The 57671-nt window shown below is 63.4% G+C and carries 51 protein-coding genes and 1 pseudogene (1 of these 52 running past the window's edge); 23 read left to right on the top strand and 29 right to left on the bottom strand.

The genetic code is table 11. The annotated features are described in order from the left end of the window. The 3 genes in view from X741_RS145645 to cysG are tightly spaced (at most 41 nt apart) and all read right to left on the bottom strand, a layout consistent with a single transcriptional unit that may run on beyond the window. Positions 1 to 788, bottom strand: the 5' portion of a protein-coding gene (locus tag X741_RS145645) for a nitrite/sulfite reductase (RefSeq protein ID WP_013892980.1). 883 nt of this gene lie to the left of the window's left edge; the window shows 788 of its 1671 coding nt (coding positions 1-788); its start codon is at positions 786 to 788; its stop codon lies off the left edge, out of view. Between the two features lie 41 nt (positions 789 to 829). Beyond that, on the bottom strand, positions 830 to 1135 hold the full coding sequence (locus tag X741_RS145650) for a DUF2849 domain-containing protein (protein WP_023779249.1): 306 nt from the start codon (positions 1133 to 1135) through the stop codon (positions 830 to 832). After that, the gene (gene cysG / locus X741_RS145655; RefSeq protein WP_023779248.1) at positions 1132 to 2580 is read right to left on the bottom strand and encodes a siroheme synthase CysG; all 1449 of its coding nucleotides are present in this window, start codon (positions 2578 to 2580) and stop codon (positions 1132 to 1134) included. The genes X741_RS145650 and cysG overlap by 4 nt, the downstream gene beginning before the upstream one ends. On the opposite strand from cysG, the gene X741_RS1000000169955 reads away from it, so the two are divergent. The 3 genes from X741_RS1000000169955 (at position 2579) to X741_RS145665 (ending at position 4545) form a co-directional block, all read left to right on the top strand. Further along, positions 2579 to 2812 carry a hypothetical protein gene (locus tag X741_RS1000000169955; RefSeq protein WP_156937926.1) on the top strand — a complete coding sequence of 78 codons (234 nt, stop codon included), beginning with the start codon at positions 2579 to 2581 and terminating at the stop codon, positions 2810 to 2812. The two genes, cysG and X741_RS1000000169955, sit on opposite strands and share 2 nt — an antisense overlap. A 187-nt stretch (positions 2813 to 2999) precedes the next feature. Further along, complete coding sequence (locus tag X741_RS145660) at positions 3000 to 3443, top strand: host attachment family protein (protein ID WP_031250270.1); 444 nt, start codon at positions 3000 to 3002, stop codon at positions 3441 to 3443. Positions 3444 to 3624: 181 nt separating this feature from the next. Next, positions 3625 to 4545: a zinc-binding dehydrogenase gene (locus X741_RS145665; RefSeq protein ID WP_023779247.1), complete on the top strand. Its 921-nt coding sequence runs from the start codon at positions 3625 to 3627 to the stop codon at positions 4543 to 4545. A 21-nt stretch (positions 4546 to 4566) separates the two neighbouring features. On the opposite strand, the gene X741_RS145670 is transcribed toward X741_RS145665, so the two are convergent. Then, positions 4567 to 5319, bottom strand: a complete 753-nt coding sequence (locus X741_RS145670) for an SDR family oxidoreductase (RefSeq protein ID WP_023764026.1) — start codon at positions 5317 to 5319, stop codon at positions 4567 to 4569. A 141-nt stretch (positions 5320 to 5460) separates the two neighbouring features. On the opposite strand from X741_RS145670, the gene X741_RS145675 reads away from it, so the two are divergent. Next, positions 5461 to 5832 (top strand): nuclear transport factor 2 family protein, encoded by a 372-nt coding sequence (locus X741_RS145675; RefSeq protein ID WP_023779246.1) that lies wholly within the window; start codon positions 5461 to 5463, stop codon positions 5830 to 5832. Position 5833: 1 nt separating this feature from the next. Here X741_RS145675 and X741_RS145680 read toward each other — a convergent pair whose 3' ends face one another. From X741_RS145680 to X741_RS145715, 8 genes are all read right to left on the bottom strand, one after another. Continuing rightward, entirely contained in the window at positions 5834 to 8092 is a 2259-nt protein-coding gene (locus X741_RS145680; RefSeq protein WP_023779245.1) for a transglycosylase domain-containing protein, read from the bottom strand. A gap of 105 nt (positions 8093 to 8197) precedes the next feature. Beyond that, the gene (locus X741_RS145685) at positions 8198 to 9187 is read right to left on the bottom strand and encodes a hypothetical protein (protein WP_023779244.1); all 990 of its coding nucleotides are present in this window, start codon (positions 9185 to 9187) and stop codon (positions 8198 to 8200) included. Positions 9188 to 9390: 203 nt separating this feature from the next. Then, positions 9391 to 10305: a hypothetical protein gene (locus X741_RS145690; RefSeq protein WP_023779243.1), complete on the bottom strand. Its 915-nt coding sequence runs from the start codon at positions 10303 to 10305 to the stop codon at positions 9391 to 9393. 35 nt (positions 10306 to 10340) lie between these two features. Then, complete coding sequence (locus tag X741_RS1000000168850) at positions 10341 to 10487, bottom strand: hypothetical protein (protein WP_013892968.1); 147 nt, start codon at positions 10485 to 10487, stop codon at positions 10341 to 10343. A 25-nt stretch (positions 10488 to 10512) separates the two neighbouring features. After that, positions 10513 to 10767, bottom strand: coding sequence for a GlsB/YeaQ/YmgE family stress response membrane protein (locus tag X741_RS145700; RefSeq protein ID WP_013892967.1), 255 nt, complete (start codon positions 10765 to 10767; stop codon positions 10513 to 10515). Between the two features lie 255 nt (positions 10768 to 11022). Beyond that, on the bottom strand, positions 11023 to 11223 hold the full coding sequence (locus X741_RS145705; RefSeq protein WP_023779242.1) for a hypothetical protein: 201 nt from the start codon (positions 11221 to 11223) through the stop codon (positions 11023 to 11025). A 95-nt stretch (positions 11224 to 11318) separates the two neighbouring features. After that, on the bottom strand, positions 11319 to 11939 hold the full coding sequence (locus X741_RS145710; RefSeq protein ID WP_023779241.1) for a ribonuclease D: 621 nt from the start codon (positions 11937 to 11939) through the stop codon (positions 11319 to 11321). A 78-nt stretch (positions 11940 to 12017) separates the two neighbouring features. Continuing rightward, entirely contained in the window at positions 12018 to 13403 is a 1386-nt protein-coding gene (locus X741_RS145715) for a M20/M25/M40 family metallo-hydrolase (RefSeq protein ID WP_023779240.1), read from the bottom strand. 420 nt (positions 13404 to 13823) lie between these two features. On the opposite strand from X741_RS145715, the gene polA reads away from it, so the two are divergent. Beyond that, positions 13824 to 16769: a DNA polymerase I gene (polA, locus tag X741_RS145720; RefSeq protein WP_023779239.1), complete on the top strand. Its 2946-nt coding sequence runs from the start codon at positions 13824 to 13826 to the stop codon at positions 16767 to 16769. Positions 16770 to 16844: 75 nt separating this feature from the next. Here polA and X741_RS145725 read toward each other — a convergent pair whose 3' ends face one another. Continuing rightward, positions 16845 to 17249, bottom strand: a complete 405-nt coding sequence (locus X741_RS145725) for a Fur family transcriptional regulator (protein WP_013892962.1) — start codon at positions 17247 to 17249, stop codon at positions 16845 to 16847. Positions 17250 to 17493: 244 nt separating this feature from the next. Between X741_RS145725 and X741_RS145730 the strand changes: the two genes are divergently transcribed. From X741_RS145730 to amrB, 5 genes are all read left to right on the top strand, one after another. Continuing rightward, a complete protein-coding gene (locus X741_RS145730; protein ID WP_198023993.1) occupies positions 17494 to 19695 on the top strand; it encodes a caspase family protein in 2202 nt (733 codons plus the stop codon). 194 nt (positions 19696 to 19889) lie between these two features. Next, the gene (locus X741_RS145735) at positions 19890 to 20210 is read left to right on the top strand and encodes a hypothetical protein (RefSeq protein ID WP_245272759.1); all 321 of its coding nucleotides are present in this window, start codon (positions 19890 to 19892) and stop codon (positions 20208 to 20210) included. Then, the gene (locus tag X741_RS145740) at positions 20207 to 20914 is read left to right on the top strand and encodes a hypothetical protein (RefSeq protein WP_023764012.1); all 708 of its coding nucleotides are present in this window, start codon (positions 20207 to 20209) and stop codon (positions 20912 to 20914) included. Before X741_RS145735 ends, X741_RS145740 begins: the two co-directional genes overlap by 4 nt. Continuing rightward, a complete protein-coding gene (locus X741_RS145745; protein ID WP_023779236.1) occupies positions 20911 to 23943 on the top strand; it encodes a caspase family protein in 3033 nt (1010 codons plus the stop codon). Before X741_RS145740 ends, X741_RS145745 begins: the two co-directional genes overlap by 4 nt. Beyond that, the gene (gene amrB / locus X741_RS145750) at positions 23940 to 25619 is read left to right on the top strand and encodes an AmmeMemoRadiSam system protein B (protein WP_023779235.1); all 1680 of its coding nucleotides are present in this window, start codon (positions 23940 to 23942) and stop codon (positions 25617 to 25619) included. The genes X741_RS145745 and amrB overlap by 4 nt, the downstream gene beginning before the upstream one ends. A gap of 64 nt (positions 25620 to 25683) precedes the next feature. Here the strand turns inward: amrB and X741_RS145755 are convergent, their stop codons facing one another. Further along, complete coding sequence (locus X741_RS145755) at positions 25684 to 27516, bottom strand: hypothetical protein (RefSeq protein ID WP_023779234.1); 1833 nt, start codon at positions 27514 to 27516, stop codon at positions 25684 to 25686. A 146-nt stretch (positions 27517 to 27662) separates the two neighbouring features. After that, positions 27663 to 28751: a serine protease gene (locus X741_RS145760; protein WP_023779233.1), complete on the bottom strand. Its 1089-nt coding sequence runs from the start codon at positions 28749 to 28751 to the stop codon at positions 27663 to 27665. Between the two features lie 399 nt (positions 28752 to 29150). Here X741_RS145760 and X741_RS145765 point away from each other — a divergent pair, with 399 nt between their 5' ends. Further along, positions 29151 to 30248, top strand: coding sequence for a trypsin-like serine protease (locus X741_RS145765; protein ID WP_023764007.1), 1098 nt, complete (start codon positions 29151 to 29153; stop codon positions 30246 to 30248). A 69-nt stretch (positions 30249 to 30317) separates the two neighbouring features. On the opposite strand, the gene mgrA is transcribed toward X741_RS145765, so the two are convergent. The 7 genes from mgrA to X741_RS145800 form a co-directional block, all read right to left on the bottom strand. Further along, positions 30318 to 31364 carry an L-glyceraldehyde 3-phosphate reductase gene (mgrA, locus tag X741_RS145770; RefSeq protein WP_023779232.1) on the bottom strand — a complete coding sequence of 349 codons (1047 nt, stop codon included), beginning with the start codon at positions 31362 to 31364 and terminating at the stop codon, positions 30318 to 30320. A gap of 133 nt (positions 31365 to 31497) precedes the next feature. After that, positions 31498 to 32640, bottom strand: coding sequence for a Gfo/Idh/MocA family oxidoreductase (locus X741_RS145775; RefSeq protein ID WP_023779231.1), 1143 nt, complete (start codon positions 32638 to 32640; stop codon positions 31498 to 31500). 11 nt (positions 32641 to 32651) lie between these two features. Next, positions 32652 to 33398, bottom strand: a complete 747-nt coding sequence (locus tag X741_RS145780) for a sugar phosphate isomerase/epimerase (protein ID WP_023779230.1) — start codon at positions 33396 to 33398, stop codon at positions 32652 to 32654. A 49-nt stretch (positions 33399 to 33447) separates the two neighbouring features. Beyond that, positions 33448 to 34545, bottom strand: coding sequence for a sn-glycerol-3-phosphate ABC transporter ATP-binding protein UgpC (ugpC, locus tag X741_RS145785; protein WP_023764003.1), 1098 nt, complete (start codon positions 34543 to 34545; stop codon positions 33448 to 33450). A gap of 2 nt (positions 34546 to 34547) precedes the next feature. Further along, positions 34548 to 35441: a carbohydrate ABC transporter permease gene (locus tag X741_RS145790; RefSeq protein WP_224687468.1), complete on the bottom strand. Its 894-nt coding sequence runs from the start codon at positions 35439 to 35441 to the stop codon at positions 34548 to 34550. A gap of 34 nt (positions 35442 to 35475) precedes the next feature. Further along, on the bottom strand, positions 35476 to 36369 hold the full coding sequence (locus X741_RS145795) for a sugar ABC transporter permease (protein ID WP_023764001.1): 894 nt from the start codon (positions 36367 to 36369) through the stop codon (positions 35476 to 35478). An 88-nt stretch (positions 36370 to 36457) separates the two neighbouring features. Continuing rightward, a complete protein-coding gene (locus X741_RS145800) occupies positions 36458 to 37696 on the bottom strand; it encodes an ABC transporter substrate-binding protein (RefSeq protein WP_023764000.1) in 1239 nt (412 codons plus the stop codon). Positions 37697 to 38097: 401 nt separating this feature from the next. On the opposite strand from X741_RS145800, the gene X741_RS145805 reads away from it, so the two are divergent. Then, complete coding sequence (locus X741_RS145805; RefSeq protein ID WP_023779229.1) at positions 38098 to 39150, top strand: LacI family transcriptional regulator; 1053 nt, start codon at positions 38098 to 38100, stop codon at positions 39148 to 39150. On the opposite strand, the gene gndA is transcribed toward X741_RS145805, so the two are convergent. From gndA to X741_RS145835, 6 genes are all read right to left on the bottom strand, one after another. Further along, positions 39147 to 40574, bottom strand: coding sequence for an NADP-dependent phosphogluconate dehydrogenase (gndA, locus tag X741_RS145810; RefSeq protein ID WP_023779228.1), 1428 nt, complete (start codon positions 40572 to 40574; stop codon positions 39147 to 39149). The genes X741_RS145805 and gndA overlap by 4 nt on opposite strands. Positions 40575 to 40701: 127 nt before the next feature. Beyond that, complete coding sequence (locus tag X741_RS145815) at positions 40702 to 42339, bottom strand: copper resistance CopC/CopD family protein (RefSeq protein WP_023779227.1); 1638 nt, start codon at positions 42337 to 42339, stop codon at positions 40702 to 40704. 55 nt (positions 42340 to 42394) lie between these two features. Next, a complete protein-coding gene (locus X741_RS145820) occupies positions 42395 to 42913 on the bottom strand; it encodes a YcnI family protein (RefSeq protein ID WP_023779226.1) in 519 nt (172 codons plus the stop codon). 38 nt (positions 42914 to 42951) lie between these two features. Further along, positions 42952 to 43488: a copper chaperone PCu(A)C gene (locus X741_RS145825; protein WP_023779225.1), complete on the bottom strand. Its 537-nt coding sequence runs from the start codon at positions 43486 to 43488 to the stop codon at positions 42952 to 42954. 97 nt (positions 43489 to 43585) lie between these two features. Further along, positions 43586 to 43939, bottom strand: a complete 354-nt coding sequence (locus X741_RS145830; protein ID WP_023779224.1) for a DUF2946 family protein — start codon at positions 43937 to 43939, stop codon at positions 43586 to 43588. Positions 43940 to 44059: 120 nt separating this feature from the next. Beyond that, entirely contained in the window at positions 44060 to 44959 is a 900-nt protein-coding gene (locus tag X741_RS145835; protein ID WP_023779223.1) for a GntR family transcriptional regulator, read from the bottom strand. A 248-nt stretch (positions 44960 to 45207) separates the two neighbouring features. Between X741_RS145835 and X741_RS01000000167050 the strand changes: the two are divergent. The 6 genes and pseudogenes from X741_RS01000000167050 (at position 45208) to X741_RS145860 (ending at position 52936) form a co-directional block, all read left to right on the top strand. Beyond that, positions 45208 to 46720 (top strand): annotated as a pseudogene (locus X741_RS01000000167050) (altronate dehydratase family protein). Positions 46721 to 46783: 63 nt separating this feature from the next. Beyond that, positions 46784 to 47782 carry an aldo/keto reductase gene (locus X741_RS145840; RefSeq protein WP_023779222.1) on the top strand — a complete coding sequence of 333 codons (999 nt, stop codon included), beginning with the start codon at positions 46784 to 46786 and terminating at the stop codon, positions 47780 to 47782. A 333-nt stretch (positions 47783 to 48115) separates the two neighbouring features. Continuing rightward, entirely contained in the window at positions 48116 to 49108 is a 993-nt protein-coding gene (locus tag X741_RS145845) for an ABC transporter substrate-binding protein (protein ID WP_013892937.1), read from the top strand. Positions 49109 to 49300: 192 nt separating this feature from the next. After that, on the top strand, positions 49301 to 50854 hold the full coding sequence (locus tag X741_RS145850) for a sugar ABC transporter ATP-binding protein (RefSeq protein ID WP_023779221.1): 1554 nt from the start codon (positions 49301 to 49303) through the stop codon (positions 50852 to 50854). Then, entirely contained in the window at positions 50851 to 51819 is a 969-nt protein-coding gene (locus tag X741_RS145855; RefSeq protein WP_013892935.1) for an ABC transporter permease, read from the top strand. Before X741_RS145850 ends, X741_RS145855 begins: the two co-directional genes overlap by 4 nt. A 73-nt stretch (positions 51820 to 51892) precedes the next feature. Then, positions 51893 to 52936 (top strand): zinc-binding alcohol dehydrogenase family protein, encoded by a 1044-nt coding sequence (locus X741_RS145860; protein ID WP_023779220.1) that lies wholly within the window; start codon positions 51893 to 51895, stop codon positions 52934 to 52936. Between the two features lie 142 nt (positions 52937 to 53078). On the opposite strand, the gene phnF is transcribed toward X741_RS145860, so the two are convergent. Continuing rightward, a complete protein-coding gene (gene phnF / locus X741_RS145865) occupies positions 53079 to 53828 on the bottom strand; it encodes a phosphonate metabolism transcriptional regulator PhnF (RefSeq protein ID WP_023779219.1) in 750 nt (249 codons plus the stop codon). 138 nt (positions 53829 to 53966) lie between these two features. Between phnF and phnG the strand changes: the two genes are divergently transcribed. From phnG to phnK, 5 genes are all read left to right on the top strand, one after another. Beyond that, entirely contained in the window at positions 53967 to 54428 is a 462-nt protein-coding gene (gene phnG / locus X741_RS145870; RefSeq protein ID WP_023763987.1) for a phosphonate C-P lyase system protein PhnG, read from the top strand. After that, the gene (gene phnH / locus X741_RS145875; RefSeq protein WP_023779218.1) at positions 54428 to 55039 is read left to right on the top strand and encodes a phosphonate C-P lyase system protein PhnH; all 612 of its coding nucleotides are present in this window, start codon (positions 54428 to 54430) and stop codon (positions 55037 to 55039) included. The genes phnG and phnH overlap by 1 nt, the downstream gene beginning before the upstream one ends. 1 nt (position 55040) lies before the next feature. Then, on the top strand, positions 55041 to 56153 hold the full coding sequence (locus X741_RS145880; RefSeq protein ID WP_023779217.1) for a carbon-phosphorus lyase complex subunit PhnI: 1113 nt from the start codon (positions 55041 to 55043) through the stop codon (positions 56151 to 56153). After that, positions 56150 to 57061, top strand: coding sequence for an alpha-D-ribose 1-methylphosphonate 5-phosphate C-P-lyase PhnJ (locus X741_RS145885; RefSeq protein WP_023779216.1), 912 nt, complete (start codon positions 56150 to 56152; stop codon positions 57059 to 57061). Before X741_RS145880 ends, X741_RS145885 begins: the two co-directional genes overlap by 4 nt. Next, positions 57058 to 57671: phosphonate C-P lyase system protein PhnK (gene phnK / locus X741_RS145890; RefSeq protein WP_023779215.1), on the top strand; the 614-nt coding region annotated here is incomplete at its 3' end. The genes X741_RS145885 and phnK, both read left to right, overlap by 4 nt.

Genomic DNA, 57671 nt, shown 5'->3' with positions numbered 1-57671 from the left:
ATTTCCTCGACCCCGGTCTCGTGCACCAGGATTTTGATGCGCGCCTTATACTTGTTGTCGCGGCGGCCATAGAGATTGTAAACGCGCAGGATCGCCGTGCAGTAGGACAGAAGATCGGCTTCCGGCAGGAAGTCGCGAATCTTGCGGGCCACCATCGGCGTGCGGCCCTGACCGCCACCGATATAGACGGCAAAGCCCAATTCGCCGGCCGCATTCTTCTTCAGGTGCAGGCCGATGTCATGCGTCTGGATGGCGGCGCGGTCGCGCTCTGCACCGGTCACCGCGATCTTGAACTTGCGCGGCAGGAACGAGAATTCCGGATGCACCGACGACCACTGGCGCAGGATTTCCGCATAGGGGCGCGGATCGGCGACCTCGTCGGCGGCGGCTCCGGCAAAATGGTCGGCGGTGACGTTGCGGATGCAATTGCCGCTGGTCTGGATGGCGTGCATCTCGACGCTTGCGAGATCCGCCAGGATCGCCGGAATGTCCGACAGCGCGGGCCAGTTGAACTGGATGTTCTGGCGCGTGGTGAAGTGGCCGTAGCCCTTGTCGTATTTGCGGGCGATGTGGCCGAGCATGCGCAGCTGCTTGCCGTTCAGCGTGCCATAGGGCACCGCGATGCGCAGCATGTAGGCATGCAGCTGCAGATAGACGCCGTTCATCAGCCGCAGCGGCCGGAACTGGTCCTCGGTGATCTCGCCGGACAGCCGGCGCTGGACCTGGTCGCTGAACTCGGCGACGCGGGCCTGGACAAAATCGTGGTCGAACTCATCGTAACGGTACATGCTTCGTCTTTCAGGGCGCGTCCGCCCGCGTCTGGTGTCTGTTAGGCCGCCCAAGTCGACTGCTTGGCGGCCTGCTTACCGAGATCGTTGCGGATGGTGGGACCCGCGGCGCGGATCTTCTCGCGCAACCGCACCGGCTCGACCACGCCGCCGACGACTTCAGCGTCGATCAGATTGACGTCGACCACTTCATTGTCGGCATAGGCCTTGGCGCCGATCGCCTCCAGGCGGTCTTCGTCCGCCTTGTCATGGGCAAGGTCGGCGTGGTCCACCGTCTCGGCCCAGCCGCCATCGGCGTACCAAACGGCGATGCCATCGCTTAGGCGGTTGGCGGTCAGTATCTTCATGACTGAACTTTCTCGGAGGTGGCCTTGGCCACGCCTTCATGCGTGTGCGCCGCGAGCGGCTCGGACTGCTCGAAATTGGCACCGGCAACGGCGTCGCCGATAATGGTCATGACCGGGCCAGAGAGATCGGCGCGCGCTTCCAGCGACGGCAGGTCGGCGAGCGTGCCGTGAAAGCGGCGGCGGTTGGCGAGGCTGGCATTCTCGACCACGGCGACCGCCGTGTCCGGCGACAGGCCGGCCTCGATCAGCCGGCCGGCAACCTCGGCGGCGACCGAGCGGCCCATATAGACGGCGACGGTGGCGCCGGAAATGGCGAGCTTGGCCCAGTCGGGCAGGGAATTGCCCTTGAGGTCGTGGCCGGTGGTGAACACCATAGACGATGAAACCCCGCGCAAAGTGAGCGGCAGTTCGAAATCGGCGGCGGCGGCGAAGGCCGCGGTGACGCCGGGAACCACCTCATAGGCGATGCCGGCATCGCGCAATGCCGCCATCTCCTCGCCGGCCCGGCCGAACACCAGCGGATCGCCCGACTTCAGCCGCACCACGCGCTTGCCCTGGCAGCCAAGCTCGACCAGCAGCGCGTTGATTTCGGCCTGGCTCTTGGTATGGCAGCCTTTGCGCTTTCCGACCGGCAGGCGCTCGGCGTCGCGGCGGCCCATGGCAACGACCGCCTCCGGCACCAGCGCGTCATGGACAATGACGTCGGCCTCCATCAGCAGGCGATGCGCCCGCAGCGTCAAAAGATCCTCGGCACCGGGACCGGCGCCGACCAGGGCGATGTGGCCCGAAACCGGTGCGTTCGACAGCAACAGGTCGGTCGCAGCTTCATGCGCCCGCGAAAGCTCGCCCGCCTCGACGGCACGCGCCGGCGCACCGCCGAAGAAGTCGCTCCAGAAGCGGCGGCGAATATTGCCCTTGGGCAGTCTCTCGGCGGCGGCACGGAACGAAGCGGCAAGCGCCGCAAGCCCGCCGAGCGACGGCGACAGCATGCGGTCGATGCGGCTGCGCAATATCTGGGCCAGCACCGGGCCGGCACCCTCGGTGCCGATGGCGATGGCGACCGGCGCACGGTTGACCAGAGCCGGGGTGAAGAAATCGCAAAGTTCCGGCCGGTCGACGGCGTTGACTGGAATGCCCAGCGTGCGCGCGTCCTCGGCGACCCGGCGGTCCAGCGCCTCTTCGCCGCTGGCGGCAAACACCAAGACCGCGCCTTCGAGCTGCGCCGCGTCGTAAGCCGCCGCGACATGGTTCGCGCCCGTCTGGGCGATGAAGGCCAACAGCTCCGGTTCGGCGTTTTGGGCGATGATGCGCAAAACCGCACTCGACTGTCCGATCAGCCGCGCTTTGGCCAGCGCTTCCTCGCCGCCGCCGACAATGGCCACGGCTTCGCCCTCGACCCGCACGAAGACGGGGAAGGCATTGAGCTTGGGGGCGGTGTGCGGCATGAAAACGGGCAGAGTCCTTAATTGGCTGCAGTTTTACGCCCGGGCGCGGAAAACCAGAAGCAAAGCACTCGCGCATCCTGTGATGGCAGGCAATCGCTTTTTCGCAACTGCGAAAGGCAAGAGAAAAATATTCCACATCCGTCCAAAGCGCGGATTCAAGCAACCGGGGCAAAGCTTGATTTCAGGTCTTTTTAGCCATCGGCGCAGCATCTCGCAAAACACATTTTTCTAATTTCTACCAATTCAGTAGATTAAAGCCGCCTTCGGGCGCCTCTGCCTTTCGGCGTCCGTCGCGCGGCCCTCGGGGCCGATTCCAGAGGTTGGAACATTAACGGTTCGCCACGCGTTCCCCCTCCTGCCCAAGTCGAACTGTTCGGGGCGCTCGGAAAGCCATGACGTCGAAGAAAGGAACCCGCCACATGATCAAGCTGAAGCATGGTATCTGGGTCGTGGTGGCTGACGGTGAAAAGGCGCTTTTCCTTCGGAACGCCGGCGACAACAAATTTCCGGACCTTCAGGTCGTGCAGGAGATGGAGCAGGAAAACCCGCCAACGCGCGAGCAAGGCACCGACAGTCCGGGTCGCTACAGTGACGGTCCCTCGGTGCACCGCAGCGCGGTCGAGGATACGGACTGGCATCGCATCGGCAAGGAACGCTTCGCCGACGAGATCGCCGACCGGCTCTACAAGCTCGCGCATGGCGGCGAGTTCAAGGAGATCGTGCTCGTCGCCCCGCCAATGGTGCTCGGATCCATGCGCAAGAAATTGCACAAGGAGGTCGAGGACAAGGTTATCGCCGAAGTCCCCAAGACATTGACCAATCACGCCATACCAGAGATCGAGGCCTTGCTGCGGGCCGCCTGATCGGTAGTCTGCCAATCGACATTGGGGCGGCGACCCGATTTTCAGGTCGAATGGCTGGCTGCCCAGCCCTGTGCTCAACCATCCGCGGTCAGTAGGGTGCGCTGGTGAATGAGCATCCCTGGAGCGTCTTCGGTTGCTCCAGGAGCTGTTCGTTCCGCCACGCGGCAATGAGGTGTGGACCATGCTCGCCCTAGTCATTTCTTCCGGTAGTGTGGCCGGGCTGACGCTCGCCGAAGTCGACGAACCCCAGCCTCTCCCGAATGAAGCGCTGATCTCGGTCCGAACAACCTCGTTGAACCGCGGTGAACTGCGCCTGCTCACCATACGTCCGAACGGTTGGATACCTGGCCAGGACATCGCCGGGATTGTCGAACGGGCTGCCGCCGATGGCTCCGGGCCAGCCGTGGGCGCCCGGGTTGCGGCATTGGTCGACCAGGCCGGCTGGGCCGAACGTGTCGCCGTTTCAACCGACCGTCTCGCCGTCATCCCGGATGAGGTCAGCTTCGTTTCCGCCGCCACGCTTCCGGTCGCGGGCACCACGGCGCTTCGGACTTTGCGCCATGGCGGCGACCTGGCCGGCCAGCGGGTCCTGATCACCGGTGCGAGCGGCGCTGTCGGCCGTTTCCAGATCCAGATCGCCCGCGAGCAAGGCGCTTCCGTGACAGCAATCGCCGCCGCCCGGCATGCCGAGGATCTCCGCGGCCTCGGAGCCGAGCAGATTGTCGGGTCGATAGAGCAGGCCGAGGGGCTATTTTCACTGATTACAGAGTCGGTCGGCGGCGAAAGCCTGGCACACGCGATCGAACGCGTCGCACCCGGCGGCACCATCGTCATGTTCGGTTCGAGCAGTGGCGAACTCACGCCGGTCGGGTTCCGCCAGTTCGTTCCGGGCCACGAGGGGGCGAAGCTCCAGACTTTCGCCTACTACACGTCCGGTCCTGACATTGGCACGGACATCGCCTCGCTGCTCACCCTGGCCGCGGTCGGCCGGCTGGAGACCCGCGTCGCCATGACAGTGCCGTGGACGGACATCGCCCAAGCCCTGGACGCACTGCGACAGCGCAGCTTCAGCGGCAAGGCCGTTCTCACCATGACCGGATGAGGCAATTCTTAGCCTGAAGCCTCACACGTGCTGGCCGCCATTGATGTGAATTTCCGAGCCGGTCACGTAGGACGCCTGCTGCGAGCACAGGAAGAAGATGATGTCGGCGACCTCGGCCGTAGTGCCGAGGCGCCTAAGCGGGATCGTCTCGACGATCTTGTCCGTGCCCGGCGACAGGATCGCCGTGTCGATCTCGCCCGGCGCGATGGCGTTGACGCGGATGCCGTGCGGCCCGAAATCATGCGCCATTTCGCGCGTCAGCGAGCCGAGCGCCGCCTTCGATGTCGCATAGGCGGTGCCGGCGAAGGGATGTACGCGCGTGCCGGCGATCGAGGTGACATTGACGATCGATCCCTTGGCCGTCGCCAGTTCCTTGAACAGGCCGCGCGCCAGCATGATCGGCGCGAAGAAATTGACCTGGAACACGTCGCGCCAGACATGCATCGGCGTGTCAATCGAGTTCATGCGGCTGTTGCCATCGCTGAGCTTCGGCGAAATGCCGGCATTGTTGACCAGCGCGTGCAACTGGCCGCCATGCGCTTCCAGCCGGTGCCGAATTTCGGAAACGGCGATGCCGACATCTTCCTGGTCAGCAAGATCGACTTTGATGTGGTCCTCGGGACCTGCTGGCCAAGGGCAATCCTCGGCAAAGGCCTGGCGCGAACAGGTGATGACGCGCCAGCCCTCGCGCGAAAAGCGCTTGACCGTGGCATGGCCGATGCCCCGGCTGGCGCCGGTCAGCACGATGGTTTTTCGAGTGTCGAGTTCAGCCATGTCGGGTCTCCTGGCTGGAGATGTAGCCGAACGCCAGCGAGGTGGCGAGAGGCCGAAATGTCACCATTCGCCAGAACGCCGGAACCGGGAAGCCGCCGCCTCGTTGGTTCGACAATGCCAGCCGATCGACGAGATAGAGCCATGAAACAGACAGCACCTCTCGACATCGCCACCGCCTTCACTACGGCGTGGACCAGCCATGACCTCGAAAAGGCGGCATCCTATGTCGCCGAGGACGTCGTTTTCGAAGGGCCGATGCAGCAGTCGACCGGCAAAGAACCCTATCTGAAAGGCCTGGCGAAGCTCTCGCAGGACGTGACCGGCGTGCGCATGATTGCCGCCTTTGGCGATGATCGCCAGGCTTTGCTCATGTACGACCTGATGACGAAGTCGTCCGGAGCGCTGTCCTGCGCCAAACATCTTACCGTCAGCGACGGCAAGATCCATAGCGACAAGTTGACCTTTGACAGCAAGAAGCTTGGCAGCGCCAAGCCAAAGGCGAACGGCAGCTAACTCAACCCCCGCCGAGGATGTCGAGGATCGAGGTCTGCCGCTTCTTCAACGGGCCACCGACGCTGCCTGGCGGCACGGGATGTCCGACCGACGCCGTGGTGCCATCATCCGCCGGCATGCCGAAGCCATCGGCATCGACAGTCTGGGCAGGCCGCGCCGCGCGAACCGGCGCGGCCGCTTGTGCGGCCGGCGCCTGCTGGCCGACCGACGCGGAAGGAACCGGCGCCGGCTGGTTGTTGCCGGCTGATGGTATCTCGTCGGGTACGATCGTGTCGGGCGGCGTCGATTTCCAGGTGCCGGGCAGCGGCCTCACCGGCACACCCTCATGCGCGGCGACCATGAACTCGTGCCATGCCTGCGCCGGAAGCGCACCGCCGGTGACCTTCTTCATCGGACTGCCATCATCATTGCCGAACCACACACCTGTGGTGAGATTGGCGGTGTAGCCGACGAACCAGGCGTCACGCGAATTCTGGCTGGTGCCGGTCTTGCCGGCCGACGGCCAGGCAAAGGCTGCCTTCTTCGCGGTGCCGGTCTCGACGGTGCCGGTCATCATCGAATTCATCATGCCGACGATCTCGGGCTTGACGACACGCGGCGCGCTGCCGCCACCGCTGTCGTAAAGCACCTTGCCGTCGGCGGTTGTGATGCGGCGGATGAAATGGATGTCCGGCTTGTAGCCGCCATTGGCGAAAGGCACATAGGCCGAGGTCAATTCCAGCGGCGTCACTTCCGACGTGCCGAGCGCGATCGAGGTGTTGGACTGCAGATCGGATTGCACGCCCATGCGGTGCGCCGCCTCGACCACCGCGTTCGGCCCGACTTCCATGGTCAATTGCGCGGCGACGGAGTTCAGCGACTTCGCCAAGGCGGTCGCCAGCGTCACCTTGCCGAAGTACTTGCCGCCATAATTGTCGGGCGTCCAGTTGCCGATCTTGATTGGCGCATCGTTGCGTACGCTGTCTGGCGTGCGGCCGGCTTCGAGCGCCGCCATATATACGAACGGCTTGAACGCCGAGCCCGGCTGACGGCGTGCCTCGGAGGCGCGGTCGAACTGGCTGGTCGAGTAATCGTAGCCGCCGACCATGGCGCGCACCGCGCCGGAATCGTCGATCGACACCAGCGCGCCCTGGGTGACGTTGAGCTTCTTGCCGCTGCCGTCGATCAGCCTGCGGATCGACTGTTCAGCCAGCTTCTGCAGGTTCAGGTCGACAGTGCTATCGATGACGATGTCGCCGCGCACGTCGCCGATCAGGTCGGGCAGTTCTTCCATGATGGTGTCAGCAACGTAGTTTTCCGACCCGGTCCAATAGGACGGCGAGCGCGTCGCCGGCGCGCTCAGCGCGGTCTTGAACTCCTTCTCGCTGATCTTGCCCTCCTCGCGCATGGCGGCGAGCACGAGCTGCGATCGCTCCTCGGCAGCCTTCGGATCGCGCGCCGGCGACAGCCGCGACGGGGCTTTCAGCAAGCCGGCAAGCAATGCCGCTTCCGACAGGGTGACGTCGCGCGCGCTCTTGCCGAAATAGCGCCGGGAAGCCGCTTCGACGCCATAGGCGCCGGAACCGAAATAGACCCGGTTGAGATACATTTCGAGGATCTGGTCCTTGCTGTGCTTGTGCTCCAGCCACAGCGCCAGCAGCACCTCCTGCACCTTGCGCTCCAGCGTTCGGTCGGGCGTCAGGAACAGGTTTTTGGCCAATTGCTGAGTTAGCGTCGAACCGCCTTGCGAGAAATGCCCGCCCATAACGTTGGTCACCATGGCCCGCGACAGGCCGATCGGGTCGATGCCGAAATGCGAATAGAAACGGCGATCCTCGATGGCGATCACCGCCTCGGGAATATAGGGCGACATTTCGTGCAGGCCGACCGCCTCGCCGCCGCTCATGCCGCGATTGGCGAGCAACTGGCTGTCGGCCGAGACGATCTTGATGTTGGGGGCGCGGTCCGGGATCGACCAGGTGGTGGCCGCCGGCATCTTGGCGCCGTAATAGACGACGACGCCCGCCACCGCGATGCCGCCCCAGATGGCGAGCACGAAGCACCAATAGAACAGCCGGCCAAACACACCGAACAGGCCGCGCCGGCTTCTGCCACGCCCACCGCGCGACGACTTCGCCTTCGACGATTTGCGCTTTACGGAGGCTTTGCGGTTGCTCGGCACGACGCGATCCTCTTCGCTCACCGAAAGACCCGGCTGGGATCGCGCCTGTCGCGGTCCCTCGAAACTCGGTTCGATGCGGTTGTCCCTGCGGTTCGCCATGCGCTGCGCTGTCTGTCCCCGGTGCCTATGGCGCTCCGGTTGAAGAGTAGATGCGGCGATTTAAGGGCGGGTTAAAGCAGGGTTTATGCACCCTTTTGAAATTCCTTACGATTTTCTAAATTCGTTACCGCCCGTCACCGCTATGAGAGAGAAAAAGGCCAGTGCCTGCTCCTCGCAGGTCACCGCCACGACGCTGTTCGACCGGTCGATGTCGAGGCCTTTCGGGCCGCCTTCCTCGACGCTGGCTCTGCCGCGCTGAAAAATTTCCTCATCGAGCACGGCGACCGAACGCGACGGGCGGCGATGCCCGGTCCAATCGCCATTGCTGGCATAGACATGCACCGCCGGGCTGCCCGCGTCGGCGACGAGGATGTGCCGGTCGTCATCGGTAAACCGCAGGCCATGCGGAAAGCCGGCGTCCTGCAGGATGCCGGTGGGCTCGCTGTCGGGCCCAAGCGATGGCGACATCCGGTAAAGCTTGACGTCCCTTGTACCGTGGCTGCTGACGGCAATCCACCGGCCGTCATGGCTGAGCGCGATGCCGTCGGGAATGTCCAGCCCATTCCTGAGCAATGGCCGGTTCCTGATCGTCCGGTAGCCCAGCCAGCGGACTGCCACATGCCGGGTGACCAGATGCGTATAATTGTTGCAGACCAGCAGGCTGATGCGGCCGCCGGACTGGCGCCGGACGACGACCGAGCCCGGTGTGTCGAGTTTGCAAAAGGGCTTGCCGCTGATCCGGCGAACGGCCGTGATTTCCCGATGCTGCCCCGCCATGCTTTCCACCGGCAGTTCGAACACCGCAAGCTTCCCGTCGCGGTTGGCGACCACCAGGGTCCGGTCATCGATGAAGTCCAGCCCATGCACCTCGCCGATGCTCTCCGATCTCAGCTCCATGAAATCATGGATCGTGACATCGGGACCACCCGGCCCCATCCCGACATCGACACGCAGGACCAGGCACCGCTTGCGCGCGAAGGCCGCGATCGCCAGCAGCCGATTGTCCGGCGAAAAGCGCAGGTCCTCGGTTCTTCCGATCGCTGAAAGGGCCGCCCGCATCGCTTCACTGGCCTTGAAGCCGATCTGGGGTGTCATGATGTGCTTTTCGTCCAGATCGAACGCGGGAAATACTCGGTTTGCACCCGCCGGCGAATCTCCAACCCGTTTTGATGTCATGCTAGAGACCCGCTGCCTTTGCCAGATAGCCCTTGAATTTCAGGCCGCCAGCCATGCTCTTTGTGCCTATCGGTCAAGGCCGGCCGCCATCTGCACATCGAGCGGCATGAAGACCCCCATTTTCAGATCGGCTCGAACGTCACATCCGGCTGGTCGGGGCCGCCGGCTTGCCGCAGCAAGGCAACCAGGTGTTCGCGCCTGTCGACCGGCTGTTTTCGCCAGTTCGATGCATTTGTTATGTGCAGCCAGCCGTCGACAGACATGAAAAAGTCCTCATGCCGATCATCCCCCTCGCCGAAGCGGACCAAGGTGTCCTCCGTGAACCGGATCGACGCCGGATCCATCGACCGGTAAAGCACCGGCCAGTTGCCGCCGCCCGAATCCATGTGAAACTTGTAGCTCGGGGCGAAATCCAGCGGTCGCCGCAGCAGGCTCCCGTCGAAGAAGCAGAAGGCGGGCCACAGGAACCAGCCGCCTAGCGTCGGCGTATCGCGCCGCACGCTGCCGTAGGCGCTCTTGCCCTCGAGCCGGTCACGGATGGAAAAGGCTTGCGTGGGAAAGATATCATGGTCGATGAAGCCGAAGAGCTTCGGGCCGAAACCGGTCACGAAGTTCCGCACGATCCAGTTCAGCGCCTGGCCGTGCGATCTGGAGACGACAAGCCTGTTCTTCGGCAAGGCGACATAGGGGACCTGCTGGCGACGGCAGAGGTCGCGGATCGCCTCCCTTGCCTCGTCCTTCTTGCTGTTGTCGAAGACGATGTAGCTCTCATGTTCGGCCAGGTATCGGCGCACGAGATGGATCTGCCACTCGATCACATCGGGCCGGTTGAAGGCCACGGTGGCGACGACCGCGTTGCGGAATGCCTGTTGTCGCCCCTGCAATTCGCTGACCGGCGCGGCAGTCCGCAGGAAGCGAAATGTCCGCCAGTGATAGCGCAGCAGCGCTTCGCGCCTTGGCGGCCTGTTCAGCCGCTCCCATTCCGCCACGCTAATCCTGGGCGGATCGTCGCCCTCCGGCGCGTTGGAAGCCCCCATGTCGCGCTCCTGCATCCGCCAAATCAACGGCGGGTTCAGTTCTGCTGGATCGAAATGCCCTTGTCGTCGATCTTGAGTTCGACGCCTTTCGGCTTGGTCTGCTCGCGGTAGACATAGACGCCAAGCGCGATGACCACGACGGCGAGCGCGCCAATGATGAGATAGAGCGTATTCTGTTTCATGCCGCGCTCTTTCCGATGTCGAGCCTCAGGCTCGTTTCAGCACCTTCACCAGCACCAGCAGGATAATAGCGCCGATCGTGGCATGGATGATGGAAGCGATGACGCCGCCGCCGATGGAAAAGCCGATCCGAGGGAAAAGCCAGCCGGCGATGAAAGCGCCGACGATGCCGACGATGATGTTGCCGATCAAGCCGAAGCCGAAACCCGAGACGATGAGACCGGCAAGCCAACCGGCGATGGCACCAATGATGATGAAAACGAGAAGGCTTTCGACACCCATAGCGATTTTCCTCCAAGCAAGAGCGCGAACGCGGGGCGGAAAGCTCCGAATCGGCCTCGATATCAAGGGCTTCAGGCTATGCGAAAGCAGCCGCCCTCGCCAGCGGCGCGCTCACTGGAGCATGATCCCGGAAAGTGGCAACCGTTTCCGGAAAAGATCGTGCTCCAACAAAGGGATAGAGCAATCCAGGCAAAGTGTGAGGCGCTTTTCCCGGGAAAAGCACGTAGCGCTTTGGCTTGGGGATTGCGTCAAAACCTAATCGTCATCGTCGCTGGCGGCGGGCCGCCAGCTGGTCGGCTCGACCTTCTTTTGCGTGTGGCTGTCGGTGTAGACCCACCAGCCGTCGTCGCGATATTGCGCGATGGACTCGTTCAGCACGCCGTCGCTGTCCTTCCAGGTAACACTGACCTTGGAGCCGTCGGTCGGCGCGGTCGCAATGGGCTTTCGGTCGACCATGTCATCCCCTTCGAACCGACTAACTGAGCCGACAGAACGCGACGGCTTGCACGTGGTTCCAAACTGCTCCGGCGACGCAAGTTGCGCGAGGCCGGTCAGCTGTGAGCGAAGATATCCTCTTCGCCCCAGCCCATCAGGTCAAGCTTGGCCCGCGTCGGCAGGAAGCGGAAACAGGCATCCGCCTCCTTGGCCCGCCCGTCGCGTGCCAGCCGCCCGGCAAGGACATCGCGCAGCCGGTGCAGATAGAGCACATCGGAAGCGGCATATTCGAGCTGTTCGGGCGACAGTGTTTCAGCCGCCCAGTCCGACGATTGCTGCGCCTTGGAGAGGCCGACGCCGAGAAGCTCGAAGCAGATGTCCTTCAGCCCGTGACGGTCGGTATAGGTACGGGTCAGCCGCGAGGCGATCTTGGTGCAGAACACCGGCTCGGGCATCACCCCGAACGCATTGTAGAGCACGGCAAGGTCGAAGCGCCCGTAGTGGAACAGCTTGGTTATGCCGCGGTTCCTGAGCAGGCTGACGAGGTTCGGCGCCTTCTTCTGCCCCGGTGCGATCTGGATAACGTCGGCGCTGCCGTCGCCGGGCGAGATCTGCACCACGCACAGCCGGTCGCGATGCGGGTTGAGGCCCAGCGTTTCCGTGTCGATGGCCACCGCCCCGACATTGTAATGCGTGAGGTCAGGCAGATCATGCTTGTGGAAACGGATATCGGCCATTGTCTTCTCCGGTCGCGGCGTTACCCGTCCTCGCCGCGATCCGGTGAAAAATCAACAAGAAATCTCGTTTTCCGCCGCTCAGCGCGTCAGTGCATCGAGAATGCGCGCCCAGGAGCGCTGGCCCTTGTGGAAGGATGAGAGCTCATATTTCTCGTTGGGCGAATGGATGCGGTCGTCGTCGAGGCCGAAGCCGACCAGCAGCGATTCCATGCCGAGATAGGTCTGGAAGTCGCCCACCACCGGAATGGAGCCGCCGCTGCCGGTCGTCACCGCAGGCTTCGGCCACTCATCGGACAGCGCATTCTTGGCCTTGGCCAGGAATGGCGAGTCATAGGAAAGCTGGATTGCCGGCGAGCCGCCATGCGGGTGGAACTCGACCGAACAGTCGGCCGGAATGCGCTCGCTGACGAATTTCTGGAAGGCTGCGCGGATCTTCTTGGGATCCTGCTTGTGGACGAGGCGGAACGACACCTTCGCCGAGGCTTCCGCCGCGATCACCGTCTTGAACCCCTTGCCGGTATAGCCGCCGATGATGCCGTTGAACTCGGCGGTCGGCCGCGCCCAGGTGAGTTCCAGCACCGAACGGCCTTTTTCCCCCGAAGGGATCGACAGGCCGACAGGCCCGAGGAAGGTCTCGGCCGTCTCGCCAAGCGTCTCCCATGATTTCAGCACCTGCGACGGCGTTTCCTCGACGCCGTCATAGAAGCCGGGGATGGTGATATGGCCATCCTTGTCGTGGATGTCGGCCAGCACCTTGGCCAGGATGCGGATCGGGTTGGCGGCGGCCCCGCCATAGAGGCCGGAATGCAGGTCGCGGTCGGCGGCCTTGACCGTGATCTCCTCGCCGACCAGTCCGCGCAGTCCCACGCAGATCGACGGCGTGTCGCGGTTCCACATGCCGGTATCGCAGACCAGCGCGAAGTCGGCCTTGAGCTCCCCGGCATTGGCTTCGAGGAACGGCTTCAGCGACGGTGAGCCGGACTCCTCCTCGCCCTCGAACAGGATTGTGATGTTGCATGGCAGGTTGCCATGCACCTGCTTCCAGGCGCGGCACGCCTCGACGAAGGTCATCAGCTGGCCCTTGTCGTCGGCCGAGCCACGCCCGGTGATCACCTTGTGGCCAGGCCCGACCTCCTTGATGGCAGGCGCGAACGGATCATTTTCCCACAGTTCGATCGGGTCGACCGGCTGTACGTCGTAGTGGCCATAGAACAGCACATGCGGCGAACCCGCCGGCCCGTCATGATGCGCGACGACCATCGGATGTCCGGGCGTGTCACGCACGCTGGCGTCGAAGCCGATCAGCTTCAGCTCCGCCACCAGCCATTCCGCCGCTTTGCGGCAGTCTGCGGCATAGGCCGGATCGGTGGAGATCGACTTGATCCTGAGCAGGCCGAACAGCCGTTCGAGGCTCTGGTCGAGATTCTTGTCGAGGCGGTCGAGGACGGGGGAAATTGCGGACATTTGCTAAGCCTTTCGATTCAGTGCCGGAACCGTAAAGGCAGAGCGGCAAAACGAAAAGCCCGGGACGATTGGACCACGGCCGCGCGGCCATGTCGCAAGGCAAAAAAATGCCGCCGTGGTGGAGGGGAACCACGGCGGCCTTTACTCGAAACGATGCGGCAGCCCGGAGAGGGGGGATAGGCTGCCGCAAGTGTCCGGGATAGGCGGGGGACGGGCCTTGCTCCGGACTTCGGCGAAAACTGCCGATGACATCTATTTGGGTCTGTGAACGTGGCGATTCAAGGGCACGAGTATTACACTTTTGTAACGTGGCCGTGATCAGGCCGCCTCGACTTGGTTCTGTCAGGGTGTTGCCGGAACCGATATCTGGCGATGTCTTTGGCATGGACCAAGCCGTCGCGCCGCGCTATCCCTGCCGGCATGAAAAAAGGCGATCATCTCTTCCTTGTCGACGGCTCCGGCTACATCTTCCGGGCCTATCACGCGCTGCCGCCGCTGACACGCAAGTCCGACGGCCTGCCGGTCGGCGCCGTTTCCGGTTTCTGCAACATGCTGTGGAAGCTGATGCAGGATGCCCGCAACACCGATGTAGGCATCGTGCCGACACATTTCGCGGTCATCTTCGACTATTCCTCGAAAACCTTCCGCAACGACCTTTATCCCGAATACAAGGCCAACCGTTCGGCGCCGCCCGAGGATCTGATCCCGCAATTCGGCCTGATCCGCCAGGCGACCCGCGCGTTCAACCTGCCCTGCATCGAGATGGAAGGCTTCGAGGCCGACGATCTCATCGCCACCTATTGCCGGCTAGCCTGCGAAGCCGGCGGCGACACCACCATCATCTCCTCCGACAAGGACCTTATGCAACTGGTCGGTGCCACGGTCGGCATGTATGACCCGATGAAGGATCGCCAGATCGGTGTTCCCGAAGTGATCGAGAAATGGGGCGTGCCGCCGGAAAAGATGGTCGATCTGCAGGCGTTGACCGGCGACTCCGTGGATAACGTTCCCGGCGTGCCCGGCATCGGCCCGAAGACGGCGGCGCAACTGCTGGAGCAGTTCGGCGACCTCGACGGGCTGCTGGCCCGGGCCGGCGAGATCAAGCAGGACAAGAGGCGCGAATCGATCATCGCCAACACCGACAAGGCGCGCATCTCGCGCCAGCTGGTGACGCTGAAGAACGACGTGCCGGTGGCCGAGGGCCTGGACGACTTCGTCCTGCACGCACCGGATGGCCCGAAGCTGATCGGTTTCTTGAAGACCATGGAATTCACCTCGCTGACCCGCCGTGTGGCGGAAGCGACCAGCACCGAGGCCGGGGACGTCCAGGCCGTCGCTGTCACCGTCGAACGCGCCGACAGCGCGCATGGGCCGGATGTCGGCGCCGGAGCACCCGTCACTACCCGAAACGGGGCCGAGCCAAGCGAGGCCAACGGAACGACCGAAACACCAAAGCAGGGCGACTCGCCTTCCCTGCTCGCGGCGCTGCGGCTGGAGCGGGCTGCCACCCGCAAGATCGACATATCGGCCTACCAATGCATTCGCGATATCGCGACCTTGAAAGCATGGGTGGCCGAAGCGCGCGAGACTGGTATCGCCGCCTTCGACGTCAGGGCGACAGCGGCCGATCCGATGCGGGCCGAACTGATCGGCATGGCAATGGCGACCGCGCCCGGCCGCGCCGCCTACATTCCCTTTTTCCACAAGAGCGGCAACGGTGACCTGCTCGGCGGCGGTACGCTCGAAAACCAGATCCCTGTTCGCGAGGCGCTGGCGGTGCTGAAGCCACTGCTGGAGGACAAATCGGTCCTCAAGATCGCGCAGAACCTGAAATACGATCTCGTCATCATGAGCCGCTATGGCATTGATGTCGCACCGTTCGACGACACCATGCTGATCTCCTATGTGCTCGATGCCGGCACCCCGCATGGCCACGGCATGGACGCGCTTGCCGACAAATGGCTTGGCCATACCCCTCTTCAGCTCAAGGACGTGACCGGCTCCGGCAAGAACTCGGTCGGTTTCGATCAGGTCGACATCGACAAGGCAACCGCCCACGCCGCCGAGGACGCCGACGTGACGCTCCGGCTCTGGCTGGTGCTGAAGCCCCGGCTTGCCGCCAAGGGCCTGGTGTCGGTCTACGAGCGGCTGGAACGGCCGCTGGTGCCGGTGCTGGCGCGCATGGAACAGCGCGGCATTTCAGTCGACCGGCAGATCCTGTCCAGGCTGTCGGGTGAATTGGCGCAAGGTGCCGCACGGCTGGAGGAGGAAATCTACCAGCTCATCGGCGAGCGCATCAACATCGGCTCGCCCAAGCAGCTCGGCGACATCCTGTTTGGGCGGATGGGCCTTCCCGGTGGCTCCAAGACCAAGACTGGCCAGTGGTCGACCTCGGCGCAACTTCTGGAAGACCTCGCCGCCGAGGGTCACGAACTGCCGCGCAAGATCGTCGACTGGCGCCAGCTAACCAAGCTGAAATCGACCTACACCGATGCGCTGCCCGGCTTCATCCATCCCGACACCAAACGCGTCCACACTTCCTACGCGCTTGCCGCGACGACAACCGGCCGGCTGTCATCGTCCGACCCGAACCTGCAGAACATTCCCGTGCGCACCGCCGAGGGGCGCAAGATCAGGACCGCCTTCATTGCCGACAAGGGCAACCGGCTGGTCTCGGCCGACTACAGCCAAATCGAACTCCGCGTGCTCGCGCATGTCGCCGAGATCCCGCAACTGCGGCAGGCCTTCGCCGACGGCGCCGACATCCACGCCATCACCGCCTCGGAAATGTTCAACGTGCCCGTGGAGGGCATGCCTTCCGAAGTCCGCCGCCGCGCGAAGGCGATCAATTTCGGCATCATCTACGGCATTTCGGCCTTCGGCCTCGCCAACCAGCTGTCGATCCCGCGCGAGGAGGCGAGCAACTACATCAAGAAATACTTCGAGCGTTTCCCCGGCATCCGCGACTATATCGAGGAGACCAAGGCCTACGCCCGCGAGCATGGCTTCGTCGAGACGATCTTCGGCCGTCGCATTCACTATCCCGACATCAGATCGTCCAACCCCTCGATCCGCGCGTTCAACGAGCGCGCCTCGATCAACGCCCGCCTGCAAGGCACTGCCGCCGACATCATCCGCCGCGCCATGGTGCGTATGGACGAGGCGCTGGAGAAAGCGAAGCTGTCCGCCCGCATGCTCTTGCAGGTGCATGACGAACTGATCTTCGAAACCGTCGACGCGGAAGTCGAGGCGACCATTCCCGTCGTGCGCCATGTCATGGAAAACGCGGCGATGCCGGCTGTATCGATGTCGGTCCCGCTGCACGTCGATGCCCGCGCCGCCAATAATTGGGACGAGGCGCATTAGCGCCAACGCAAGGTGTGTTGAGATTCAGCTCAAGCCGCCATTTGCAGACCGGCCTCACCTGAATATCAATACATTTTAGGCCGCTTCAGCCCGGCACTTGGCGCACGTCCCACGAAACTCGATCACCGCCTTCTTGGCGGCGAAGCCGGTCGAATTGACCCATTCGTTCAGCCGGTGATCGACGTCGTGATCGGACATTTCGGTCACCTGCCCGCATGCGTCGCAGATGGCGAAGGCGGTCATCGAATGGCTGTGGTCGTGCGGCTCGGCGCAGGCAACGAAGGAGTTGATGCTTTCCAGCCGGTGCACGAAGCCGGATTTCACCAGCGTGTCGAGTGCACGGTAGACCTGTAGCGGGGCGCGGAAGCCCCGCTCACGCAACTGGTCGAGCAAGGTATAGGCGCTGAGCGGCCCACTGGCGGTCTCGAGCTTCTCGAGCACGCACAGTTGGTTTTTCGTCAGCACATCCCTTGCCGCCATGGTTCCGTTCCAACTTGTCTTGCGCCGTTTGCAGGCTGCTTGTTCGAACACACAGCCTGATCCCATTCAGATAGCGACGAACCGCGGTCTTTGCTACTCTTCTGTTGCTGTCCTGGCCGATCGATGACCTGCCGGCACGTTTGGGGATGGCGGGATCGATGGCGAAGCGACATTCAAAATACTGACAAGATTCTCGGTGAGGGTGGCCTCGCTTGGGAAATTCGATCGGGCTTGGGGAAGCAATATGATCAAATTGACACGCCGGACGCTGCTTGTCGGCTCGTCGGCGCTGATGGCGGCCGGTACGGTGCCGTTCCGGGCGCTCGCCGCATCGCGCACCTATCATGCGCTGCTGGTGGCATGCACTGAATATCCTGCCCTGCCCCAGAGGAACTGGCTGATCGGGCCGAAGAACGATGCCGGCCTGGTTCACGAATATCTTCTCAAGAACGTGCCCGATCCGGTGCGGTTCGCGCCCGAAAACGTCACGCTGCTCGCCAAGGACTTGCCCGGCGCCAAGGGCTTGCCGACCCATGCGGCGATCAAGGCGGCGCTCGCCGATCTTGCCGAGAAAGTGCAGCGCGACGATTTCGTCTACCTGCATTTGTCCGGTCACGGCGCCCAGCAGCCCGCGAGGGTCAAGGGCGACGAGACCGATGGGCTCGATGAGATTTTCCTGCCTGTCGATATCGACAAGTGGATCAACCGCGATGCCGGCGTGCCCAATGCGTTGGTCGACAATGAGATCGGCAACGCACTGGACGCCATCCGCGACAAGGGCGCCTTTGTCTGGGCGGTGTTCGACTGCTGCCATTCCGGCACTGCGACACGCGCCGTCGAGGTCGACGACGAGCTGGAGCGCAAGGTCGAGTTCGCCGACCTGGTCGGCGGCGACGAAGCAGCCCGGGCGGCAGCCGTCAAGACCTATGAGGACACGGCCGCAAGCGCCTCGCGCGGCCTCGACGAAAATGGCGCGCGCAAGCCCGCCTTCAACCTGACGCCGACCGGCGGCGAACCGATCGCCAAGGGCAAGCTGGTCGCCTTCTACGCCGCACAGACGGTTGAGACGACGCCGGAGATGCCGCTGCCCAAGGGCACCGCGGATGCACCGCGCTTCGGCCTGTTCACCTTCACCATCCTGTCGAAACTGGCCGAGAACCCGAACATCACCTATCGCCAGCTTGGCCAGGCCGTGCTGCAGCAATATTCGGCCGACAGCCGCACCCGGCCGACGCCGCTGTTCGAGGGCGAACTCGACGCGCGCGTCTTCGGCACCGACAAGACGGACGCGGTCATGCAATGGCCAGTCGCCGTCAAGGACGGTGAGGCGACGATCGGCGCCGGCCTGCTGCACCGCCTGACCCCCGGCAGCAAGCTCGCCATCCTGCCCTCGTCGCTGTCGTCGCTGTCGGATGCCGTCGGCTATCTCGAAGTGCAGTCGGCGAAGAACCTGGAAAGCCGCGTCAAGCCAGTCGAGTTCGACAAGAAGCCGGCGCTGAAGCTGGCCGATATTCCAGCCAACGCCTATGCGCGGGTGGCGGAGATCGCCGTCGACTACAGGCTGACAATCGCGCGGCCTGCCGCGACCAGGGGACTTGAGAAGGAAACCGCTCTCGTCAATTCGGTTCTCGACGAGTTGGCCACGGCCAAGCAAACCGGCTTCAACATCGAGCTGGTCGATCCGGGCAAGAGCGCCGAGCTGCGTTTCGCGGTGATGCACGAGAACGCCATTGCCGGTTCCGCCAAGGATGCGACCGACAAGCCGGCGCTGTGGTTCCTGCCGGCGTCGGGCGATGTGACCCTGAAGGACGGCGGCAAACCGCCGCTGATCATGATCCACCCGGACGATCGCCAGAAACTGGTCGATGCGACGACCAGGAATTTGCGCACCATCTTCCGGGCCACCGGGCTTTCGCGGCTGGCAGCGGCCTCCGACTACAAGCCCGAGGATGTCGACGTCCAGTTCCAGGTCAAGCGCAGCGGCAAGGACGGGCTCGAGCCGTTGCAGGCTTCGGTGGTTCCCCGCGTCTCGCCCGGCGACGAGGTGCATGTGCTGGCCAGGAACAGTTCGGACCAGCTGGTCGACATCAACGTGCTTTACGTCGGCAGCGACTATTCGATCACCCACATCGTTGCCGAGCGCCTCGCGCCGCAGGCCACGCTGGAGGAAGGACTGCTGGCCTTCACCGACACCAGTTTCGGCATGGAGCGGATGATCGCCGTGCTGACCGAGGCGCCACCGGAGAGCGAGAAGGAGGATCTGAGCTTCCTGGCGCAGGACGGCGTCGCGTCGATGACGCGCGGCCTCGGCGCCGCCAGCTTCTCCGACATGCTCGCCGATATCGGCATGGCGCCGCCGACCCGCTCCGTGATGCGGCTTGCCGACAAGAGCGGCCCGAAAGGCGCGGTGATGATCTTCCCGATGGAGACGGTGCCGCGCGCCTGAAACTCTGGCACCAGGGCCGCGTGGCCCTGTTGCGCCAGCCCTTGCGAGCCGGCCCTTGCGCGCTTGGCGCGATATGAGAACATTCCCGGCCGCAGCCAAAGGGTGAGCGGCTGATGAAACAGATAGGATCGGTCTTGAGGAACAGTGTTTTTTCCTGGCGTGGAGCGGCTGCCGGACTTGCCGGTGGCCTGTTCATGATCGCCAATGCCTCGGCGCAGGACACATGCGGCCTCTGTGCCAAGCAGGTGGTCATCAATTCGGAACTGGCAACTTGCTTCCTCGATCAATACGACCAGTTCGCCAAAACCAGCAGTGACGCGGTCGTGGTCGATCTCTCGAGTTGCGCCTCGCGCGGCGTGGTCGAAGCGTTGCCGTCGCCGAACAAGGCGCCGGCGGAGCCCGACGTGCAGTTCATGGTTTCGCGCCCGCAGCTGGCATGCCTGAAAAAGCAGCTTGAAGCGCCGGGCGTGGTGCTCGATCCCTCCGCCACCATCGAATTGGACAACTGCAAATGAAAAAGCCGGGGGGCACGACAAAGCAGATACAAGTGGCCGCGACCACCAAGGCGACGGCGGCGACGCAGACGCTGCCTGAAACCACCGAAGGTTTCCCCTGGCCGAGCAGCCATGAGATCAAGAAGGAGAGCAATCCGTTCACCGACCGCGACTGGCGCATGCTGGTTTACGCCTGGTCGGGAATGCTGGTGCGCTTTGCCATCATCTTCACTTTGGCGTTCTCGGTCTACCAGTTCCTGGCCAACCAGGAACAGAAGCGCGTCGAACAGACCATGTCGCTGGTCGAGCTCTGGGAGACCAAGGACTACCAGCAGGCGCAGCGGGCGCTGAAGGATCGTCTCGCTGCCCTCAACGCCAAATACGACAATCTGCTCAGTGCAAATCCCTCGCCGACCGAGGAGCAGGTGTTCCGGCAGCGTATCGGTATCGAGGCGATGAGCGCTTCTGGGGGTGACATGCCGCTTGCCGATTTCAACGAGAATTTCGACCGCATCGTCTATTTTCTCAACCGCCTGTCCTTCTGCGTCGACGGCGACCTGTGTTCGCGCAAAGTGACCGATGCCTATTTCCACGATTATGCCGTCTCGTTCTGGAGTTACTTTGCCGGCTATGTGGACAAGCAGCGCAAGGCGGGTTCACCGACTTTCGCCACGGCCATCGAAGCCTATGTGCGCAATGGGCAGCCCACTGCCGAAGCCAAATGACGGTGGTAAAACCGGGTTCCAACCTTACGCGCGCCTGTCGCTGGCTTGCTTTGGCTGGAGCCCTGGTCTCTGCCTCGGTGGCCCGCGCCGAGGATGCTCCAGACTTCCATCTCGACCTGGATACGGGCGGGCACAGCGCCCAAGTCACCGATCTTGCCTTCACGCCCGACGGCGAAGACATCGTCTCGGCCTCCGACGACAAGACCATCCGCATCTGGGACTGGCAGAGCGGCGTGACGCTGCGCACCATTCGCGGCTATCTCGGCAATGGCAGCGACGGCAAGATCTTCGCGGTCGCGGTTTCGCCGGATGGCAAGACGATCGCCGCCGGCGGCTACTTCGGCGCCAGCCTCGGCGACAAGCCGCCCTATGGCGACGTCAGGCTGTTCGACTTTGCCACCGGCAAGATGAAGGCCGTGCTCAAGGCCGCCGACTACGCGACTTATGACCTCGCCTTCTCCCCCGACGGCAAGACCCTGGCTGCCGGTGGTGGCGACGGCATGGTCTATCTCTGGCGGCCCGACGATACATCGGTGACCGGCTGGACGCTGGACAAGAAGCTCGACGCCGATTCCTGGCACATCGACAAGCTGGCCTTCGCCGCCGAGGGAACCCGCCTGGCGGCGGCCACCACCGACAATGGCATCCGGCTCTGGGATGTCGCCAAGGGCGAGGAGATCGCCTTGCCGGCCGAGGCGGAACAATTGAGGGACATCAGCGTCCAGGCGCTGGCCGCCTCGCTGGACGGCAGCCTGTTTGCCACCGGCAGCAAGGACGGACAGGTCCAGCTCTGGCGCGCGGCCGACGGCACGCTGGCGCGCACCATGCCGAAGCAGGATTTCCTGATCGGTTCGCTGACCTTCGCCAAGGGTTCGCGGCTGGTCGTCTCCTGCGGCTATCGCTGCGCCGACAAGCATCGTTCCACCGTCTGGAACACCGATAACGGCCAGAATCTGCTCGACTACTCCGGTCACGACGGCACCGTCTACGCCAGCGCCGCCAACGCAGACGGCTCGCTGGTGGCGACCGCCGGCGGCACGCGCAACGCCATCCAGGTCTGGGATCCGGCCACTGGCGAACACAAGGCATTGCTGCAGGGCTTGGGCGAGCCGGTGACATCAGTCGGCATCGATGCAGCGCACGGCGTCATCGCCTGGGGCAACGCCAACCCCTGCCCCGATCGCGTGGCCTGCCCGGAAAAGCAGGGCACGTTGAGCAACGCGCTGATATTGCCGACCACCGAGCGTTTCTTCGACGACCCGCAGCCGCTGACGGAACCGGGCTCGTTTGCCCGCGCCGTGCTGGCCGACGAACACTGGTCGCTACGTGCCGCCACGGGTGGCAAGGACGCGCTGGAAAATGCGGTGCTGGAGATACTTCATGACGGCAAGATGGTGCGCTCGATCGAGAACGATGCAACCGACGGCTTTGTCCATTCCGCCTTCACCCTGATCGATGACGGGCTTGGCCTGATCGCCGGCGGCAATGACGGCACGCTGCTGGAATACAAGGCCGCGACCGCCAGGGTCTCCGGCGAATTCATCGGCCACACCGGCGAAATCAACGCCATGGTCGCCTCGCAGAAAGCCGGCCTGCTGGTCACCGGCAGCGCCGACCAGACGCTCAGGCTGTGGAACCTGAAGACCCACGAACTGATCGTGTCGATGTTCTTTGCCGGCTCGCAATGGATCGCCTGGATGCCGCAGGGCTATTACTACTCCTCCGACGAGGGCGACAAGCTGATCGGCTGGCAGGTCAACCAGGGCCGCGACCACGAAGGCCGTTTCATTCGCGCCGGCCAGTTGAAGAAATACCTCTGGAGCCCCGAAATGGTGCGCCGCGCCATCATCCTGCGCAGCGCCAGACAGGCGGTCGAGGAGATGCGGCCGGGCGTCGACAACGAGCTGCAAAAGCTTTTGCAGCGCAAGCCGCCGGAATTCGGCATCCGTCTCGCAGAAGACCAGAGCAAGGTCCGCGACGGCTATGTCGCTGTCGAGATCACTGGCGCCAGGGAGGCCGGAACCGATGTCTCCGGCTTCTCGATCCTGTCGAACAGCCGCAATGTCGGGGACCTCACCGCACGCTCGATGGACGGCAACAGCACCATCGTCGAGATACCGGTCGAGGACGGGAAAAACACCATCCGCATCACCGGCACCAACGAATATGGCTATCTGACCGAGCGCAGCGTCACGGCGCTAGCGAGGAAGACCGAGAAGGCCGGGGCCAAGGGCAAGCTCTATGTCGCGGTGATCGGCGTCGACAAATATCCATTCCTGACCGACGCCTGCTCCGGCCACGCCTGCGACCTGCGCTACCCCGTCGATGACGCCACAGAATTCCTCAAGGTCATTGCGCAGAAATCGGCGCCGCTGTTCTCGTCCATGGAGACGCTGGTTTTGGTCAACCGCGAAGCGCTCGACGAAGCCCCCGACAAAGCCAAGCAGGCCTATGCGGTCGCCAGCGCCGACAACATCATGGAGCCCGATTCGGACACGATCGACGACCAGCTCGCCGATTTCCTCGACAGGCCTGGCGAGCACGACACCACCATCATCTTCGTTGCCGGCCACGGCATCAACATCGACGAGGACTATTATTTCATCCCGACCGACGGCCGCAAACAGGATGCCGAGCGCTGGAAGCGCTCCTCGCTGGTCGATTGGTCCGACATCCAGAAATCGGTCGAACGGGCCAAGGGCATGCGCTTCATGCTGCTCGACACCTGTCACGCTGCCAATGCCTTCAATCCGCGCCTGGAGAAGGACGCGCAGGATGCGCGCATCGTCGTGTTCTCAGCCACCGCCGCCAACAACACCGCGGCCGAACTGCCCGAACTCGGCCATGGCGTCTTCACCTATTCGATCCTCGAAGGGCTGCGCGGCAAGGCGAGGACATCGGACGGTGGCGTCACGCTGTTCGGCCTCGCCGATTTCATTTCGCGCGAGGTGGTGCGGCTGACCGCGTCGAAGCAGAAGCCGTTCTATTATGTCGGCGGCGTGGAGAATATCGTGTTGGCTGAACCATGAGGCCGATCTTCGTAATCGTGCTCCTAGCCCTGCTCCCCCTCCCCGCCTTCGCCGCCCCAGTCGTCTGCCCGCCCGGCGCCGAAAACTTTCCGCCCTTCTATGACGACGCCACACTGTTCAAAAATGCCATCGCCAACGTCGCCAATGTCCAGCCATCCAACCAGCGGCTGACCGGCATCACGGTGCCGCATCATCTGCTCGCCGCCGATCTGGTGGCGCTCGGTTTCAGGGCAGCCTCCGGCTTCCGCTACAAGCGCATCGTCATCCTGTCGCCGGACCACTTCCACAAAACGCACAAGCTCAACGCCACCTCCGTGCGCGGCTTCGACACCGTGCTTGGCTCGGTTGCAGCCGACGCTGACGCGGTGCGCCGGCTGGAGGCAAACAGCGACATGGTCGAGGAATCCTGCCTGTTCGACAAGGAACATGGCGTGCGGGCCATGCTGCCTTTCCTGCACCATTATTTCCCCGAGGCGAGCATCGTTCCGATAGCGATGTCGGTGAAGGCGAAGCGTGGCGATTGGGACCGGCTGGCGGAGGCGCTCAAAGCCATCGTCGACCAGGACACGCTGATCGTCGAATCCACCGACTTTTCGCATTACCTGCCGCAGCACGACTCCAGGCGTTTCGACCAGCAGTCCCTGAACATGCTGGCCGCCGGCTCGCTCGACGGCATAGCGGCGCTGCGCCAGCCCGATCACGCCGATTCCGTCGGTGCGCTCTACATCCAGACCAGGCTGCAGCGCGAATTGTTCGGCGCCCAGCCGCTGGTTATCGCCAACGAGAATTCGCAGGAGCACACGTCGGATTATGTCGAGCGGACCACCAGCTACGTGGTGGCGCTGTTCGGCGCGTTCGGCCCCGGCTTCAACAACCCGGCACGGCCAAAGGACAGGATCTACTATCTTGCCGGCGACGTGAATTTCGGCCGCGCCATGAAGAAGATTTTGGTCCGTGACGGCATCGCCGACCGCGTCGTCGACAGCGTCCTTTCGCTGACTGGATCGCGGCCGCTGATCGTCAATCTCGAAGGCGTCATCCTGCCCAACGTTCCGGAAGCGATCGACGACATGACGCTGGCGATGCCGGGAGGCCTCGCCCTCGACATGCTGAAGCGGCTCAATGTCGCCGCTGTCAGCCTCGCCAACAACCACGCCTACGATCTCGGCCCGTCAGGCTATGCCGAGACACTGCGCGCCCTGGACGAAGCCGGCATCCCTCATGTCGGCCAGGGCGAAACGCTGGCGCTCGCCGATCTCGATCTTGTCGGCCTGACCGATATCGACACCAACGGCTCGAAGAACACCGACCTCCTCACCCCTGCCCTGCTCGACCGGCTGCTGCATGAGAATGCAAAGCGGCCGGTGGTCGCCTTCGTCCACTGGGGCCGTGAGTACAAGACCGAGCCGTCGCCGCGCGAAGACATGCTGGCCGACGAGATGCGCCTGCGCGGCGTGTCGGCCATCGTCGGCGGCCATCCGCATGTGTCGAGCGAGGCGATCGTGCCGCTGGCCGGCGGCGATGTCGCGGAGGTTTATTCGCTCGGCAACTTCCTGTTCGACCAGAGCGCCGAACGCTCGTCGGGATCGATGCTGGAACTGCGCGTCTTCGCCCAGGGCACGATCTTCACCAGGCTCATTCCGCTGCCGAATTATTTCGAGATGGGCAGGAAGTAGCACCTGCCCGATTAAACTATGTTGAGATTCAGGCAGGCCGGCCTCACCTGAATATCGACATATCTTAGCCGCAGCCGACCATATCGCGCGGCAGATAGCACGCCGCCGGCTCGGTCTTGGTCTCGAACAGCGACCGCTTCGGCTTGAAATAGAAGAAGGTCACCGGCTTGCTCTCGCGCACGCTGCCATCGGCGAAATGCGCCGCGATGCTGAAGCTGTGGATCGACGACATCGACGACCACATCTTCAGCCGCGCCGTGTAAGCGCTGATGCTCTTGTTGCCACGCACCGGCATGGCGATCGTGTAGTCATGCTTGCCGATCGGAAACTCGATATTCTGGTAGCGCATCGCCTCCGGCGTGCCGCCGCCGCCATCGCCACATTCGGCCATCGATTCCGGCGTCTCGAAAACCGCCATGGTCACGGAGGTGCGGAACGGCTCGCTCTGCTGGTGGACGTGACCTTCGTCATCCGCCCAGGAATAATCGAACTTGCCGATAGCGTTCAGCGTCATCGCCTGTTGCATGTTGCCGAGATAGTCGGCGACCTCGCCGAACTTGATCTTGTTGGTCAGTTGGCTGCGGCAGACATTGAGACTGTCGACCGAAGGACAGGGAAAGCGTCCGGTCTCGAGGCTCGCCGTATCGACGCCAGCCTCGGCGAGCACACTCTTGACCGACACGTCGACACCTTCGCCGAAACCGCCGATGTCCTTGGTGAACATGCGGCTTGGCTGCCCGGTTGGGTCGCCATCCTCGTTCACCGCTGTGAACTGGATCGACATCTTCATGTCCTTGGCATCGCCCCAGCCATTGTTGATAATCGAGAAATCCGGCCGGAAGCCGACACAGCCGAAATGCTCCGATATCGACAGCATCGGCTTGCGGTAGGCATCGCTCGACGCGACTTTCATTTCCAGGCTGTCGAGCTTGACTTTGGATTTGCCTGTCGTCTTGAGGTCGACCTCGGCGAAGGCCGGCGCATCGTCCCAGTCCTTGCTGCCAAAGACATTGCTGGTCGTGATCTGCCCGCTGCCGTTCCAGCTGTCATTGTCCTCATCTGCCTGCGGATAGATCGCAATGTCCTCGTCGCGTACCAAGTGCTGGTACTGCATGTCGGACTGCTGGGTCATGCGCTGATCGACCACGACACCGATCTCGACCTTGTCGGCGTCACCGCCACCGGCCTGCGCCTTGATGAGGCCGCCCACCCTGGCGTCGGCCAGAACGTCGGGGCGCGACCCGCCGACCTCCTTGCCCATCACCCATTGCGACGCGTAGACCGTGCCACCGGCGAGCCGAGTCCGGCCCCTGCCGTTTTTCAGTCCGTCGACAAACGAGCCAGCAAAAATCTCCCCGGTCGTTGACGACAGTTGACCCTCGCCATTCGCAATGCCGTCGAGGAACCGGCCCTCGTAGCGGTTGCCGTCGGCGTCGATATGCATGCCCTTGCCGTTGAGTTCCCCGGCGAGCCAATGCCCTTCGAAAACCTCGCCCGATCGCAGTTCGAGCCGGCCTTGCCCGTCGGGCCGGCCGTTCCTGACATCACCGAGATAGCTGGAATAGATGGTCTTGGGATCGTAGCTCGCCGAGCCTCGCACCCGCCAAACCAGCCTGCCCTTGCCATTGACGGTGCCGTCCTCGGCGATCGTCCGATCCGGCGATTGGCCTGCAGCCGGCTCCCAGACGAAATCGAGGTTCTTCTCCGGATGGAAATCCCAAACGCGCACTGCCCTGCGCAACACCGAACGGGTATCGGCCTGATAGAGGATTTGTACCCGTTCCGCCCAGGCGCCGTCGGCAGGCGCGGCGGCCGGATCGGCGAAAGCCGGTGAAAGCATCAGCGCGCCCAGCATCGATGCGGCCGCGACCCCGAACACTGTCCTTGCCCGCGCCATCCCTTGAGCCCCCTGGACGCCCCAACCCCTTGTCCGATCGAAGCGTAGTCGGCGACCCGGCCCCGTGCAAGCGAAGCCGCATCAACCCAGGAAAAAGGCGGCGAGATCGACCCGCCGCCTTTTCCCGTGTCGTGAATGTGCAGCGATTATTTATACAGGCTGTTGATCCACTGGATGTTGGCGGCGTTCAGACGCACGGCGGTGTTCGCGTCGGGACTTTCCGCCACGTTGACGCCGGTGATGATGCGCTGCTTGGAGTTGTTGTCATAGGCATAGACCGAGCTGCCGCTCGACCCCGGGAACGTATCGCAGTCATACTGGAAATATTCCGGACCGATGTTTTCGGCATGCACTTCGCAGCTTGCCTTCCACATCGTGCCCATCGGCTTGTCGCCGGGATAGCCGACGAGGTTGGCGGTGAAGTCGCCGAGATCGTCATAATTGGCATAGCCCAGCCAGCCCAAATTGGTGCCGACATCCTGCTTCAGCGTGACGATGCCGAGATCCCACGGGATGACCGAACCATAATAGCCCTGGTAATTGTCGATGAAGCCCTGCAGCACATAGGCGCTTTCATAAGCGAAGGCGCCGAACGGCGCGTCGTCTGCCGTGCTGCCGTTGAGGCCCGGCACGAACAGATAGTCCGCCAACCAATCCTTGTCCTCATGGCTGTAGAGGCAGTGCGCCGCGGTGAGAACGGTTCGCGGACCGATCAGCGTTGCCGAGCAGCTGCCGAAGCCGGTCTTCGACTTGGCTTCGAGATAGCCGATCGCCGAGAACGGATAGGTCTTGGTGTTCTTGACCTGCACCCGATCGTCGGGGCCGAAAACCTGCCGCCCGGCTTCGCCTTCGCCAAGGTCCGGATCATCGGTCTCGCGCTGGGCCCCGTCCGCGCCATCGGCCGGCGCGTTCAGTTGCTTGATGATAAGCTCCCGCAGCGCCTCGCTTGGCTCGATCTTGATCTCCTTGCCATCGGCGGAACGCCCGACGATGCCATAGGATTTGACAGCCGTTGCCTCGTCGGCGAGCGGCGCGGCGCGGCTGTCTTCATCGGTCAGCTTGGGCGGTGCGATCGGTTTTGCCCGCCCAGGCTTGAAGTCGCCCGAAGTCACGTCCCGCATGCTTTCGCCGTTGCCGGCACTGGCTGAGCCGGGGTCGGCAGCGAAAGCGGAGACCGTCCATATTGCAGTGGACAGCAATACGGACGCAATCATAGCGTTTGTCAGTTTTGTCATGGTGAGACTCTCCCAAAAGTCAGCAAGGACTGGATCAAAATACAGAAATATTGTCGAGATCGTGGTGGCGTCGAAAAATCAGCAAGCCTATCGGCGCGCAGGCCGGATCGTTATTTGCCATGGTCAATCAAAAGCCCCCGCCAAAATGACCCTACCCGATATACTGCCTAAAATAATCCTAGATTGGCAATGATAATCGCTTCCACCTAGCCCGTGGGGGGCTATAGGATTTTGTGCGGGTTCTGCTCGCGGGCACGGTTAGCAAAAGTGGGATTCGGTTTTGTGACCGATCGCGCGCCGATTGAATGCGGCAAGTGATCGGATGTCCGAACCGGCACCGCCTCGTTGCACAATGCCCGGCGCCGGTCCGCGCGGGAAATTGTCTTAGGAGGGGTTCAGGTGCACATCACAAATCGGTTCGGGTCGATCGTTGCCGCTTCGCTGCTTGGCGTCGCCGCTGCCGTCACATTCATCAACACCGGCCAGGCGGGCGAAGGCAACGCAAGACCCGAAGCGGCTGTCTCGCCGATGAAGCGCGTGACCGATGCCAGGGCAAAGGCCGCGGCGGAGAACCCGGACGGCGCCGACCGGGTCTACGGCGGCAACCAGGCCGAGAAGGGCGCCTATCCGTTCCAGGTCGCGTTGCTCACCACCGAGAGGCTGGACGAGAACCCGGCCTCGCAGGCCAACGCACAGTTCTGCGGCGGCAGCCTGATCGCGCCGCAATGGGTGCTGACGGCGGCACACTGTCTCAACGACAACGGCCAGCCGATCTCACCTGGCTCCGTTACCGTGCTGACCGGCGCCACCGAGCTCAGCGAAGGCAAGCGCCACAAGGTGGCTGAAGTCATCGTCAACGAGGGCTACAGCGAGCAGACGCTCGACAATGACCTCGGCCTGCTCCGGCTTGCCGAGCCGGCCGATGCGCCGGCCATCAAGGTCACCCATGACGCGACCCCCGAGGCCGGCAAGACCACGGTCACCGGCTGGGGCAAGATGCAGGACGGGACATTTCCGACCACGCTGATGGTCGCCGACCTCGACTTGCAACCCAACAGCGCCTGCAACACCGGCATCAAGGCCATCTATGCGCATGACCTGAAGGCTGCACTTGGCGATCTGTCCCATCGCATGCGCTATTCGGAAAAGGGCATCGACGCCGCCGCGAACGCGATCGCCGCCGATATGACGGATCCGCTGACCGGCAACATGATCTGCGCCGGCACGACCAGCGGCGTGCGTGACGCCTGCAATGGCGACAGCGGCGGCCCGCTGTTCATGGTCGGCGCCGACGGCCCGGTCCAGGTTGGCGTCGTCAGCTGGGGTGAAGGCCCGGCGGACGGAAGTGCAGCCTGCGGCCATAAGGATGCCTACGGCATCTACACGCGGCTGGCCAACTACACCGGCTGGATCGAAGCCAAGATGAAGACCTCGACGCCGGCGCCGGAAAAACCCAAGGCGGGGCTAGGCACGGCCCAGAAGCCGAAAGCACCCTGAGCCGGCGATAGCGCGCAAAATGGCGGGAGAGGCTCCCGCCATTTTGTTTGCCGGCTTGATGCGCGCGCCTTACTTCCTCGGCGGACCTTTGCGCTCGGCGGAGGCCGCCCACAGGTTGATATCGGACTCACGCGCGTAAGTGTCGATCTCGGCCAATTCGGCATCGCTGAAGTCGAGCACCTTGAGCGCTCCGACGCAGTCCTCGACTTGCTCCGGCCGGCTGGCGCCGATCAACGCCGAGGTCACTTTGCCCCTGCGCAGCACCCAGGCGAGCGCCATCTGCGCCAACGTCTGGCCGCGTTTGCCGGCGATCGCATTAAGCGCCTTGATGTTGGCGATGGTGCGGTCGTTGATAAAGGCTGTCTTCAGCGACTTGCCCTGGGAAGCGCGGCTGCCCTCGGGAATGCCGCCAAGATATTTGTCGGTCAGCATGCCTTGCGCCAGCGGCGAGAACACGATGGAGCCGACGCCGAGCCCTTCGAGGGTGTCGAGCAGGCCGTCATCCTCGACCCAGCGGTTGAGCATCGAATAGCTCGGCTGGTGGATGACGCATGGCGTGCCGAGCTGCCGCAATATGTCGGCGGCTTCGCGGGTGCGCTGCGAATTGTAGGACGAGATGCCGGCATAGAGCGCCTTGCCCGAACGCACCGCATGGTCGAGTGCACCCATGGTTTCTTCCAGCGGCGTGTCGGGATCGAAGCGATGTGAATAGAAGATATCGACATAGTCGAGCCCCATCCGCTTCAGGCTCTGGTCAAGGCTCGCCAGCATGTATTTGCGCCCGCCCCATTCACCGTAGGGACCGGCCCACATTTCATAACCGGCTTTGGTCGAGATGATCAGCTCGTCGCGATAACCGGCGAAATCGCTGCGCAGGATTTCGCCGAAAGCGGTCTCGGCCGAGCCGGGCGGCGGGCCATAGTTGTTGGCGAGGTCGAAATGGGTGATGCCGAGATCGAAGGCCTTGCGGGCGATCGCCTGCTTGGTCCTGTGCGGCGTGTCATTGCCGAAATTGTGCCACAGCCCGAGTGAGATCGCCGGCAGCTTGAGGCCGGACCGTCCGCAACGGTTGTAGATCATTTTCTCATAGCGGTTTTCGGCAGGGATGTAGGGCATGACGGGAATCCTCGAATTTGAACGGAGGGAGCACGGTCATCGTCGCCTGATAACAGTGCCCGCGCCCCCTCCTTACGCTCTCCCCGGCCGAACGGGGAGAGGGGGTAAATCAAAATTATCGATAATCCTGCACCTACTTTGTCTTCGCCAGCAACTCCTTGGCTGCCTTGACGCCAAGAGCGGCCGGCCGCTCACAAGTGGTCTGCATGGCGACGAATTTGCCGGTCTCGCCGGAGCGCAATATGCCGGTCATGACATCGACGGCATGCAGCGCCAGTTCCATCGAGCAGCGGTGCGGCCGCCCTTCGGCGATTGCCAGCGCCATGTCGGCAAGGCCGGCGGTGCGGTAATTGGCCATCAGGCCCTGGCCGTGCATTTCGTTCGGAATGCCAAGCGGATGCTTCCACTTCGGCAGCTTCTTGACCGGCTTGCCCTCGGTGGTAAAGCGCACCTCGCCACCGAAAAAGTTCGGATCCGGCACGAACACGGTCCCCGCTTCGCCATAGAGTTCCATCGGCGCGTGGCCGTGAGCCCAGACGTCCCAGCTGGTGTTCAGCGTCACCACGGCGCCATTCTCGAACTCCAGCAGGCCATGGATGGTGGTCGGCGTATTGACCGGGATTTTTTCGCCCGCGCGCGGCTTTGAGCTGATCGTCCGTTCCTTGGCCGGGGTTATCGCGAAGGCCGCCACCTGCTTCACCGGTCCGATCAACTGGATCAGATTGGTGATATAGTACGGCCCGATATCGAGCACCGGCCCAGCACCCGGCTGGAAGAAGAAGTCCGGATTGGGGTGCCAATGCTCCATGCCATGGCCCATGACGTGGCAGGTGCCGCTGGTGATCTTGCCAAGCTTTCCCCCGTCGATCAGTTCACGCACCAGCTGGTGCGCGCCGCCGAGGAAGGTGTCGGGTGCCGAGCCGATGCGCAGCCCCTTCTTTTCCGCCCGCGCCTTGAGGTCCAGGCCCTCTTTTAGCGACAGCACGAACGGCTTTTCCGAATAGACGTGCTTGCCGGCATCGAGCACCTGTTTCGACACCTCATAATGCACGGCCGGTATCGTCAGGTTGACGACAATGTCGATATCATCGGCCTTGAGCAGGTTCTCGACGGTCTCGGCGCGCAGCTTGAACTCCTTCGCCCGCGCCTTGGCCACATCCATGTTTATGTCGGCGCAGGCGCGCATCTCGATGCCGCGAAACAGCGGCGCCAGCGAAAAATACGCCTTCGAGATGTTGCCGCAGCCAATGACGCCAATACCCAATTTCTTTGCCATTGTGATTGTTCCTAGTAGGTCTTGACGGTTGCGATCGAGCGGCGGGCGAAGCGCTCGATGTCGTTGGGATTGTCCTGTTCCATGACAAAGTATTTTGCCGCGCTCTTGGCCCGCAGCACCTTGATCAGGCCAGCCCAGTCGATCGTGCCGTGGCCGACGTCCGACCAGCCATCCTCGTCCAGCCCCTCGCCCGGCTTGGCGATGTCCTTCACATGCACGGCGACGATGCGCTTGCCGTGCTTTTCGATCCAGGGCAACGGATCGGCGCCGCCGCGCACCACCCAGGCAAGGTCCATCTCCCAGCCGACATCAGGGGCGGAAGACAGGATGTGATCCTGCGGCACCGAGCCGTCGGCCAGTGCCTTGAACTCGAAATCATGGTTGTGCCAGGCAAAGCCGTAGCCGGCCTTCGACGCCACCTCGCCGACCTTGGCCAGGCGCTCGCCGAAGCCGCGCCAGCCGGCGCTGTCGGACGGCCTGTCCTCGGCCATCAGATAGGGGCAGATCAAGAGTTTGATGCCGAGCGCATCGGCGATCTTGCGCACGCCGCCGAAGTCGTTCTCCAGCGCATCGATGGAAAAATGCCCGGTCGGCATGGCAAGTCCGTTCTTGTCGAGTTCGGCGCGGAAGGCCTTGGGATCGTCATAGACGCCGCCAAAGCCTTCGACCTGTGTATAGCCGAGCTTGCCGAGTGTCTCGAGCACGCCTTCCCAGGGCTGGAAATTGCGGGCGCTGTAAAGTTGGAATGACCAGTTCATCGTCTTTGTCCGTTTTGCCTGTTTTGCTTTGGGGATGGTTATTCGGGCGTTAGATGCGGCTGCCGGTTTCGGCGTTGAATAGCGAGGCTCGCATCGGGTCGAAGCCCACCGTCACCGCCTCGTCGTTCTTGGGCGTGCGTTCCGAGGTGACCCGGACGCTGAATTTCTGCTCGGCAAGCTTCAGCCACACCAGCGTGTCGGAGCCCATCGGTTCGACCACCTCGACATTGGCCGCTGTCGAGAACGGCCAGCCCGTGCCGCTGTTGAGGCTGACATGCTCAGGCCTGATGCCGAACACGGCTGGACCGGCTTCCGGTTGCCCGTCGAACTGATAGGTGCCGAGTGGAATATTGAGATCTTCGGCCACAAAGAACCAGCCGTCACCGCGCTTCTCCAGCCGCCCCTCGACGAAATTCATCGCCGGCGAACCGAGGAAGCCCGCCACGAAGCGATTGACCGGGCGGTTGTAGATGGTCTGCGGCGCATCGAGCTGCTGGATGACACCGCCCTTCATCACCGCGATCCGGTCGGCCAGGGTCATCGCCTCGATCTGGTCGTGCGTGACGTAGATCATGGTGTTCTGCAGCCTGCGGTGCAAAAGCTTGATCTCGACGCGCAGTTCCGAGCGCAGTTTGGCATCGAGATTGGACAGCGGCTCGTCGAACAGGAAAACGTCGACATCGCGCACCAGCGCCCGCCCGATCGCTACCCGCTGGCGTTGGCCGCCGGAAAGTGCCGAGGGCTTGCGCTGCAGCAGCGGTTCGATCTGCAGGATCTCGGCGGCGCGCGCGATGCGTTTGGCGATCTCGCCTCTGGGCAGGCCCGCGACACGCAGGCCGAAGGACAGGTTCTTCTCCACCGTCATTTGCGGATAGAGCGCGTAGGACTGGAACACCATGCCGATGCCACGGTCCTTGGGCTCTTCCCAGGTGACGTTCTTGCCCTTGATGAAGATGCGGCCCTTCGAGATGTCGAGCAGCCCGGCAATGCAGTTGAGCAAGGTCGACTTGCCGCATCCGGAGGGTCCCAGCAGCACGATGAACTCGCCATCGGCGATATCGAGATTGAGCGTCTGCAGAACCGACACCGCGCCGTAGTTCAGCGACAGGTTCTGGATCGATACGCTGGGATTTTCAATTTCTGCCATCATCACCCTTTCACCGCGCCGGCGGCAATGCCACGCACGAAAAGCCTGCCGGAAATGAAGTAGATGACGAGCGGGACCAGCCCGGTCAGGATCGTAGCCGCCATATTGACGTTGTATTCCTTCACGCCCTGCACCGAGTTGACGATATTGTTGAGCTGCACCGTCATCGGATAGGTGTCGGGGCGGGTGTAGACGACGCCGAACAAGAAGTCGTTCCAGATGCCGGTCACCTGCAGGATGACGGCGACGACGAAGATCGGCAGCGACATCGGCACCATGATGCGCAGGTAGATGCCCCAGAAGCCGGCACCATCGACACGCGCCGCCCGGAACAGTTCCTCCGGCATGGAGGTGAAATAGTTGCGGAACAGAAGCGTCAGGATCGGCATGCCGAAAATGGAATGGACGATGACCAAGCCGCTGAGGCTGCCATAGAGTCCGATCTCGCGCAGGATGATGACGATCGGATAGATCATCACCTGATAGGGAATGAACGCACCGACGATGAGGATGATGAAGAACGTGTCGGCGCCCTTGAAGCGCCAGTTGGCCAGCGCATAGCCGTTTACGGAGGCTATCGCGATTGACAGGATCACCGAGGGCACGGTGATGCGAACCGAGTTCCAGAAGCCGCGCGAAAGCCCGTCGCAATTGAGCCCAGTGCAAGCCGTCGACCACGCCTTGACCCATGGCTCGAAGGTGATCTCGAGCGGTGGCGAGAAGATGTTGCCGAGGCGGATTTCCGGCATGCCCTTGAGCGAGGTGACGATCATCACATAGAGCGGCAAGAGGTAGTAGAGCGCCACCAGGATGAGCGTGCCATAGAGGAAGATGTTGCGGCGCGAGAACATGTGACGCGGCTTCGGCCCATTGGGTTCCGAGGCATCGGCTCGAATGGTGCCGGGCGGTGCGGACAGGGAAACGGCATGATCAGACACGCTTCCTGCCTCCGAATTCGAGATAGGCCCACGGCACGATGACGATCATCACCGAGAGCAGCATCATGGTCGAGGCGGCAAAACCCTGGCCGAGGTTCTGGGCGAAGAACATGTAGTCGTAGACATACTTTGCCGGCACTTCCGACGCGATGCCAGGCCCGCCGCTGGTCTGGGCGACGACCAGGTCGTAGACCTTGACGATGCCCGATGCGATGATGACCAGGGTGGTGATGAAGACCGGTCGCATCATCGGGATGATGATGAACAGATAGGTCTTCCACATCGGTATCCCGTCGACCCGCGCCGCCTTCCAGATGTCCTCGTCGATGCCGCGCAGGCCGGCCAGCATCAGGCACATGATCAGCCCGGTGCCTTGCCACAGCGCGGCGATGGATATGCCGTAGATGACGATGCTGGAATTGTAGAGCGGATCGAAATTGAAGCTTGTCCAGCCAAGGCCTCGTATCACGCCCTGGATACCGAAATCCGGATTGAGCAGCCATTGCCATACAAGACCGGTGACGATGAAGGAGAGAGCGAAGGGATAGAGGAAGATCGTGCGGAACGTGTCCTCGAAACGGATCTTCTGGTCGAGCAGAGCGGCCAAAATGAAGCCGATCACCAGCGAGAACACCAGCGAGATCACGCCATAGATAAGAAGGTTCTCGATCGAAATCAGCCAGCGCGGAGTCGCCCACAACCGGTGATATTGGTCGAGGCCGACGAAATTCAGCCGCGGCAGCAGCTTCGAATTGGTGAAGGAATAGAGCACAGTCCACGCCGTGCCGCCCACGAACACCACCAGCGCGGTGAGGATCATCGGGATCGAGGCGATCTTCGCATTCAAGTTGCGAAACAGTCGAATGGGGCGTTCGCTCTTGCTCATCGGTACAGCCATGCTGGATCGGGTAAGGGCGGCGGGCTCCCGGCTTGGTTTTGCACCAAGCCGGGAGGAAGGGAATTTGCCTGCGATATCAGTCCGCCGTCGCGATGATGTCGGCGAAGCGCTTCTGTGCCTCTTCGAGCGTCATCTCGGGCTTGGCGAAGAACTCGGAGAACAGGTCCTCCTTCTGCTTCTGGCTGTCCTGCGAAAGCAGCTGGTCTGTCCACGGCATGACGGCGCCCTTGGCCAGGATGGCGAGGCCCTTCTTCATGCAGTCGTTGGCCGCGTTGAGGTCGACGTCGCCACGCACCGGCAGGGAGCCCTTCTTGAGATTGAAGGCGACCTGGGTCTTGGGATCGAGCAATGTCTCGGCCAGCACTTCCTGCGCCTTGGACTTGTCGGCATCCTTGAGCAGCGGGAAATAGAAGGCATCGCCACCGGTGGCGATGACCTCATTCAGGCCGAGGCCGGGAAGGCAGGTATAGTCCTTGCCGGCGGTCTTGCCGGCCACCTGGAATTCACCTTGCGCCCAGTCGCCCATGATCTGGCCGCCGGCCTTGCCGGTGATGACCATGTTGGTGGCCTGGTTCCAGTCCTGCACATTGGTATTCTTGGCCATCTTGCGCGCATCGTCGGCCGCCTTGAACACCTTGGCGACCTCGGGACCGGCGGCGAACTTGGCGTCCTTGTCCTTGTAGACCTTGAGGAAGGTGTCGGTGCCGCCGACCGCGGCAAGCAACACGTCGAAAGCGCCGGACGACTGCCAGGCCTGCCCGCCGACCGCGAGCGGCACGATGCCTGCCTTCTCCAGCGCCGGGGCGGCGGCGACGTATTCATTCCAGTTCTTCGGCACCGGCACGCCGGCCTTCTCGAACGCGGCGTTCGACAGCCACAGCCACTGCCAGGAGTGGATGTTGACCGGCACGCAATAGATCTTGCCGTCGATGGTGCAGCTGTCGAGCAGGCTCTTCGGCCGCACGACCTCGGTCCATTTGCCCTTGGTGGCGACATCGGTGAGGTCGCGCATCAGGCCGGCCTGCACCAGCTCTTCCGCTTGCCGGCCGTGATTGAACTGGGTGGCGCCCATCGGATCGCCGCCGGTGATGCGGCTGATCATGATCGGCCGCGCCGTGCCGCCGGAGCCGGCAATGGCGCCATCGACCCAATGGTTGCCGGTGGCGTCGAAAGCCTTGGCGAGTTCCGCGACCGCCGCCGCCTCGCCGCCGGAGGTCCACCAATGAGTGACTTCCAGGTCCGTCGCGGCGGCTTGGCCGGCGAACTGCAGAGCGGCCGTTGCCGCCAGCGCGGCGGTCAAAAGTTTGTATCGCATTTCGGTTCCTCCCAGAATCTGAAACGTTACAGATTTTCGATACGGCAATTGCGCGGATGGCGCAACCCCTTGAGCAAACGGGCTCCGACATTTTTTCGAGCCATGAACAAATTCTGTCGAAAACCCGTGTCGATGTGCACCGCAGCATAGATCGCTGCGACGCAAAAACACCAAACAGTGCATAAGCCGGCAAAAATCCGTGATCAAGGCATTTTCCTCTTGAATCCCAAGGGGTTTCGCAAAAGGCGCCATCACCTCTCGGACACGCTCGGCGTGGCGACATTGGCAATCTGTAACGTTTCAGTATATTGAGCCAATTCTGGCTGGAGCGCATATCGTATCGCAATGACGGCGATTGCCGACCCAGCCTGCGGCTGCTATGCGCCTGACGGGCGGGACGAATGGACAGACGGCGTACGGACAAGAATGACGAGGCGTCGGCGCAAGGGCGGCCGACGTTGAAGACGCTTGCCTTCATGACCGGGCTCGGCGTCACCACCGTCTCGCGCGCCTTGAAGGATGCTCCGGAGATCGGCGCCGAGACTAGGCGCCGCGTCCAGTTGGTCGCCAAGCAGATCGGCTACCGGCCGAACCGCGCCGGTGTGCGACTGCGCACCGGCAAGACCAATGTCATCAGCCTCGTGCTCAACACCGAGCAGGAGATCATGAGTTTTGTCTCCGACATCATATACGGCGTCTCTGAGGTCATTGCCGACACGCCCTATCACCTGATCGTCACGCCTTATTCGCGCTCTCAGGATCCGCTCGACCCCATACGCTATCTGGTCGAGACCGGTTCCGCCGACGGCGTCATCATTTCACGCACGCAGCCGAACGACGCCAGGGCGCGCTACATGTTGGAACATGGCATTCCCTTTGCCACGCATGGACGCACCGAGATGGGGCTGGTTCATCCCTATCATGATTTCGACAACTACGCCTTCGCGGTGGAAGCCGTGCGGCGCCTGGCCGGCATTGGCCGCCGCAGGCTCGCTTTGCTTGCGCCCCCGGTCGGGCTGACCTATCACAGCCACACCGTCAACGGCTTTGCCGACGCACTGAGCGAGGTCGGCGCCAGCGAGATCCCGTTCAGCACCGTGTCGATCGATCAGTCGATCGAGCAGATCAGGACGAGGACCGCGCAGTTGATGCGCCGCGACGTCAGGCCGGACGGCTTCGTCAGCAGCGCCGCCGCCGCGACGCTCGCGCTCGTCGCCGGCATCGAGGATGCTGGCCTCAAGCTCGGTCGTGACGTCGACATCGTCTCCAAGCAGTCGTCGGACCTTTTGCATTTGTTCCGGCCGGAACTGCTGATCGTCAACGAGAACTTCCGGCTGGCGGGCTCCGAGCTCGCCCGCTCGGTGCTCGGCTGGATCGGCGGCGCCGCGCCCGGCTCGCTGCAGTCGCTCAGCGTGCCGGGCGAAGTCCTGGCTTACAGGCGTTCGGGCGACTAACCCGAGGCGCCGCTGCCCCATGGGCCGTGGAACGCGCCCTGTTCGCCGATGCGTTCGAAGCCATGCGCGCCGAAGAAGTCACGCTGCGCCTGGATCAGGTTGGAGGTGCCGCGGCCCTGGCGATAGCTGTCGAAATAGGCAAGCGCCGAAGCCAGCGCTGGCACCGGCGAGCCGGCCTCGGAAGCCCTGGCCACGGCGCGCCGCAGCGACGGGTGCGCCTCCTGCATCATGGTGATGAAGGCCGGCGCCATCAAAAGGTTGGTCGAAGCGCCGCTGCTGCCGAAAGCCTCGGCCATCGTATCCAGCATCTGCGAGCGGATGATGCAGCCGGCCCGCCAGATCTTGGCGATGGTCGGCATCGGCAGGTTCCAGTTGAACTCCTTCGAGGCGCCGCTCATCACCGCGAAGCCTTGCGCGTAGGCGGATATCTTACCGGCGAACAGCGCCAGTTCGAGGTCTTTCAGCAGCGCATCCTTGTCGCCGGAAATCTTCGTCACGCCGATGTTGCCATAGGCCTTTTGCGCCGCCTGCCGCTCGTCCTTGATCGACGACAGAACGCGCGCCGCCACCGCCGCCTCGATCGCGGTCGCAGGAATGCCGAGCTGCTGCGCCTCGATGACCGACCATTTGCCGGTGCCCTTCTGGCCGGCGCGGTCGAGGATGATGTCGACCACCGGCTTGCCGGTCTTCGGATCGTCGGCGGCCAGCACCTTGGCGGTGATCTCGATCAGGTAAGAATTGAGCCGGCCCTTGTTCCAGGTTTCAAACACTGTGCCGATGTCTTTCGGCCCCATGCCCAGGCCATCGCGCAGGATGCCGTATATCTCGGCGATCATCTGCATGTCGGCATATTCGATGCCATTGTGGATGGTCTTGACGAAATGGCCAGCGCCGTCGGTGCCGAGCCAGGCGGCACACGGCTCGTCCTTGAACTTGGCGGAGATCGCGGTCAGCACCTTCTCGACACGCTTCCAGCTATCTTCGGTGCCGCCGACCATGATCGACGGCCCGTGGCGCGCACCCTCCTCGCCGCCCGACACGCCCATGCCGATGAAGGTCAGGCCCGAGCCCGAAAGCTCGGAGAAGCGCCGCATCGTGTCACGGAAATTGGCATTGCCCGCATCGATGACGATGTCGTTGGCCGACAGCACGCCGCGCAGGGCTTCGATCTGTTCGTCGACCGGCTTGCCGGCCAGCACCATGATGATGATCGGGCGCGGCGGCCGGATCGCGGCGGCGAGCTCGTCCAGGCTGTAGCAGGGAACAACCATATCCCTGAGCGCACCGGCATTCTCGACGAAAGCGTCGGTTCGTGCCCTTGTGCGGTTGAAGACGGCGATGCGGTGGCCATGCTCGGCAATGTTGAGCGCCAGGTTGGAACCCATCGTGCCAAGGCCGATCAGGCCGATTTCGGCTTTTTCCATCGTTTCTTCCCTGCTTTCGGATTTTGTTGAGACCGCGTTTTGCGAACGATGATTGACGGGCCTTGCGGGTCGCGTCAACCGCCTCGCCGAATTGTGTTGCGCCGAGCTCCGGTCGGGGTGCTCGGCCCTACGGCCTGATATCCACCGGCGCCTCGATCTTCACCATGTCGAAATCCGAGACCAGGATGTCGAGGCGCACCGTCCAGCGGCCGGGAACCGGAATGACCAGGTTGTCGACACGCCAGCTGCCGTCGCCGGGCTTGGTCGCCGCTCGCTTCAGCGGCTCGATGCCGGAATCGGGTTTCGACAGGACCAGCGTCACTTCCTTGGCATCGAGCGGCCCGAAATCGCCGCTCATGATGATCATCGAGGCGGCAACCGGTCCGGCATGGCCGGGGGTGATGCTGAGATCGGCCATCGCCTGCAGCGCGTGGATGTGAACCGAGACCGGCTGCGCCGCCGCGATCGCGAGCGCCCTTGGCGGCGGCGTGAAGCGCCAGCCCGCGGCAACGCCGAAGATCGCCAGCACGATCAGAATTTCGACGCCGATCGAACGGGTGAGCCGGCGCTGCACCTCCGTCGATCCCGCCTCGGCCGAGGCGGTGAGTCTCCAGCGGTTGACGGCGGCCAGCGTGAACAGAAAGACCAGCAGCGCGAGCTTGACCAGCAGCAGCCGACCATAGGCGGTGTCGACCAGCGCAACGGGCGTCTGCACCTGGATGACCGCCAGTGCGACGCCGGCCACGGCAAGCACGGCCACCACCGGCATGATCAGGCGCGAAAACCGGCGCAGGAAGGGTGCCGCATGTGCGGACGAACCCTTTAGCGCCAGGCCGAGCGGTACCAGGGCGCCGGCCCAGAAAGCAATGCCGATGCCGTGCAGGAACACCAGCGGCCGCGTCAGCCATTGCGGTTCGGCCGCACTGGCATGGCCGCTGGCGGCAAGCGCAACGCCGACACCGGCGAGGCCCGCAAGGGCGAATGGCCTGGCGACCACGCGCGGTCCGGCCAGCGAAAGCAGGCCAAGCCCCAGTGCGATCAGGGCGATCAGCACCGTCCAGCCGAAGCTGGTGCCAAGCCCGGTTCTCCAGATGACGGGCTGTGCCAGATGGGAGAGCGGCGCCCCGAGCGCATCGAGACCCTGAAAGCCCAGCGAAAGCGGCGCCGCCACCAGCCCACACAGGACCGCGGCCGTGACGAAGCGCTGACCGGCTCGTGCTTCACCGGCCAGCCAGGCAAGCGCGAAGGCTCCGCCAACACCGAGGAAAAGGCCTGTGTAGAGGAAGATCTTGCCGATCCAGATCGCCGACCGCAGCGGCCAGTCGACCGCTTCCGACACGACCGGCGGCTCGCTTGGCGCGCCAATCGAAAACAGCAGCGAGCCGCCGACCGGATGGCCATCGGCGGAAATGACGCGCCAGCTCAGCACATGCGTGCCGGATTTGAGTGCCTGCGGATTGCCGATCTCGACAGTCTGGTCGCTGAGGCGGAAATCGGTCAACGGAACCGGCGTGCCGTCGGGCTTCACCAAGGTCAGCACCAGTGGCGAGACCGGCTCGCTGAAGGTCAGCGAGAACCGCGCCGGAACCTGCGCCAGCACGGCGCCATCGGCCGGATCGGTCTTGATCAGCGCTGCGTGGGCAAAAGCCTGATTTGTCGAGGCCATGACGATAAGCGCCATGACCACGGCGAGCAGCCCGCCGGCGGTCCAGCCGACGCGCTTGCCGGTCAGTGCGGTCCTTTGAAGTGGAAATATAGCGCTCATGCCACCGCCATCGAACCGGCGGCGCACTTTGCGGACGGAGTGCGCCGCCAGGGGATCATTTCTTCGGCAACAGCTTGATGCCGGGCGCCGGATTCTCCAGCGCGTCTTCATCCTGCCCCGCCGCCGGGATTTCGATCCAGCGGTCGGCGGCGCCGTCGCATTCCTGCACCACCGGGAAGTAGAGTTTCTGGCCGACGGGCAGCTCCGCCGTCAGCGTCGCGCGGAAGACGAACTCGTCGTAGAATTCATCCGGCAGGCTGCCGCCGCTCCAGTCGAGTTCCTTGACCCCATCGGTCACCGCCTGTCCGTAGAGCTGGTAGGACTTTTCGTATTTGCCCTTCTTGGTCTGCAGCGTCCAGCCGGGCTTCGGCATCGGCTTCACCGCGATCACCCCTTCCGGAATCTGCACGCGCACGGCGGTCGTCGCCTTGCCCTCGCAACCATGCGGCACGCGCAGGACCGCCTTGTAGGTCGAGCCGACGGCCGCTTCCTGGGTTTCGAGCGTAATGTGCGCGAAGGCGGCATTCGTCCCCAGCGCCAGAAGTGCGCCGGCCGCCAAGAGATACTTGTTCATGATGGTCCCTCTGATCTCAAATTGTAGAACTGGCAGGATCAATTGGCGTGGTCGTCCATGCCGCCGCCCATGCCCTCGACCGCGAACTCGACGCTGACGGTGCCGGCCTTCTCGAAAGTCAGCGTGGCGGAGAATTTTTCGCCCTGCTTGGGTTGCCGCTTCAGGCCGATGAACATCAGATGATAGCCGCCGGGCGCCAGCGCCACCTTGCCGCCGGCCGGAATCTCCAAGCCGCCGGTAACCGGCCGCATGGTCATGACGCCATCCTTGACGCCCATTTCATGCAGCTCGGCTTTTTCAGAGACGTCGGAGGAAATCGACAGCAGCCGGTCCGATGCGCTGCCCTTGTTGGTGATGGTGAAATAGCCGCCGGCCACCTTGGCGCCGGCCGGCGTGGCGCGCGACCAGGGATGTCCGATCTCGAGGTCGCCGACCTTGAACTCGTGCGCCAGGACGGCCTGGGCGCCCAGGAGCACAAGCCCGAAGGCCAGTGCTGCAATGCCGAATTTTTCACGCAAGCGCGAGAGGATGCGGCCGAACATGATGTCCGTCACGATGTGGAGGGAATAAGACATGGTTGCTCCATGAATTGGCGATCGCGCCGATGCCGGCCGCGAACAGTTTGATCTTTGGATGGGTGCGCCCGCGAAAGGTTCCACCGGGCGAACAAGCTCAGGCCGCCGGAGGCGCGCGGGGATTCGACGGCGAGCGCTCGCGGGCGAAGTCGAGATGGATGCTTGCCGGAAAGGCGAAGGCGACCGCTTCGAAGGCCAGGCCTGCCAACCCCAGGCCGGTGTCGGGCGGCGGCGCATGAACGGACGAAAACATGCTGCAGCCAAGCGTGCAGCAGGCCGGCAAATGAGATGGGTGCTGGTCCTCGCCAGGAAGCTGCGTGGCGCCATCGTGGGTACAGATGACGTTGCCGAAGGCATCGAGCTGCGCGGCGTTCGGCCCGATGCCGAAGGCGAATGCGCCGAGCGTCGACTGGAGCAGCAGCAGATAGGCCGCGACAAGCGCGACCGGCATGCTCCACCGTCTCCCCTTCTTGTTCAAACGACTTGCCTGTTCAAACCATCTGGAGAGATACCTATCACGCTCACAGAAGGTCGAAAATCGCCAAATCCAGACTGCGGCAACACGGCACGATCAGGATTTTTGCGGCCGGCTTTCGGGGATCGAGGTCAGCAATGTCTGGCGCGCCGACTTCAGGTGCTTGCGGCAGGCGGCGTCGACCTTGCCGAGATCGCGCGACTTGAGCGCCTCGATATAGGCAAGATGCTCGCCGACCGCGACTTCATTGCGCTCGCGTTCCTGCGCCTTGTTCCATTGGTAGTGGTAGTGGAAGATCATGGCGATGACGTCGTAGAAATCGACGATGAAGCGGTTGTGCGAGGCACGATGGATGAGCCGGTGGAAGCGCTCGTCCAACTCGGAGAACTCGTTGAAGCGCGTCGCGATCTCGCTTGCCAGGAGACGATGCTCCCCGTCCAGTCGATCGAGATCGGCCCAGACCGGGCTGTCCTGTGGCAGCGCCGCGAAGGCGGCGGCCGAGCGCATTTCGAACATCTCGCGGATTTCGGTCAGTTCGAGTGCAAAGGCCCTTGTAAAGCCCTTCAGCACCCAATGGCTGTTGCGGCGCTTCTCGATCAGGCCGAAGCGGGAGAAGCGGATCAGGAACTCGCGCACGCTGGTGGTGCCGACGCCGATCTCGCGCGCCAGTTCGAGCTCGTTGATCTGCATGCCGGCCTCGGCGCCGCTGGCGAGCAGCCGCCGCATGAAGGACCGCTCGATGATCTCGGCCAGCGTGTCGGTCTCTTCCTCGGGGAAGAAATCATCGGGACGCGGATCGCGCAGCACCGTCTTGGCACGCTTGTTCCAGGCGATCAGCCCGGTTTCTTCCATGCGCGTCAGGATGCTGCGCACGGTCGTGCGGCTGACGCCGAGCAGCGCGCCCAACTCAGGCTCCGACGGCAGGCTGCGCGTCTCGTCGAGCAGCCGGAGGCACCTGTTGTAGGCATCCTTGTAGACGTTATTGCTCTTCGACATCCCCTGACCCAATCATGCCGGCGCTTGCGGCTGCCGGCTTGAAGCGCAATATGACGTTCACATGACCCTGAAAAGCGGAATCGCTTTCGCCAGAGGCTCGCCCACCGGTTGCAGCACCACTCATCCAAGGCGGAGCCGCCACGAAAAAACAATTGACGCAAAACTGTTTTTTCCCGATAAAAGACATTAACTCTTAACAGGCGCGTGTCAATCCGCCCGCGCATCCCAGGATCACCCAGGAAACGCTCGTGAACGCCTCAAACACCATTCTTCTGTCCCCCGCCGACAATGTCGCGGTTGCCAATGGCCGCATCGAAATGGGCACCGTGCTGCCAGGCGGCGCGCTTGCCAGCTCCGTCATCGAACCCGGCCACAAGGTCGCGATCAAGCCCATTCCCGCCGGTTCCGCGGTGGTCAAATACGCCCAGGCGATCGGCCGCGCCACGCAGGACATCGCGCCGGGCGAGCACGTCCATTCGCACAATCTGGTATTCGAGGCCGGCCGTCTGCCGGTGGTGCCGCCGAGCGAGGCCGAACACGCGACCGAAGCCGATCGCGCCCGCACCTTCATGGGCTATCGGCGCGCCGACGGCCGTGCCGGCACGCGCAACTTCATCGGCATCGTCGCCAGCGTCAATTGCTCGGCCACTGTCTGCCATTCCATCGCCGACACCGCCAACCGGACCTTGCTGCCGAAATATCCCGGCATCGACGGCTTCGTGCCCATCGTCCACGGCCAGGGCTGCGGCATGAGCGGCACCGGCGATGGCATGATGGTGCTGCACCGCACGCTTGCCGGCTATGCCCGACATCCCAATTTCGGCGGCGTGCTGATGGTCGGCCTCGGCTGCGAGGTCAACCAGCTCACCCTCTACGGCCAGAAGGGTGCGGCCGCGGGAAAGCGCCATTTCAACATCCAGGACGCCGGCGGGTCGCGCAAATCGGTCGAAAAGGCGATGGGCGTGCTGGCCGAAATCGCCGAGGAAGTCGGCCAGTTGAAGCGCGAGCCGATCCCGGTCAGCGAGATCGTCGTCGGCCTGCAATGCGGCGGCTCCGACGGCATGTCGGGCATCACCGCCAATCCGGCACTGGGTGCGGCCGTCGACATCTTGGCCGGCGTCGGCGGTATCGGCATCCTGTCCGAGACCACCGAAANCCGAAATCTATGGCGCCGAGCATCTGCTCGCCTATCGCGCCGCGACGCCCGAGGTCGCCAAGAAACTCGACGGCTATGTGAAGTGGTGGGAAGACCACGTCGCCAAGCATGGCGCCTCGATCGACAACAACCCCTCGCCCGGCAACAAGCGCGGCGGCCTCACCACCATCCTGGAAAAGTCGCTGGGCGCGGTCGCCAAGGGCGGCCAGACGTCGCTCAACGGTGTCTTCGGCTATGCCGAGAAAGTCACCGGCAACGGACTGGTGTTCATGGACACGCCTGGATACGACCCGGTCTCGGCCACCGGCCAGGTCGCGGGTGGCGCCAATGTCATCGTCTTCACCACTGGCCGCGGTTCCTGCTTCGGCTGCCGGCCGACACCATCGATCAAGGTCGCCACCAACTCGACCATGTATCACCAGATGGAAGAGGACATGGACGTCAATTGCGGCGTCATCGCTTCGGGAGAAAAGACCATCGCCGGCATGGGCCGCGAAATCTTCGAACTGATCGTCGAGACGGCTTCGGGCCGCAAGACCAAGAGCGAGGATTTTGGCTATGGCGACAACGAATTCGTGCCCTGGCATCTCGGCGCGACGCTCTAACGTCGACTGAATATCTGCTAGACTTGCCGGGCCGGATGAGGGCCGGCAACGGGGAGGTTGTGCATGGAAAAACGCCGCATCGGCCAGACAGCGCTGGAGGTCACCGAAGTCAGCTTCGGCGGCGCCGCGATCGGCGGCCTTTACCGCGCCTGTTCGCGCGAGGCGGCGATGGAGACGCTGCAAGGCGCCTGGGAGGCGGGCTTGCGCTATTTCGACACCGCACCCTTCTATGGTTTCGGCCTGTCGGAACGGCGCTTCGGCGATTTCCTGCGCTATAAGCCCCGCGTTTCCTACGTGCTGTCCACCAAGGTCGGCCGCCTGTTCCGCCCGGTGCCCGAGGACCAGGTTCCCGACCATTCCTATGTCGATCCGCTGCCCTTCGCGCTCGACTACGACTATTCCTATGACGGCATCATGCGGTCGGTCGACTTCAGCTATGCCCGGCTTGGCCTGAACAAGATCGACATCCTCTATGTGCACGACATCGGCACCTACACGCACGGCGTCGAGAAGACCAAACTGCACTTTCGCCAGTTGATGGACGGTGGCCTCAAGGCGCTCGAGGAGCTGAAGCGGTCGGGTACGATTTCCGCCTACGGGCTCGGCGTCAACGAGGTCCAGATCTGCCTCGACGTGATGCGCCGGGCGCCGCTCGACTGCATCCTGCTCGCCAGCCGCTATTCGCTGCTCGATCGCAGCGCGGAAGCCGAATTGCTGCCCTTGTGCCGGGCGCAGCAGACATCCCTTGTCATCGGCGGCGTGTTCAACTCCGGCATATTGGCGACCGGGCCCGTACAAGGCGCGCATTTCGACTACCGGCCCGCCAACCGCGATATGCTCGACCGTGTCGACGCCATGGAGAAGATTGCCGGCGAAGGCGGCTACCCGCTGGCCGCCGCCGCATTCCAGTTTCCCCTGCACGAGCCAGCGGTCGCTACCGTGCTGACCGGCACCGCCAAGCTGGCGAACCTGACACGAAACCTCGAACTGCTCGACATCGACGTGCCGGGGACGGAATACGCCAAATATCGTCCCTACACCGTGGTCCAGGATCTGACGTGAAGCCGGTATCCGCACCGTTATGCCGTCAATGGCAGACCCAGCTTCACAAATCCGCGACCTCGCATGAAGAATGAATATTCCATATTGACTGACACATGGAATTAATATTCCATGTGTTCCCAGAACGGAACGGGAGCTTCTGGCTGCATTTGGGGAGGAGCGGCGTGTGAATGTGTCTTCGCCCGAGGTCGGGCGCGAAACACCGCTTGCATCGGCCGGATCGATGCACTATCAAAACAGCGTAAATGTTTTTTATTGATAAAGTTCTGTTTGGGCCACGCCTATCCGAACGGAGCTTCCGTAACGTTCACCGGGCGACTTAGGGAGGATCCTATGAAATTCGTAACCAGCATTCTCAACCGCCGCGCCGTCATGGCGCTGGCCGCGGCGTCCATGCTCGCCGGCGTCATGCATTCGGCGCCGGTTTCGGCGGCGGACGTGACGATTCCGATCATCGTCAAGGACACCACGTCGTTCTACTGGCAGATCGTGCTTGCCGGCGCCCGCAAGGCCGGCAAGGATCTCGGCGTCAACGTGCCGGAACTCGGCGCCCAGGCTGAAACCGACGTCAACGGCCAGATCTCGATCCTCGAGAACGCCGTGGCCGGCAGCCCGGCCGCCGTCGTCATCGCGCCGACCGAAGCCAAGGCGCTCGGCAAGCCGATCGACGAGGCGGCGAGCAAGGTCAAGATCATCGGCATCGACTCCAGCGCCGACTCCAAGGCCTTCACCTCGTTCCTGACCACCGACAACGTCCAGGGCGGCCGCGTCGCAGCGGACGGTCTTGCGGCGGCCATCGGCGCGGCCAATGGCGGCAAGGTGGAAGGCAAGGTTGCCTTGATCACCGCACTGCCCGGCGCCGGCTCGCTCGAGCAGCGCGCCCAGGGCTTCAAGGAACAGCTCAAGGCGAAGTATCCCGGCCTTGAACTGGTCGCCGACAAATATGCCGACGGCCAGGCCACGACCGGCCTCAACATCGCGACCGACCTGATCACCGCCAATCCGGACCTGAAGGGCATCTTCGCGTCCAACCTGATCATGGCGCAGGGCGTCGGCCAGGCGATCGCCGAGAACAACCTTGCCGGCAAGGTCGGGCTGATCGGCTTCGACAGCGACGAGAAGCTGATCAAGTTCTTGAACGACGGCGTCATTTCCGGCCTCGTTGTCCAGGATCCGTACCGGATGGGCTATGATGGCATCAAGACCGCGCTCGCCGCCTCGAAGGGCGAAAAGGTCGAAGCCAATGTCGACACCGGCGCCAACCTCGTCACCAAGGCCAACATGAAGGATCCCAAGATCGACGCGCTGCTTAATCCGAAGCTCTAGCATCGGTACAGCCGCACAGTTTCCGGGGCCTGGTGCCCCGGAAACGACAGTCATATAGCTTGGAAATCCGTCAGCCTGGGCTAGGCTGCCTCAGCGGGCGTTCAAGAGCCTCGCGGCGTGCCAAATCGTGAGGCCGGTCTGGGAAGCCAGTCTCGGAGGCCCATTTGGGAGGCCCATTTTGGGAGGATTGTCATGACATCGACGGCGCAAGACCTGCACCCTGCTCCCGTTCTGGAGCCCGGCAGGACGATCCTGGAACTACAGGGGCTGGAGAAGAAGTATCCTGGCACCCATGCGCTGAAACCGGTGACCCTCGCGTTCAAGGCGGGTGAGATTCACGCCATCGTCGGCGAGAACGGTGCCGGCAAATCCACTCTGATCAAGCTTCTGACCGGCGTCATGCCGCGCACCTCGGGTGAGGTCATCTGGGAAGGCAAACCGGCCGCACTCGAGACCCCCCATGAGGCGATGGCGCTCGGCATCAATGCCGTCCACCAGGAAGTCGTGCTCTGCCGCCATCTGACCGTCGCCGCCAACATGTTCCTCGGCGAGGAGAATTCGCGCTTCGGCATCCTGCAGCAGCGCGCCATGGTCAAGGAAGCACAGAAGATTCTCGACGATCTCGGCTTCGACCTGCCGGCGCATGTCGTGCTCGGCGACCTCACCATCGGCCAGCAGCAACTGATCGCCGCCGCCCGCGCCACCGTGCGCGGCACCAAATTCCTCATCTTCGACGAGCCGACCGCCTACCTGACCCGCAAGGAGGCCGACCAGCTCTTCACCCTGATCCGCAGGCTGAAATCCGAAGGCGTGACCATCATCTACATCAGCCATCGCATGGAGGAAGTGTTCGAACTCGCCGATCGCGTCTCCGTGCTGCGCGACGGCACGCTGGTCGGCACCAGGAACATCGCCGAGACCAACGACGCCGAACTGGTCAAGCTGATGATCAACCGCTCGATCGAGCAGATCTACCACAAGGAGCATTTCACCCCGGGGGCAGCGATCGTCGAAGCGCGCAACCTGTCCGGCAAGGGGTTTGAAAATATCTCGATGATGGTTCGCGCCGGCGAGATCGTCGGACTCTACGGCCTGATCGGCGCCGGCCGCAGCGAATTCGTCACCACCCTCTACGGCCGCCATCGCAAATCGGCCGGCCATATCCTGTGGGAAGGCAAGGACGTTCTGGTCAATTCCGAGCACGACGCGATCAGGCTCGGCATGGCGCTGGCGCCTGAAAGCCGCCGCGATCAGGGCCTCTGTCTCAATCTGCCGGTCGGCTTCAATCTCAACCTGCCGATCTACAAGCGCATCTCGAACAATCTGCTGATCTCCGGCGTGCAGGAAAAAACCCAGGCCGACCGCCAGATCGCCGATCTCAGGATCAAGACGCCGACGCGCAATGCACTGGCCTCCAGCCTGTCGGGCGGCAACCAGCAGAAGATCGTCATCGGCAAATGGCTGGCGCATGGCGCCAAGCTGTTCATCTTCGACGAGCCGACGGTCGGCGTCGATGTCGGCACCAAGGCCGAGATCTATCGCCTGTTCAGCGCGCTCTTGTCGAAGGGTGCCGGCATTATCCTGATCTCCTCCTATCTGCCGGAAGTCTATGAGCTTGCCGACACGCTGCATGTGTTCCGCCGCGGCAAATTGGTGGCGACACACGGGTTCCGCACCGCCGATCACGAGGAAATTCTCACTCAGGCGCTCGCCGAGAAACAAGAAAAGCTGGGAGGACAGATATGAGCACCGAGGCGATTCCTGCTGAAAAACCGAAGCGCAACTACAACGCCTTGTTCGGACTGACACTGCTGGCGCTGCTGGTGCTGCTGTGGGTCATCCTGTCGCTATCGACATCGAGCTTCGCCTCGGCGAACAACATCTCGAACCTCTTGCGCCAGGGCTCGATGATCGCCATCCTGGCTGTCGGCCAGACCTTCGTCATCATCACCGGAGGCATCGACCTCTCTGTCGGCGCCGTCGTCGGCTTCGCCACCGTCATTGCGGCGATGCTGATCAATGCCGGAATACCAGTGTTCCTCGCCATTCTGATCACGCTGCTGGTGGGCGTCGCCATCGGCCTGTTCCATGGTTTTGGCATCGTCAAGATGGGGCTGCCGCCCTTCATCATCACGCTGGCTACGCTGACATCCTTGCGCGGCATCGGCCTTCTGATGACCAACGGCAACTCGATCTCGATCAACAACGATGCCTTCCAGGTATTCTCGCGCAACTCCTTCCTCGGCGTCCCCAATCTGTTCTGGATGGTCATCCTGGTCGGCATCCCGGCCTATGTCTTCCTGCATCACAGCCGCTGGGGCCGCTATCTCTTCTCGGTCGGCTCCAACGCCGAAGCCTCGCGCCTGTCGGGCGTCAACGTCCAGCGCACCATCTATATGGCCTACACGCTGTCGGGTCTGTGCGCTGCCTTCGTCGGCGTGCTGTTGGCCTCGCGCATCGGCATCGGCAATCCGACCCAGGCCGAGGGCTGGGAGCTGCAGGCGATCGCGTCCTCGGTGATCGGCGGCACCTCGCTGTTCGGCGCGGTCGGCTCGGTGCATGGCCCGCTGCTAGGCGCCTTCATTCTCGCCACCATCAACAACGGCGCAAACCTGTTGAACGTCAACGCCTTCTGGCAACGCATCATCACCGGCGTTCTGATCATCGTCATCGTCTATTTCGACGGCCTGCGCCGCCGCGGTGGCAAATGACCCGCCACTGAAATTGGTCGCCGGCGCGCATCAAAGATGGGCCGGCGACTTCATGACCGACTGGATTGAAAGCATGAAAGCCGTCGTCTGCCGCTCGCCCGGCGAGCTTGTCCTGGAAGATCGCCCGGCGCCAGGAGCACCCCCAGCCGGCTGGGCGCTGGTCGCGGTCAGCCATGTCGGCATCTGCGGCACCGATTATCACATCTTCGAAGGCAAGCACCCGTTCCTCGCCTATCCCCGCATCATGGGCCACGAAGTGTCGGGAACGATCGTCGAGGCCGGCGAAGGCGTCGACTTGGCCCTTGGCGAGCCGGTCGTCATCAATCCCTATCTGTCCTGCGGCAAATGCATCGCCTGCCGGCACGGCAAGCCGAATTGCTGCGTCAGGATCGAGGTGCTCGGCGTCCATCGCGACGGCGCCATGTGCGAAAACATTCTTGTCCCGGCTCAAAATCTCTACCCGGCGAACGGCCTGTCGTTGGCGGATGCCGCCGCCGTCGAATTCCTGGCCATCGGCGCGCATGCCGTGCGGCGCTCACGCGCCGATCCCGGCGCCCGCACGCTGGTCATCGGCGCCGGCCCGATCGGCCTCGGCACCGCCATCTTCGCCCGCATCGCAGGGCTCGACGTGACGCTGCTCGACATGAGCGGCGAGAGACTTGCCTTCGCCGCAACCGAACTCGGCTTCAAGACCCTCGACGGCTCGCGCGGCGCAGTGCCCGATCTGGTCAGGGACGCGACATCAGGCGAAGGTTTCGACGTGGTCTTCGACGCCACCGGCAACACCCGGTCGGTGCAGTCGGCCTTCGCCCATGTCGCCCATGGCGGCACATTGGTGCTGGTCAGCGTCGTCAAGGACGACATCGTCTTTTCCGACCCCGAATTCCACAAGCGCGAGATGACGCTGGTCGGCAGCCGCAATGCCTTGCGCGCTGACTTCGACCATGTCGCTGCCTCGATCCGCAACGGTGCGGTGCCGCTGGCCAAGCTCGTGACCCACCGCACATCGCTCGACGATACGCCGCGCGATCTCGCCCGCTGGGCGCATGAGAAATCCGGCCTGATCAAGGCCGTGATCGAGGTGGGTCATAACATGGCAGAGCCCGGCCCGAATTGACGACGCTCCGCGCAACGTCGACCCCCACGGAGTGGGGGAAGGCGGCCCTCAAATGCGCCGCCGCTGACAAGTGAACGCGACCGAGTTGGGCTGATGTCAGCGTGAGCCAGATGATCACGGTCTCGTATAACGCCGGCACTTCCTACAGCGCCGACAGTTTAAGCTCCACCCGCTCGGCCGAGAAACGCGTCTCGGAAAACTGGATCGGCTGGCCGTCAGGCGTGACGTTGACGGCGACCGTGACCAGCACGATGGCACCCGGCTGCAGGCCGAGATCGGCAAGGTCGCCCGCATCGGCGTGGCGCGCCGACAGCACGGTCGATTGCCGGAGATAATCGTCAATGCCGAAACGCATCAGCGACGCGGTGATCGAGCCGGTTTGCGCCATGGCCTTGTCGATGCCGGCAAAGCGCCTGGCATCGAACCAGCTGGCCGCGCGCGACACCGGCCGGCCATCTGCTTCGCCGCGCGTCTCCAGCCTTATCACCTCGGCGTCCCTGGCCAAGCCAAGACCCTCGGCGACGCGCTGGCTGGCCGGCTCGACCGAGGAAGCCAGCAGCACGGTGTGCCGCTCCGACGTCTGCCCTTGCAGGCCTGTCGAGAAGCGGGTGCGCGCGCCGATCGGATAGGACAGCCGCTTGCGCGACAGCACGAAGGTGCCGCGCCCCTGCTCGGCCCGCAGCACCCCTTCCTGGACGAGGGCTGATATGGCGCTGCGCACTGTGTGGCGGTTGACGCCATAGCGCTCGGCCAGCGCCACCTCCGGCGGCAGAGCCGTATTCTCGGCGAAATCGCCGATGGCGATCGCGTGCAGGATCTTGTCGGCGATCTGCCGCCACAGCGAAACGCCGCTGCGCCGCTCGATGCCGTCAGCCGCCATCTGCCCAATCATGACTTGCCCCACCCAGCTTCTGTCGCCCCAGCCTTCATGACTTGTCACGCACCCGTCATGGACTCGCGTTAGGTAATATGTATAATTTGTATGGTTGTCTATATCAATAGACAAATTTACCAAAGAGGAATGCTGCTGATGCGAGGACAGGAAGCCCGCGACCAGGCGGGGCGCAAAGCCGCCATGGCAACGCTGGCGCAATCCAGCGGTGATGACATCGTCCGGCTCTGGAACGAGGCCGGGCTGCCTTCGGAGGCTGAATTGCTGCGTGGCCCCGAGACCGGGCTGGTGACGTTGCGCGGCCGCATCGGCGGTGGCGGCGCGCCCTTCAATGTCGGTGAGGCAACGGTCACCCGTGCCACCGTCCGCCTGCCGTCGGGACAGGTTGGCCATTGCTACGCGCTTGGCCGCGACAAGCAAAAGGCCAAGCTGGCGGCAATAGCCGACGCGCTGTGGCAGGACCCTGCCCGCCGCGCCGAGGTCGAGACCCGGCTGATTGCGCCTCTGCAATCCGCCTTGGCCACCGCCCAGGAGAAACGCCGCGCCGAGACGGCGGCAACAAAGGTGGATTTCTTCACCATGGTTCGCGGAGAAGATTGATGGAGATCGCAGCGCAATCGATCGAAGGCGGTTTCGCCGATCCGGTTTTCAACGCCCAAGCGGTGTTCCGCGCGATCATGGACGCCATGGCGCGGCCGGGCAGCGTGCAGCCCTTGCCGGTCCTGGCCCGCCCGCCGGCACCGCTCTCGGCAACAGCCGGCGCCATCGCGCTGACGCTCTGCGATAACGACACGCCGCTCTGGCTCGATCCCGCCCTGCACGCCTCCGCCGCGATCGGCTCCTGGCTCGGCTTCCACACCGGCGCGCCGCTGGCCAACACGCCAGCCGATGCGCATTTCGCCTTCATCGCCACGCCCGCCGAGATGATGGCGATCGACGGCTTTTCGCAGGGAACGCAGGACTATCCCGACCGTTCGACCACGCTAATCCTGCAGGTCGGCGATCTCGTGTCAGGGACCCCGCTGTTGCTTGGTGGGCCGGGCATCGAAACCAGTGCAACCATCGCGCCGGCGCAGATGCCGCGCCATTTTGTCGAGCAGTGGAAGCAAAACAATCAGCGCTTTCCACGCGGCGTCGACATCATCCTCGCCACATCGGAAGGCGTGGCCTGCCTGCCGCGCACGACGCGCATCAAGACGATGGAGGCCTAGGATGTATGTCGCGGTAAAAGGCGGCGAGGCCGCAATTGCCAATGCCCACAGCTTGCTTGCCGATCGTCGGCGCGGCGACCGTTCGGTGCCCGCGCTTCGCCTAGACCAGATCGTCGAGCAGTTGGCGCTCGGCGTCGACCGGGTGATGAGCGAGGGTTCGCTCTACGACCGCGAACTCGCCGCGCTCGCCATCGTCCAGGCGCGCGGCGACATGATCGAGGCGATCTTCCTGGTGCGCGCCTATCGCACCACACTGCCGCGCTTCGGCTACTCGAAGCCGATCGACACCGGCGCCATGCGGGTCGAGCGGCGCGTGTCGGCAACCTACAAGGACCTGCCCGGCGGCCAGTTGCTTGGACCCACCTTCGACTACACCCACCGGCTGCTCGATCCCGAGCTTGCCGCCGGCGCCGAGGTCGCCGCGACCTTGCAGCGCGAGACGGAAGCGCAGGCGATGCCGCGCGTCTCGGCGATCCTCGCCCGCGAAGGCCTGATCGAGCCGGATGGCGAGATGCCGCAGGACCATGTCCCCGGCGACATCACCCGTGAGCCGCTGGAATTCCCGATGGCGCGCGACATCCGCCTACAGGCGCTGTCGCGCGGCGATGAGGGCTTCCTGCTGGCGCTCGGCTATTCCACCCAGCGCGGCTATGCCCGCAACCACCCCTTTGTCGGCGAAATCCGCATCGGCGAGGTCGAGCTGGAGCTCGACGTGCCCGAACTGCCTTTCGCGGTGCCGCTCGGCAGCGTGCGCGTCACCGAATGCCAGATGGTCAACCAGTTCAAGGGCTCGGCCAAGGCGCCGCCGCAGTTCACCCGCGGCTACGGTCTCGTCTTCGGCCAGAGCGAGCGCAAGGCGATGGCGATGGCGCTCTGCGACCGCGCGCTGCGCGCCTCGGAACTGGGCGAGGACGTCGTTGCCGCCGCCCAGGACGAGGAATTCGTCATCTCGCATTCCGACAATGTCCAGGCGACCGGCTTCGTCGAGCATCTGAAGCTGCCGCACTATGTCGACTTCCAGGCCGAACTCGACCTCGTGCGCCGCATGCGCGCCGAGTATGAGGCCCGCGAAAATCCGATGACGAAGGACGAGAAGAAGGAGGCGGCGGAATGACGACGCAATCGACCGACATCGCCACCTATAACTTCGCCTATCTCGACGAACAGACCAAAAGGATGATCCGCCGAGCGATCCTCAAGGGCATCGCCATCCCCGGCTACCAGGTGCCGTTCGCCTCGCGCGAAATGCCGATGCCCTATGGCTGGGGCACAGGGGGCGTCCAGGTCACCGCCTCGATTATCGGCCCCGACGATGTCCTGAAGGTCATCGACCAGGGCGCCGACGACACCACCAACGCGGTCTCGATCCGCGCCTTCTTCAAGAAGGTCGCCAATGTCGCCGTCACGACCGATACCGCCAGCGCCACCATCATCCAGACCCGCCACCGCATCCCCGAGCATCCACTGACGGCGGGCCAGGTGCTGGTCTATCAGGTGCCGATCCCCGAACCGCTGCGCTTCCTCGAACCGCGCGAGACTGAAACACGCAAGATGCATGCGCTGGAGGAATACGGGCTCATGCATGTGAAGCTCTACGAGGACATCGCCAAGCACGGCCGCATCGCCACCACCTATGCCTATCCGGTCAAGGTCGAGGGCCGCTACGTGATGGACCCGTCGCCGACGCCGAAATTCGACAATCCCAAGATGCACCGCTCGCCGGCCCTGCAGCTGTTCGGCGCCGGCCGCGAGAAGCGTATCTACGCGGTGCCGCCGTTCACCGAGGTCGTCAGCCTGGACTTCGAGGATCATCCATTCGAAGTCCAGACCTTCGACCAGCCCTGCGCGCTGTGCGCGGCCGAGAATGTCTATCTCGACGAGGTCATTCTCGACGACCATGGCGGCCACATGTTCGTCTGCTCCGACACCGATTATTGCGAGAAGCGGCGGGCCGACGGCCATCGCGGCCACCTTGCTCCGGAAACCCATTCCGTCTCGGAAAAATTGGAGCCGGCGCAATGACCGACGAACCACTGCTGCGCGTCTCGGCGCTCTCCAAATTCTACGGCTCGCGCGTCGGCTGCGACAATGTTTCGTTCGACCTCTGGCCGGGCGAGGTCCTGGCTGTGGTCGGCGAATCCGGCTCCGGCAAGACGACGCTGCTCAACTGCCTGTCGACGCGATTGCTGCCTTCATCGGGCACCGCCAGCTACCGCATGCGTGACGGCCAGTTCCGCGAGCTCTACCGCATGAGCGAGGCCGAGCGCCGCTTCCTGATGCGCACCGACTGGGGCTTCGTCCATCAGAACCCCGCCGATGGCCTGCGCATGACGGTGTCTGCCGGCGCCAATGTCGGCGAACGATTGATGGCGGTCGGCGACCGCCACTATGGCAAGATCCGCGCCACCGCCGTCGACTGGCTGTCGCGCGTCGAGATCGAGCAAGACCGCATCGACGACGAGCCCCGCGCCTTTTCCGGCGGCATGCGCCAGCGCTTGCAGATCGCCCGCAATCTCGTCACGGGACCACGGCTGGTGTTCATGGACGAGCCAACCGGTGGCCTCGATGTTTCGGTCCAGGCCCGCCTGCTCGACCTCCTGCGCGGGCTGGTCACCGATCTCGGTCTCGCGGC

It is taken from the genome of Mesorhizobium sp. LNHC221B00 (genome assembly GCF_000502935.1).
Classification (GTDB): domain Bacteria; phylum Pseudomonadota; class Alphaproteobacteria; order Rhizobiales; family Rhizobiaceae; genus Mesorhizobium; species Mesorhizobium opportunistum.
Note: the sequence above shows the minus strand (reverse complement) of the source record. Positions and strands in the feature narration are given on the sequence as shown.

Excerpts from the sequence above, each read along its gene's own strand:
- X741_RS145650 (WP_023779249.1), bottom strand. The coding sequence starts at position 1,135 with ATGAAGATACTGACCGCCAACCGCCTAAGCGATGGCATCGCCGTTTGG.
- X741_RS1000000169955 (WP_156937926.1), top strand. The coding sequence starts at position 2,579 with ATGAAAACGGGCAGAGTCCTTAATTGGCTGCAGTTTTACGCCCGGGCG.
- cysG (WP_023779248.1), bottom strand. The coding sequence starts at position 2,580 with ATGCCGCACACCGCCCCCAAGCTCAATGCCTTCCCCGTCTTCGTGCGG.
- X741_RS145660 (WP_031250270.1), top strand. The coding sequence starts at position 3,000 with ATGATCAAGCTGAAGCATGGTATCTGGGTCGTGGTGGCTGACGGTGAA.
- X741_RS145665 (WP_023779247.1), top strand. The coding sequence starts at position 3,625 with ATGCTCGCCCTAGTCATTTCTTCCGGTAGTGTGGCCGGGCTGACGCTC.
- X741_RS145670 (WP_023764026.1), bottom strand. The coding sequence starts at position 5,319 with ATGGCTGAACTCGACACTCGAAAAACCATCGTGCTGACCGGCGCCAGC.
- X741_RS145675 (WP_023779246.1), top strand. The coding sequence starts at position 5,461 with ATGAAACAGACAGCACCTCTCGACATCGCCACCGCCTTCACTACGGCG.
- X741_RS145680 (WP_023779245.1), bottom strand. The coding sequence starts at position 8,092 with ATGGCGAACCGCAGGGACAACCGCATCGAACCGAGTTTCGAGGGACCG.
- X741_RS145685 (WP_023779244.1), bottom strand. The coding sequence starts at position 9,187 with ATGACACCCCAGATCGGCTTCAAGGCCAGTGAAGCGATGCGGGCGGCC.
- X741_RS145690 (WP_023779243.1), bottom strand. The coding sequence starts at position 10,305 with ATGGGGGCTTCCAACGCGCCGGAGGGCGACGATCCGCCCAGGATTAGC.
- X741_RS1000000168850 (WP_013892968.1), bottom strand. The coding sequence starts at position 10,487 with ATGAAACAGAATACGCTCTATCTCATCATTGGCGCGCTCGCCGTCGTG.
- X741_RS145700 (WP_013892967.1), bottom strand. The coding sequence starts at position 10,767 with ATGGGTGTCGAAAGCCTTCTCGTTTTCATCATCATTGGTGCCATCGCC.
- X741_RS145705 (WP_023779242.1), bottom strand. The coding sequence starts at position 11,223 with ATGGTCGACCGAAAGCCCATTGCGACCGCGCCGACCGACGGCTCCAAG.
- X741_RS145710 (WP_023779241.1), bottom strand. The coding sequence starts at position 11,939 with ATGGCCGATATCCGTTTCCACAAGCATGATCTGCCTGACCTCACGCAT.
- X741_RS145715 (WP_023779240.1), bottom strand. The coding sequence starts at position 13,403 with ATGTCCGCAATTTCCCCCGTCCTCGACCGCCTCGACAAGAATCTCGAC.
- polA (WP_023779239.1), top strand. The coding sequence starts at position 13,824 with ATGAAAAAAGGCGATCATCTCTTCCTTGTCGACGGCTCCGGCTACATC.
- X741_RS145725 (WP_013892962.1), bottom strand. The coding sequence starts at position 17,249 with ATGGCGGCAAGGGATGTGCTGACGAAAAACCAACTGTGCGTGCTCGAG.
- X741_RS145730 (WP_198023993.1), top strand. The coding sequence starts at position 17,494 with ATGATCAAATTGACACGCCGGACGCTGCTTGTCGGCTCGTCGGCGCTG.
- X741_RS145735 (WP_245272759.1), top strand. The coding sequence starts at position 19,890 with ATGATCGCCAATGCCTCGGCGCAGGACACATGCGGCCTCTGTGCCAAG.
- X741_RS145740 (WP_023764012.1), top strand. The coding sequence starts at position 20,207 with ATGAAAAAGCCGGGGGGCACGACAAAGCAGATACAAGTGGCCGCGACC.
- X741_RS145745 (WP_023779236.1), top strand. The coding sequence starts at position 20,911 with ATGACGGTGGTAAAACCGGGTTCCAACCTTACGCGCGCCTGTCGCTGG.
- amrB (WP_023779235.1), top strand. The coding sequence starts at position 23,940 with ATGAGGCCGATCTTCGTAATCGTGCTCCTAGCCCTGCTCCCCCTCCCC.
- X741_RS145755 (WP_023779234.1), bottom strand. The coding sequence starts at position 27,516 with ATGGCGCGGGCAAGGACAGTGTTCGGGGTCGCGGCCGCATCGATGCTG.
- X741_RS145760 (WP_023779233.1), bottom strand. The coding sequence starts at position 28,751 with ATGACAAAACTGACAAACGCTATGATTGCGTCCGTATTGCTGTCCACT.
- mgrA (WP_023779232.1), bottom strand. The coding sequence starts at position 31,364 with ATGCCCTACATCCCTGCCGAAAACCGCTATGAGAAAATGATCTACAAC.
- X741_RS145775 (WP_023779231.1), bottom strand. The coding sequence starts at position 32,640 with ATGGCAAAGAAATTGGGTATTGGCGTCATTGGCTGCGGCAACATCTCG.
- X741_RS145780 (WP_023779230.1), bottom strand. The coding sequence starts at position 33,398 with ATGAACTGGTCATTCCAACTTTACAGCGCCCGCAATTTCCAGCCCTGG.
- ugpC (WP_023764003.1), bottom strand. The coding sequence starts at position 34,545 with ATGGCAGAAATTGAAAATCCCAGCGTATCGATCCAGAACCTGTCGCTG.
- X741_RS145795 (WP_023764001.1), bottom strand. The coding sequence starts at position 36,369 with ATGAGCAAGAGCGAACGCCCCATTCGACTGTTTCGCAACTTGAATGCG.
- X741_RS145800 (WP_023764000.1), bottom strand. The coding sequence starts at position 37,696 with ATGCGATACAAACTTTTGACCGCCGCGCTGGCGGCAACGGCCGCTCTG.
- X741_RS145805 (WP_023779229.1), top strand. The coding sequence starts at position 38,098 with ATGGACAGACGGCGTACGGACAAGAATGACGAGGCGTCGGCGCAAGGG.
- gndA (WP_023779228.1), bottom strand. The coding sequence starts at position 40,574 with ATGGAAAAAGCCGAAATCGGCCTGATCGGCCTTGGCACGATGGGTTCC.
- X741_RS145815 (WP_023779227.1), bottom strand. The coding sequence starts at position 42,339 with ATGAGCGCTATATTTCCACTTCAAAGGACCGCACTGACCGGCAAGCGC.
- X741_RS145820 (WP_023779226.1), bottom strand. The coding sequence starts at position 42,913 with ATGAACAAGTATCTCTTGGCGGCCGGCGCACTTCTGGCGCTGGGGACG.
- X741_RS145825 (WP_023779225.1), bottom strand. The coding sequence starts at position 43,488 with ATGTCTTATTCCCTCCACATCGTGACGGACATCATGTTCGGCCGCATC.
- X741_RS145830 (WP_023779224.1), bottom strand. The coding sequence starts at position 43,939 with ATGCCGGTCGCGCTTGTCGCGGCCTATCTGCTGCTGCTCCAGTCGACG.
- X741_RS145835 (WP_023779223.1), bottom strand. The coding sequence starts at position 44,959 with ATGTCGAAGAGCAATAACGTCTACAAGGATGCCTACAACAGGTGCCTC.
- X741_RS145840 (WP_023779222.1), top strand. The coding sequence starts at position 46,784 with ATGGAAAAACGCCGCATCGGCCAGACAGCGCTGGAGGTCACCGAAGTC.
- X741_RS145845 (WP_013892937.1), top strand. The coding sequence starts at position 48,116 with ATGAAATTCGTAACCAGCATTCTCAACCGCCGCGCCGTCATGGCGCTG.
- X741_RS145850 (WP_023779221.1), top strand. The coding sequence starts at position 49,301 with ATGACATCGACGGCGCAAGACCTGCACCCTGCTCCCGTTCTGGAGCCC.
- X741_RS145855 (WP_013892935.1), top strand. The coding sequence starts at position 50,851 with ATGAGCACCGAGGCGATTCCTGCTGAAAAACCGAAGCGCAACTACAAC.
- X741_RS145860 (WP_023779220.1), top strand. The coding sequence starts at position 51,893 with ATGAAAGCCGTCGTCTGCCGCTCGCCCGGCGAGCTTGTCCTGGAAGAT.
- phnF (WP_023779219.1), bottom strand. The coding sequence starts at position 53,828 with ATGATTGGGCAGATGGCGGCTGACGGCATCGAGCGGCGCAGCGGCGTT.
- phnG (WP_023763987.1), top strand. The coding sequence starts at position 53,967 with ATGCGAGGACAGGAAGCCCGCGACCAGGCGGGGCGCAAAGCCGCCATG.
- phnH (WP_023779218.1), top strand. The coding sequence starts at position 54,428 with ATGGAGATCGCAGCGCAATCGATCGAAGGCGGTTTCGCCGATCCGGTT.
- X741_RS145880 (WP_023779217.1), top strand. The coding sequence starts at position 55,041 with ATGTATGTCGCGGTAAAAGGCGGCGAGGCCGCAATTGCCAATGCCCAC.
- X741_RS145885 (WP_023779216.1), top strand. The coding sequence starts at position 56,150 with ATGACGACGCAATCGACCGACATCGCCACCTATAACTTCGCCTATCTC.